At 68.7% G+C, this 56712-nt stretch carries 49 protein-coding genes and 2 pseudogenes (1 of these 51 only partly in view); 28 read left to right on the top strand and 23 right to left on the bottom strand.

What is annotated here, in order from left to right; genetic code table 11:
* From ACQPWU_RS47205 to ACQPWU_RS47195, 3 genes are all read left to right on the top strand, one after another.
* On the top strand, positions 1 to 1263 hold the 3' portion of the coding sequence (locus ACQPWU_RS47205; RefSeq protein WP_433432651.1) for an MFS transporter. Its footprint begins 207 nt before the window's first position; the window shows 1263 of its 1470 coding nt (coding positions 208–1470); the start codon falls outside the window, past its left edge; it ends in the stop codon at positions 1261 to 1263.
* A 30-nt stretch (positions 1264 to 1293) separates the two neighbouring features.
* Positions 1294 to 2115 carry a DUF1684 domain-containing protein gene (locus tag ACQPWU_RS47200; RefSeq protein ID WP_433432650.1) on the top strand — a complete coding sequence of 274 codons (822 nt, stop codon included), beginning with the start codon at positions 1294 to 1296 and terminating at the stop codon, positions 2113 to 2115.
* Between the two features lie 376 nt (positions 2116 to 2491).
* Complete coding sequence (locus tag ACQPWU_RS47195; RefSeq protein ID WP_433432648.1) at positions 2492 to 3184, top strand: aspartate/glutamate racemase family protein; 693 nt, start codon at positions 2492 to 2494, stop codon at positions 3182 to 3184.
* A gap of 7 nt (positions 3185 to 3191) precedes the next feature.
* On the opposite strand, the gene ACQPWU_RS47190 is transcribed toward ACQPWU_RS47195, so the two are convergent.
* The 3 genes from ACQPWU_RS47190 to ACQPWU_RS47180 form a co-directional block, all read right to left on the bottom strand.
* A complete protein-coding gene (locus ACQPWU_RS47190) occupies positions 3192 to 5225 on the bottom strand; it encodes an ATP-binding protein (RefSeq protein ID WP_433432646.1) in 2034 nt (677 codons plus the stop codon).
* 607 nt (positions 5226 to 5832) lie between these two features.
* A complete protein-coding gene (locus ACQPWU_RS47185) occupies positions 5833 to 6999 on the bottom strand; it encodes an epoxide hydrolase family protein (protein WP_433432644.1) in 1167 nt (388 codons plus the stop codon).
* A 76-nt stretch (positions 7000 to 7075) separates the two neighbouring features.
* Complete coding sequence (locus tag ACQPWU_RS47180; RefSeq protein WP_433432643.1) at positions 7076 to 7498, bottom strand: Dabb family protein; 423 nt, start codon at positions 7496 to 7498, stop codon at positions 7076 to 7078.
* 154 nt (positions 7499 to 7652) lie between these two features.
* Here ACQPWU_RS47180 and ACQPWU_RS47175 point away from each other — a divergent pair, with 154 nt between their 5' ends.
* On the top strand, positions 7653 to 8309 hold the full coding sequence (locus tag ACQPWU_RS47175; protein WP_433432641.1) for a TetR/AcrR family transcriptional regulator: 657 nt from the start codon (positions 7653 to 7655) through the stop codon (positions 8307 to 8309).
* An 82-nt stretch (positions 8310 to 8391) separates the two neighbouring features.
* Here the strand turns inward: ACQPWU_RS47175 and ACQPWU_RS47170 are convergent, their stop codons facing one another.
* Positions 8392 to 8586, bottom strand: coding sequence for a hypothetical protein (locus ACQPWU_RS47170; protein WP_433445462.1), 195 nt, complete (start codon positions 8584 to 8586; stop codon positions 8392 to 8394).
* 327 nt (positions 8587 to 8913) lie between these two features.
* Between ACQPWU_RS47170 and ACQPWU_RS47165 the strand changes: the two genes are divergently transcribed.
* Positions 8914 to 11658, top strand: a complete 2745-nt coding sequence (locus ACQPWU_RS47165) for an ATP-binding protein (RefSeq protein ID WP_433432640.1) — start codon at positions 8914 to 8916, stop codon at positions 11656 to 11658.
* A gap of 237 nt (positions 11659 to 11895) precedes the next feature.
* On the opposite strand, the gene ACQPWU_RS47160 is transcribed toward ACQPWU_RS47165, so the two are convergent.
* Positions 11896 to 12165, bottom strand: coding sequence for an integrase core domain-containing protein (locus ACQPWU_RS47160; protein ID WP_433432638.1), 270 nt, complete (start codon positions 12163 to 12165; stop codon positions 11896 to 11898).
* The gene (locus ACQPWU_RS47155) at positions 12162 to 12434 is read right to left on the bottom strand and encodes a hypothetical protein (protein ID WP_433432636.1); all 273 of its coding nucleotides are present in this window, start codon (positions 12432 to 12434) and stop codon (positions 12162 to 12164) included. Before ACQPWU_RS47155 ends, ACQPWU_RS47160 begins: the two co-directional genes overlap by 4 nt.
* A gap of 312 nt (positions 12435 to 12746) precedes the next feature.
* Between ACQPWU_RS47155 and ACQPWU_RS47150 the strand changes: the two genes are divergently transcribed.
* The 5 genes from ACQPWU_RS47150 to ACQPWU_RS47130 all read left to right on the top strand — a co-directional run bounded on the left by ACQPWU_RS47150 (position 12747) and on the right by ACQPWU_RS47130 (position 16518).
* Positions 12747 to 13085, top strand: coding sequence for a hypothetical protein (locus tag ACQPWU_RS47150; RefSeq protein WP_433432634.1), 339 nt, complete (start codon positions 12747 to 12749; stop codon positions 13083 to 13085).
* Positions 13086 to 13452: 367 nt separating this feature from the next.
* Positions 13453 to 14514: an LLM class flavin-dependent oxidoreductase gene (locus tag ACQPWU_RS47145; RefSeq protein WP_433432632.1), complete on the top strand. Its 1062-nt coding sequence runs from the start codon at positions 13453 to 13455 to the stop codon at positions 14512 to 14514.
* Positions 14511 to 15209 (top strand): NAD(P)H-dependent oxidoreductase, encoded by a 699-nt coding sequence (locus ACQPWU_RS47140; RefSeq protein ID WP_433432631.1) that lies wholly within the window; start codon positions 14511 to 14513, stop codon positions 15207 to 15209. The genes ACQPWU_RS47145 and ACQPWU_RS47140 overlap by 4 nt, the downstream gene beginning before the upstream one ends.
* A gap of 77 nt (positions 15210 to 15286) precedes the next feature.
* Complete coding sequence (locus ACQPWU_RS47135) at positions 15287 to 16174, top strand: NmrA family NAD(P)-binding protein (protein WP_433432629.1); 888 nt, start codon at positions 15287 to 15289, stop codon at positions 16172 to 16174.
* Positions 16175 to 16233: 59 nt separating this feature from the next.
* A complete protein-coding gene (locus ACQPWU_RS47130) occupies positions 16234 to 16518 on the top strand; it encodes a hypothetical protein (RefSeq protein WP_433432627.1) in 285 nt (94 codons plus the stop codon).
* 498 nt (positions 16519 to 17016) lie between these two features.
* Here ACQPWU_RS47130 and ACQPWU_RS47125 read toward each other — a convergent pair whose 3' ends face one another.
* From ACQPWU_RS47125 to ACQPWU_RS47115, 3 genes are all read right to left on the bottom strand, one after another.
* The gene (locus ACQPWU_RS47125) at positions 17017 to 17487 is read right to left on the bottom strand and encodes a hypothetical protein (protein ID WP_433432625.1); all 471 of its coding nucleotides are present in this window, start codon (positions 17485 to 17487) and stop codon (positions 17017 to 17019) included.
* Between the two features lie 114 nt (positions 17488 to 17601).
* On the bottom strand, positions 17602 to 18087 hold the full coding sequence (locus ACQPWU_RS47120) for an epoxide hydrolase N-terminal domain-containing protein (RefSeq protein ID WP_433432624.1): 486 nt from the start codon (positions 18085 to 18087) through the stop codon (positions 17602 to 17604).
* A gap of 233 nt (positions 18088 to 18320) precedes the next feature.
* Positions 18321 to 19190: an SDR family oxidoreductase gene (locus ACQPWU_RS47115; RefSeq protein WP_433432622.1), complete on the bottom strand. Its 870-nt coding sequence runs from the start codon at positions 19188 to 19190 to the stop codon at positions 18321 to 18323.
* Between the two features lie 466 nt (positions 19191 to 19656).
* Here ACQPWU_RS47115 and ACQPWU_RS47110 point away from each other — a divergent pair.
* From ACQPWU_RS47110 to ACQPWU_RS47090, 5 genes and pseudogenes are all read left to right on the top strand, one after another.
* A pseudogene (locus tag ACQPWU_RS47110) lies at positions 19657 to 20133 on the top strand (transposase); the annotation flags it as partial.
* A 151-nt stretch (positions 20134 to 20284) separates the two neighbouring features.
* Entirely contained in the window at positions 20285 to 20536 is a 252-nt protein-coding gene (locus ACQPWU_RS47105; protein ID WP_433432620.1) for a hypothetical protein, read from the top strand.
* A 140-nt stretch (positions 20537 to 20676) separates the two neighbouring features.
* Positions 20677 to 21315: an isochorismatase family protein gene (locus tag ACQPWU_RS47100; RefSeq protein ID WP_305923865.1), complete on the top strand. Its 639-nt coding sequence runs from the start codon at positions 20677 to 20679 to the stop codon at positions 21313 to 21315.
* Positions 21316 to 21719: 404 nt separating this feature from the next.
* Positions 21720 to 22526 carry an SDR family NAD(P)-dependent oxidoreductase gene (locus ACQPWU_RS47095; protein ID WP_433432617.1) on the top strand — a complete coding sequence of 269 codons (807 nt, stop codon included), beginning with the start codon at positions 21720 to 21722 and terminating at the stop codon, positions 22524 to 22526.
* 85 nt (positions 22527 to 22611) lie between these two features.
* Positions 22612 to 25389, top strand: coding sequence for a LuxR C-terminal-related transcriptional regulator (locus tag ACQPWU_RS47090; protein ID WP_433432615.1), 2778 nt, complete (start codon positions 22612 to 22614; stop codon positions 25387 to 25389).
* Between the two features lie 163 nt (positions 25390 to 25552).
* Here the strand turns inward: ACQPWU_RS47090 and ACQPWU_RS47085 are convergent, their stop codons facing one another.
* Positions 25553 to 26200 (bottom strand): NAD(P)-dependent oxidoreductase, encoded by a 648-nt coding sequence (locus tag ACQPWU_RS47085; RefSeq protein ID WP_433432614.1) that lies wholly within the window; start codon positions 26198 to 26200, stop codon positions 25553 to 25555.
* 89 nt (positions 26201 to 26289) lie between these two features.
* Here ACQPWU_RS47085 and ACQPWU_RS47080 point away from each other — a divergent pair, with 89 nt between their 5' ends.
* Both ACQPWU_RS47080 and ACQPWU_RS47075 read left to right on the top strand, forming a co-directional pair.
* Positions 26290 to 26706, top strand: coding sequence for a winged helix-turn-helix transcriptional regulator (locus ACQPWU_RS47080; protein ID WP_433432612.1), 417 nt, complete (start codon positions 26290 to 26292; stop codon positions 26704 to 26706).
* An 800-nt stretch (positions 26707 to 27506) separates the two neighbouring features.
* Positions 27507 to 28556, top strand: coding sequence for a hypothetical protein (locus ACQPWU_RS47075; RefSeq protein WP_433432610.1), 1050 nt, complete (start codon positions 27507 to 27509; stop codon positions 28554 to 28556).
* A gap of 31 nt (positions 28557 to 28587) precedes the next feature.
* Here the strand turns inward: ACQPWU_RS47075 and ACQPWU_RS47070 are convergent, their stop codons facing one another.
* Positions 28588 to 29115 carry an integrase core domain-containing protein gene (locus ACQPWU_RS47070; protein ID WP_433445460.1) on the bottom strand — a complete coding sequence of 176 codons (528 nt, stop codon included), beginning with the start codon at positions 29113 to 29115 and terminating at the stop codon, positions 28588 to 28590.
* A gap of 154 nt (positions 29116 to 29269) precedes the next feature.
* Between ACQPWU_RS47070 and ACQPWU_RS47065 the strand changes: the two are divergent.
* Positions 29270 to 29654: pseudogene (locus ACQPWU_RS47065) on the top strand (catalase/peroxidase HPI); the annotation flags it as partial.
* 70 nt (positions 29655 to 29724) lie between these two features.
* Here ACQPWU_RS47065 and ACQPWU_RS47060 read toward each other — a convergent pair.
* Positions 29725 to 30573 carry a LuxR C-terminal-related transcriptional regulator gene (locus ACQPWU_RS47060; RefSeq protein WP_433432608.1) on the bottom strand — a complete coding sequence of 283 codons (849 nt, stop codon included), beginning with the start codon at positions 30571 to 30573 and terminating at the stop codon, positions 29725 to 29727.
* Between the two features lie 141 nt (positions 30574 to 30714).
* On the opposite strand from ACQPWU_RS47060, the gene ACQPWU_RS47055 reads away from it, so the two are divergent.
* The 8 genes from ACQPWU_RS47055 to ACQPWU_RS47020 are packed head-to-tail and all read left to right on the top strand — an operon-like array spanning position 30715 to position 41071.
* Positions 30715 to 32241, top strand: a complete 1527-nt coding sequence (locus tag ACQPWU_RS47055) for an AMP-binding protein (protein ID WP_433432607.1) — start codon at positions 30715 to 30717, stop codon at positions 32239 to 32241.
* Entirely contained in the window at positions 32238 to 34019 is a 1782-nt protein-coding gene (locus ACQPWU_RS47050) for a CocE/NonD family hydrolase (protein ID WP_433432606.1), read from the top strand. The genes ACQPWU_RS47055 and ACQPWU_RS47050 overlap by 4 nt, the downstream gene beginning before the upstream one ends.
* Positions 34016 to 35545 carry an ABC transporter substrate-binding protein gene (locus ACQPWU_RS47045; RefSeq protein WP_433432604.1) on the top strand — a complete coding sequence of 510 codons (1530 nt, stop codon included), beginning with the start codon at positions 34016 to 34018 and terminating at the stop codon, positions 35543 to 35545. Before ACQPWU_RS47050 ends, ACQPWU_RS47045 begins: the two co-directional genes overlap by 4 nt.
* A complete protein-coding gene (locus ACQPWU_RS47040; protein ID WP_433432602.1) occupies positions 35542 to 36744 on the top strand; it encodes a glycoside hydrolase family 1 protein in 1203 nt (400 codons plus the stop codon). Before ACQPWU_RS47045 ends, ACQPWU_RS47040 begins: the two co-directional genes overlap by 4 nt.
* A complete protein-coding gene (locus tag ACQPWU_RS47035) occupies positions 36741 to 37682 on the top strand; it encodes an ABC transporter permease (RefSeq protein WP_433432600.1) in 942 nt (313 codons plus the stop codon). Before ACQPWU_RS47040 ends, ACQPWU_RS47035 begins: the two co-directional genes overlap by 4 nt.
* A complete protein-coding gene (locus tag ACQPWU_RS47030) occupies positions 37679 to 39451 on the top strand; it encodes a dipeptide/oligopeptide/nickel ABC transporter permease/ATP-binding protein (protein WP_433432598.1) in 1773 nt (590 codons plus the stop codon). The genes ACQPWU_RS47035 and ACQPWU_RS47030 overlap by 4 nt, the downstream gene beginning before the upstream one ends.
* Positions 39435 to 40208, top strand: coding sequence for an ABC transporter ATP-binding protein (locus tag ACQPWU_RS47025; protein WP_433432596.1), 774 nt, complete (start codon positions 39435 to 39437; stop codon positions 40206 to 40208). Before ACQPWU_RS47030 ends, ACQPWU_RS47025 begins: the two co-directional genes overlap by 17 nt.
* A complete protein-coding gene (locus ACQPWU_RS47020) occupies positions 40166 to 41071 on the top strand; it encodes an alpha/beta hydrolase (protein ID WP_433432595.1) in 906 nt (301 codons plus the stop codon). The genes ACQPWU_RS47025 and ACQPWU_RS47020 overlap by 43 nt, the downstream gene beginning before the upstream one ends.
* A 366-nt stretch (positions 41072 to 41437) precedes the next feature.
* Here the strand turns inward: ACQPWU_RS47020 and ACQPWU_RS47015 are convergent, their stop codons facing one another.
* A complete protein-coding gene (locus ACQPWU_RS47015) occupies positions 41438 to 43291 on the bottom strand; it encodes an extracellular catalytic domain type 1 short-chain-length polyhydroxyalkanoate depolymerase (protein ID WP_433432593.1) in 1854 nt (617 codons plus the stop codon).
* 299 nt (positions 43292 to 43590) lie between these two features.
* Between ACQPWU_RS47015 and ACQPWU_RS47010 the strand changes: the two genes are divergently transcribed.
* Positions 43591 to 44007 (top strand): MarR family winged helix-turn-helix transcriptional regulator, encoded by a 417-nt coding sequence (locus ACQPWU_RS47010; RefSeq protein WP_433432591.1) that lies wholly within the window; start codon positions 43591 to 43593, stop codon positions 44005 to 44007.
* 45 nt (positions 44008 to 44052) lie between these two features.
* Positions 44053 to 44331, top strand: a complete 279-nt coding sequence (locus ACQPWU_RS47005; protein ID WP_433432589.1) for a hypothetical protein — start codon at positions 44053 to 44055, stop codon at positions 44329 to 44331.
* Between the two features lie 77 nt (positions 44332 to 44408).
* On the opposite strand, the gene ACQPWU_RS47000 is transcribed toward ACQPWU_RS47005, so the two are convergent.
* The 10 genes from ACQPWU_RS47000 to ACQPWU_RS46955 form a co-directional block, all read right to left on the bottom strand.
* On the bottom strand, positions 44409 to 45419 hold the full coding sequence (locus tag ACQPWU_RS47000; protein WP_433432587.1) for a C-terminal binding protein: 1011 nt from the start codon (positions 45417 to 45419) through the stop codon (positions 44409 to 44411).
* Positions 45406 to 47205 carry an IlvD/Edd family dehydratase gene (locus tag ACQPWU_RS46995; RefSeq protein WP_433432585.1) on the bottom strand — a complete coding sequence of 600 codons (1800 nt, stop codon included), beginning with the start codon at positions 47203 to 47205 and terminating at the stop codon, positions 45406 to 45408. The genes ACQPWU_RS47000 and ACQPWU_RS46995 overlap by 14 nt, the downstream gene beginning before the upstream one ends.
* Positions 47205 to 48602: a glucose-6-phosphate dehydrogenase gene (locus ACQPWU_RS46990; protein WP_433432583.1), complete on the bottom strand. Its 1398-nt coding sequence runs from the start codon at positions 48600 to 48602 to the stop codon at positions 47205 to 47207. Before ACQPWU_RS46990 ends, ACQPWU_RS46995 begins: the two co-directional genes overlap by 1 nt.
* The gene (locus tag ACQPWU_RS46985; protein ID WP_433432581.1) at positions 48599 to 50428 is read right to left on the bottom strand and encodes a glycoside hydrolase family 15 protein; all 1830 of its coding nucleotides are present in this window, start codon (positions 50426 to 50428) and stop codon (positions 48599 to 48601) included. The genes ACQPWU_RS46990 and ACQPWU_RS46985 overlap by 4 nt, the downstream gene beginning before the upstream one ends.
* 63 nt (positions 50429 to 50491) lie before the next feature.
* Positions 50492 to 51565: an NAD(P)-dependent alcohol dehydrogenase gene (locus tag ACQPWU_RS46980; RefSeq protein WP_433432579.1), complete on the bottom strand. Its 1074-nt coding sequence runs from the start codon at positions 51563 to 51565 to the stop codon at positions 50492 to 50494.
* A 179-nt stretch (positions 51566 to 51744) separates the two neighbouring features.
* Positions 51745 to 51951, bottom strand: a complete 207-nt coding sequence (locus tag ACQPWU_RS46975; protein ID WP_433445458.1) for an LLM class flavin-dependent oxidoreductase — start codon at positions 51949 to 51951, stop codon at positions 51745 to 51747.
* Positions 51952 to 52116: 165 nt separating this feature from the next.
* Entirely contained in the window at positions 52117 to 52314 is a 198-nt protein-coding gene (locus ACQPWU_RS46970; RefSeq protein WP_433432578.1) for a hypothetical protein, read from the bottom strand.
* A 171-nt stretch (positions 52315 to 52485) separates the two neighbouring features.
* Positions 52486 to 54945, bottom strand: a complete 2460-nt coding sequence (locus ACQPWU_RS46965; RefSeq protein WP_433432576.1) for an FtsX-like permease family protein — start codon at positions 54943 to 54945, stop codon at positions 52486 to 52488.
* Positions 54945 to 55649, bottom strand: a complete 705-nt coding sequence (locus tag ACQPWU_RS46960; protein ID WP_433432574.1) for an ABC transporter ATP-binding protein — start codon at positions 55647 to 55649, stop codon at positions 54945 to 54947. The genes ACQPWU_RS46965 and ACQPWU_RS46960 overlap by 1 nt, the downstream gene beginning before the upstream one ends.
* A gap of 286 nt (positions 55650 to 55935) precedes the next feature.
* Positions 55936 to 56160, bottom strand: a complete 225-nt coding sequence (locus ACQPWU_RS46955) for a hypothetical protein (RefSeq protein WP_433432572.1) — start codon at positions 56158 to 56160, stop codon at positions 55936 to 55938.
* Positions 56161 to 56712: the final 552 nt, after the last annotated feature.

Here is a 56712-nt window from a genome sequence, read left to right as displayed (position 1 = left end):
GCGCTGGGCTTCTCGGCGACCGGCCTGTCCTGGGTGGTCACCTCCTACGCCCTGGTTTTCGGCGGGCTGGTGCTGCTCAGCGGCAAGGTGGGGTCGATCATCGGCCCGCGGCGCGCGTTGCTGATCGGCGTGTCGATCTTCACCGTCGCCTCGGCGCTGGGCGGCGTGGCCACGACGCCGGCCATGCTCATCGCCGCCCGCGTCCTGCAAGGTCTGGGAGCGGCGCTCGCCGCCCCGAGCACGCTAGTGCTGCTGATGTCGATCACCAGGCCGGGGCCCCAGCGCAGCCGGGCGATGACCGTGTTCGTGCTGGCCATCAGCATCGGCGCCGCGCTCGGTCTGCTCCTCGGCGGGCTGCTGACCACGTCACTGGGCTGGGAATGGGTCATGTTCGTCAACATCCCCATCGGCTTGGTCGTCCTCGTCGGGGTACGCTTGCTGGTGCCGGAGGCACCCCGCGCGCCGGCCCGCCTGGACGTCGGCGGGGCCGTCGCGTCCGCGACCGGCATGACCGCCCTCGTCTACGGCCTCATCAACTCCGAGTCGCAGGGCTGGGCCAGCCCGCCGATCCTCGTCTCGTTCGCGCTGGCGATCGCCGGGCTGCTCGCCCTGGTCCTCATCGAACGGCGCCACGCCGCCCCGGTCGTGCCGCTGGGGTTCTTCACGAGAATGCGCAGCGCAGCCCCCCTGCTGGCCATGATGCTGATCCCGGCGGGCCAGGCCGGTTTTCTCTACTTCGCCGCGTTGTTCACCCAGAACGCCCTGGGCTTCACCCCGCTCCAGACGGGGTTGTCCGTTCTGCCCTTCAGCGCCGCGCTGCTCGTCATGAACATCCTGACCAGCCGCATGGTGACGCGACACGGGGAGCGGATCGTCGGCTCGCTCGGGATGTTCGGCCTGCTCACCGGGCTGTTGTGGATGTCGCGGATCGACGCCGCCGACACCTTCGCCAGCGGACTTCTCGGGCCGTTCGTCCTGCTTGGCCTCGGCGCGGGGCTGACCATCGCGCCACTCACCGCCGTCATCATGCACCAGGCGCCTGCGGCCCATCTCGGTGCCGCCTCCAGCCTCAACCAGGCCATGCAGCAGCTCGGCGGCGCGCTCGGCCTGGCCATGATGACCACCGTGTACGGCAGCGCCGCCGCGGGCGGAGCCGGCGAGGCGGGGGCGATCGCCACAGCCCTCACCGCCGGGGTCGTCTTCCCCCTGCTCGCCCTGACCCTCTTCGCCACGTGGGCCCGCCCCACCACGACCACGCACTGACCGACAAATACAAGAAAACGGAGAACCACGATGAGCGACGCCCACGTTCCCACCAGCCCGATCATCGGCAGCGACACCAGACCGCAGGAGTTCACACGCGCCTGGCAGCAGTGGAGGGCCGGCTGGGAGCAATGGCTCACCCAGCCCCTGGGCTGGCTGGCCGCCACCTCGCACGAATGGCTCGACGACACGCCGCGGCACTATCCCGGGCTGCCCGGCCGGTGGTGGCAGCAGGGGGACGCCATCCACATCGATCCGCAGGGCACCCCCATGGCGTTCGGCGAGGAAACCTTCACCGCCGAACGCCGGTTCACCCTCGCCGGCGCCCCCGACGACCTCCGGGTCACCGTGGGCGAACGGGAGGTGGGCATCACCTACCGGGGCACGTACCTGATCGTGACCTACGATCCGAACTCACCGCCACGACGCGACTTCGACGGCGTGCCCGTCTACGAGCCCAGCCCGCGATGGGTGTTCCCGGGCCGCCTCGAACGCTACGACTCGCCCACCTCCGTGACGCTCGACTCCGTCGACTGGAGCGCCCACACCCACGAAACGCCCGGCCTGGTGCACTTCGAGTACGCGGGCACCGAGCACACCCTCCAGGTGCTCAGCTCACACGGAATGCTGCTCACGGTCTTCACCGACGCCACCAGCGGCGTCACCACCTACGGGGCCGGCCGCTCCCTGGACATCCCCAACCCGGACAGCGAGGGCAATGTGATGCTCGACTTCAACCGCACCGTCAACCTGCCTTGCGCGTTCAGCGAGCACTTCCCCATCTGCCCACTGCCGCCGTCGACCAACCGGCTCCCCTTCGCGATCGAGGCCGGAGAGAAGATACCCCACTGAGCAACTCAGCGCGTGAGCGAACGGCACGCACACGACCCTCTACGCCGCCCGGCGTATCCGGGGCGGCCGCGCCCAGTCGGCCAGGACAAGCACAGAGCACCGCGCCGGCGGGGATGCCGGAATCGCTGACAAAGTCGGGCTGTCTGCGTAGCGCCGAACAGCCGGCGGCCTTCCGGGCAGTGCGCGATGCCTGCGGCGAGGATTGAGTGCGCCGGCACGTGATGGATCGGCCGGCGCTGGAAGAGGATCTCGCCGCGGTGTGGGCGGAGCAGGCCCGAGATTTTCGTGCATCCCGGACGACTGAACAGCTTTTGGTCTCCGAAATGAGCAGGCACTCCGTCTAGCCTGCCAGCACAAGCTGGCGAAACGGAGTTCCATGCGTACTATCGGTCTCATCGGCGGGTTGAGCTGGGAATCGACGGTGATCTACTACCAGATCATCAACCAGCGGGTACGCGAGCGACTCGGCGGTAGCCATTCCGCCGACAGTCTCATCTGGTCGGTCGACTACACGACCGTCGAGGACCTCATCTTCGCCGACCGCTGGGACGAGGTGAGCACGCTGCTGGCCGGCGCTGGCAAAAAACTGGAGGATCTCGGCGCCGAGGTCCTGCTCATCTGCAGCAACACCTTCAGCCGGGTGAGCGACGACGTGGCGCGGGTCGCGAGCGTGCCCGTGCTGCACATCGCCGACGCCGTGGGCGCGGAGGTCCGCGCCAGGGGGATGCGCAAGGTCGGTCTGCTGGGCACCAGCTTCACCATGGAGCAGCCCTTCTACCGGGATCGGCTGGCCGCCCACGGCTTCGACGTGGTCGTCCCGCGACGCGAGCAGCGGGAACTGGTCCATCGGGTGATCTTCGACGAGCTGGTGCGCGGGGTGATCCGGGAATCGTCCAGGGACGCGTACGCCCGGATAGTCGCCGATCTCGCCGACGACGGCGCCGAAGGCGTCATCCTCGGCTGCACGGAGATCGAGCTGTTGATCAGTGAGAAGGACACCGCCATCCCGGTGCTGCCGAGCGCCCGGCTGCACGCGGAGGCAGCGGCCGGCTTCGCGCTGGCCGACTGACGACAGTTCACGACGCGGTGGTGCCGTACAGCTCCCGGTGCCACAGGTCGGCGCAGATGCGTTCGATGCCGGCCGTCAGGTGGCGGCGGTAGGTGGTGAAAGGCAGACCGAGTTGTTCGGCGGCCAGTTCCTGGGTGGGCGTGCCGTGCAGGAACGTGACGGACAGCGCCCGGTGGAGCTTGATCGAGCGCGGATCCTCGCGCAGGTCGTCGATCGCCTGGCGGAGCAGGTCACCCAGTGCCGTGGCCGGGTCCCGCCCGGCCGGGTCCTGCCTGGCCCGCTCGGCGATCAGCCGGGTGCGCGTCAGCGGGGATGTGGCCAGCGCGCCTGGCCGTGTCAGCTGGCGCAGCGCCTTGCGGACCGCCTCGGCGAACTCGGTCTGGGACAGCACCGCCAGTTCCTCCGTCGCGGCATCCGGGCCGTCGGCAGAACCGGCTACGAGTTGCTGGTTCATCTGCTCCAGCCACGCCTGCGCCGGGACCGCGCGCCAGTCATGAACGAACAGGGTGTAGGCGTCGTCCCTCAACCGCGGCTGCTCGCAGATCTCACGCATCCCGTAATGCCGTAACCGCTCCACCCACGCGTGGTCCGGCCGCCGTATCGCGATATACGACCATGCCATCCGCTCGGCCCGCAGACAATTGCCGATCATTCGCCACTGGATCAAATCCATCACCGACGAATTCCTGCGATACTGCGGCAGCGCCCATAGCCGGCTGACCGCCAGATGCTCACCGGCGCGCAACGGCGTGGTAGCGCGCGCATGCGCCCACGCCGCGGCCACGACGGGATCGGCCGCCAGCTCTTCCTCATCGAGCTCGGCCAGACGCAGCCACGTGGAGAAGGCCACAGGCTCGCCGGTTTCGGTCCGTCGATACAGGCGGAACGCCTCCGGCTGACGTTCGGCCCAGAAGGCGGCGCGGGCAGCGGAGGCCGCGCCCTCCGCTGCCGTCGCCACCCGGACCAGCGTGCCGACGTCCTCCTGGCCCAGCAGCTCTTCCTGGAACTCGCCCTCGTCGCGGCAGCGATGGAAATCGGTCAGTGCCTCGTTGCCGCGATGCAGGTAGAGCAGTGCCGCCACCGCGCCGAGCACGTCCGCATCGCTCGCCGTGCGCACCTTGTCCGCCAGATGCGCATGAATGCGGTCGTGCATCACCGCATACCCCTCGGGATCCCGCCAGCGCAGGTCCGCCTCCAGCAGCTCCCGCACCACGTCATGCGGAAAGAGCCCGAGACTGCACGACTCCACGAACGGCAGCCGCCGCAACCACCTGAACAACGTCCCGGCGTCCTGCGGCAAGGCCGCCCGCAGCAGAGCCTCCGTCGTCATGTGCGCATGCGCGCAGATCTCCAGAGCATGCCGATGCGCCGCCGACGGCAGCTCGCCCACCAGCTGATCCAGCAACGTGGCCACCACGTCCTGATTCGGCATCCATCGCCTGCTGGCCGCGCCGTCCTTCACCGCCACGGCCGCCCCCAGCAACAAGGCCAGCGGATGACCACCGGCAAACGCCAGCAGCGGCTCGCGCAACTCGGCCGGCACCCCGCAGGAGTCCATCAGGGCCTGCGCGTCTTGGGCCGGCAGGTCCCGCAGCGCCAGCACCTCCAACGCCCCCGCCCACCCCGGATCAGCCTGCCACCGCATGTCCGGCGCGTATCGCCCCGCGATCACCACCAGCGCCCCCATGGGCACCCGCGGCAGGAACCGGTCGCGCAGCCATCCCTCCAAGCCCTGAATGCGTTCGAAGTTGTCGACCAGCAGCACCGCGTCCGCATCACGAAACACCAACTCGGCCTCGGCCCCGAACGCCGCCGGTGACGGCTCCAACGTGCGCCCGTCCACCGCCGACACCGACCGCCCCGCCACCGCGGCCACGTGCGCGAATCGCCGCAACAAGGCCGACTTCCCGATACCGCCGGGACCGTGCACGTACAGAACGCTGCAGCCGCCGCCGTACAACGCCGCGTTGAAAATCGCGACCTCTTCCTCCCGCCCCACAAACGCCAGCTCGCGCGCCGCTTCCAGGCGCGATCCCAGCAACCCGGACTTATTGCTACTCCCCGATGACATATCCCTAATCTCTCTCCGAACACCCGGCAGATACCGCTGTCAAGTGCCGGTCCGACCTCTCGGACACGCCGGTCGGATCGTCAGCGAACCATCCATCTGGTTCGGCTAGTCAGCCAAGAATTTAACAGGACGCACCATGGCGCTTCACCATGTTGCTCTCCCGAAACTATGAAAGGGCCACGAGTCGTGACGATACCCCCCGCTATCCACCACGGGTACAGCAGGCTGTACTTTCGCACATTTGCTGCAGAGTAAAACGAGAAATCAACCCATTCAATGCACGAATCATTCATCTAATGAATTCGGCGTTCCGGCGCGCACCCCATCCGACCGAAAATGAGCGAAGCCCCTTCCGAGTCGCGACGCACTAGAGCAACGGAACCTCCACGCTGTACCGAATCAACACTTGGCTGCTCGAGATCTCCCAGGGATTGCGAACGGCACGCTGCCTTGATGCGGCGGCGATCGACGACGCGCTGGGCCTGTTCGCGCTGCTGAGGCCGCGCTCGGCGCGGCCTCCGGTGGCAAGCGGGTACTGGCCGCGGTGCAGAAGCGCCCTCGGCCTGGCCGTCGGGGTTCAGGCATCGAATGGAGGGGCTGAAAGGAGAGAGGGACGGTGGGCGCGGAAGAACTCGATGATGTCGTGGGCCAACAGGTCGGGTTCTTCGTGGGCGGCGAAGTGTCCGCCGCGGGGCATGAGCGTGTAGCGCGTGAGGTTGTAGGTGCGCTCGGCCCAGCTCCGTGGGGGCCGGCTCAGGTCGGCGGGGAACACGGCAAGGGCTGTGGGCACGCTCACCCGCTCCACGCGTCTGGTCAGGCCGTGGGCGTACTCGTAGTAGGGCCTGAAGGAGGTGGAGATCGTGCCGGTGAACCAGTAGAGGGAGGCCTGGGTGAGGATGAAGTCGTCGCTGAAGCGCGAGGACAGGTCGCCTCCGCAGTCGCTCCACGCACGGTACTTCTCGACGAGCCAGGCGAGCAGGCCGGCGGGCGAGTCGGCCAGGCCGTAAGCCAGGGTGAGGGGACGGGTGCTCTGCTGGTGCTGGTATCCGCCCTCCTGCGACTCCCAGGCTGCCACGGAGGCGAGGTGGGCCTGCTCCTGCGGGGTGAGGCCGTCCGGGTCGTAGTCGGCCGGGGCTGCCACGGCCAGCAGGTGGATGCCGGCCAGCGCCTCGGGGTGGGCCTCGGCGAGCCGTGAGGTGACGCCGGCGCCCAGGTCTCCGCCGTGCGCCGCGTACCGCTCGAAGCCCAGTTCGTCGCGCATCAGCCGGTGCCAGAGGTCGTGTGTCTGCACCGCATCGGTGAGCGTGGGCCGCTGGGGTGAGAAAGCGAATCCGGGCAGTGAGGGAACGATCACGGTGAAGGCGTCCTCGGCTGCTCCTCCGTACCGGGATGGGGTGGCCAACCGGTCGGCGAGGGTGATGAGCTCGAGGAAGGAGCTGGGCCAGCCGTGCGTGAGGATGATCGGCAGCGCGTCCGGGTGCTCGCCGTCGAAGCGAAGGTAGTGAACCGGTGTTCCGTCGAGGTTCGCGAGATGTGACGGTAGGGCGTTGATGGCGGCTTCGTGGGCTCGCCAGTCGTAACCGGAGGCCCAGTACGCGGCGAGGCGGCGCAGTTCCACGGTGTCGGTACCGGCCTCCCAGCCGTTCAGCGGCCAGGGCTGGGGCCATCGCGTGGCCTCCAACCGAGCGCGGAGCTCGTTCAGTTCTGCGTCACTGACCGTGATCATGGGTGTGTTGCTCGGCATGGAGTTCTCCTGGGTGTGCTGTGGGTGCCGGCTACGTCGCCCTCACTGCGGCCGCTTGTCTCGCGCCGATGCCGGCTCATCTGGGCGTGGAGTCGTCGTCGGGTACACCGCTGCCTTCATAGGAGCCGAGGTTCTCGATCAGGTCGAAGACTTCGGGGTGGTCGGTGAATCGGTCGCGGTGCACTTGGGCGATCTTGTCGCCGATCTCGGGGTCGGGGTCGTCGGTGAGGTCCAGTGAGGCCATGTTGGCCGCGAGTGGCAGGCCGATAGCGTCGATCTGGAGGTGCAGCGGGTCGTACATGTAGGTGCGGTAGGCGTCGATGTCCTTGAGCGCGTACATGGCGCCGTAGTGGAACTCGCCGCCGAAGTCACGGCCGACCATGAAGAACTCGACGACGTCGAGCTTGTCGCCGAGCGTGCGCAACAGGTCGAGCGCGTGCTGGACCTGGTCCTCGGGAGCGTCGGGCTTCAGGGCGATGCGGATCTGGTGGTAGATCATGGCGGTTCTCCTTCGAACGGAAGTTGGTACAACGAGTTGTTGCGTTGAGGACTCTAGGTTCTGCTTCCTCTTAACACAACTCGCTGTTGCCTTAATTCCTGGCTTAATGCACCCGCAAGTTGTACTAGGATGGGCGTGGCTCTAACTTGGCCGTATGGCAGGAGAACCGCTGCAAGACGTTCAGCATCTGCACGCCGACGCGGCGACGGTTCGGCCGGGCGGACGGACGGCGCGCGTGCGCGAAGCCGTCATCGATGCCACCATCGCGGAGTTGAGCGAGGTCGGCTACGCCGCGCTGCGCGTCGATGCGGTGGCCGAGCGCGCGGGCGTCAACAAGACGACGATCTACCGCCGATGGGGCAACAAGGTCGGCCTGGTGTCCACCGCCCTCATTGAGCGCCGTGGTCAGTTGGTGCCGCCCGCCGACACCGGCAGCCTGCGCGGGGATCTCATCGAGCTGCTCAATGAGATCCGGCTCGGCCTCAACGTCCCCTGGGTCGTCGCGCTGCAGCGCGAAGCCGGCCCGCGCACCGCCGCGAACGCCGACCTGTACGAACTCCTCGACAGGTTCTGGCCGGCCCGGTTCAAGGTCTCAGGAGTCATCTTCGAGCGCGCCATCGAACGCGGCGAACTACCCGCCGACACCGACCCGGACTTCCTGCTGGAGATGATCTCTGGGCCGCTCTACTTCCACTGGCTCATGCTCGGCCACCCGCTGGACGACGACTTCCTCGAGCGGGTGGCCGACTTCATCCTCCATGGCGCACAGGCCAGACCACCGGGCGCAGGGGTGTCGGAGAGCGGCATGTAGCCATGCATGCCGCCTCGCTCGAAGTGTTCGGAGAGCACGCCCCAGGTGTTGATCCAGATTCCACCGAAGTGGAGGTTGCGTCCTACGCGGCGGCCCATGGCAGAGACGCGTTCGGCGAGCCGGTCGGCCAGTTCGTTGAGTGCCCAGGCTCGCAGCGACGTGTTGCGTAACCAGTCGTGGTGTCGAACGCGGTGCGTGCGGCGGCGATCGCGGCTTGCGCCTCGGCGCGGCCCGCTGAGACGTAGGTGCCGACGACTTCGCCGGTGGAGGGGTTGATCGACTCGTGCAGGGAGCCGGCGTCACTCCAGTGTCATTGGTCCGATTACGGGTGGCTATGGAAGGGCTGCTGACGGTGGTGGTCGACATGGTCGTCCTTCCGGTGACAACCGAGCGGCTCTGCTTGCCGCGTCCACCGTCGATCGGCGCAACGGCCGCAGCCGGTGCAACCTGCGACGGCAGGACTCGCGGTATCACCCTCACCGCGGGCTGATGCTGTTCGCATCGGCGACAATCGCCTATTAGTGCTTCGGCGGCAATCGCCTAGTCTTGGGCGGAAAGCGATGTTGGCGGACACCGGTTGACGCCCGCGGGGGGGAACCAGACGATGCTTCGAGGTCGACGCGCCGAGCGTGAGGTCGTCGAACGGTTACTCGCCCAGGCGCGGGACGGACGCAGCGGCGTGCTGGTGGTGCGCGGGGAGGCAGGCATCGGTAAGACCGTGCTGCTGGAGCATGCCCGCGGCGTCGCGGAAAGGTTCCGGGTGGTGCGCGCGACCGGTGTGGAGTCCGAGATGGAGTTCGCGTTCGCCGGGTTGCACCAGTTGTGCGCGCCGCTGCTGGACCGGCTCGGCGCGCTGCCTGATCCGCAGCAGGCCGCCCTGGGCGTGGCGCTGGGACAACGCGCCGGTGACCCGCCGGACCGGTTCCTGGTCGGGCTGGCCGCCCTCGGTATGCTGGCCGAGGCCGCGGAGGAACGGCCGCTGTTGTGCCTGGTGGACGATGCGCAGTGGCTGGATGCGGCCTCCGCGCAGACCCTCGCGTTCGTGGCGCGGCGGGTGGAGGCCGAGCGGGTGGCGCTGGTGTTCGCGCTGCGTGACCCCAGCCCCGACGCGAGCGGCGCCGAGGTGCTCGCCGGGCTGCCGGAGCTGCGACTGGACGGGCTCGGTGAGGCCGACGCGCGGGCGTTGCTGGCCGGAGCCGTGCATGCGCCGCTGGATGAGCGGGTACGCGACCGGCTCATCGCCGAGGCGCGCGGCAACCCGCTGGCGCTGCTGGAGCTGTCCCGAAGCACGGAGCCGGCCCCGTCGGCGGAGCTGGCGGGCGGGTTCGGGCTGCCGGACGCGCTGGGCGTGCCTCGCCGAATCGAGGAGAGCTTCCGGCACCGCTCGGGCAGCCTGCCCGACGACACGCAATTGCTGCTGCTGGTCGCGGCGGCCGAGCCGGTCGGCGACGCGGCGTTGTTGTGGCGCGCAGCCGAGCACCTGGGCACCGGTGCCGAGGCCGCCATGCCGGCGGAGGCGGCGGGGTTGCTGGAGATCGGTGCCAGGGTACGTTTTTCGCATCCGCTGGTGCGCTCGGCGGTCTACCGGGCCGCCTCACCGTGGGATCGCCGCCGTGCGCATGGCGCGCTGGCCGAGGCCACCGACCCCCAGGCCGATCCCGACCGTCACGCCTGGCATCGCGCGCAGGCCGTACTGGGCACCGATGAGACGGTCGCCGCGGAGCTGGAGCGCTCGGCCGGCCGGGCACGCTCACGCGGCGGGCTGGCCGCGGCGGCCGCGTTCCTGGATCGAGCGGTGGTACTGACGCCCAAGCCGGCGGAGCGGGCTCGCCGGGCGCTGGCCGCCGCGCACGCCAAGCACCAGGCCGGCGCGCCCCACGCCGCCTCGGAACTGCTGACGGTCGCAGCGGCCGGACCGCTGGACGCGCTGCAACACGCCCGAGTCGAGCTGCTGCGCGCGCAGATCGCGTTTGTTCTGACGCGCGGCAGCGATGTGCCGGGGATGCTGCTGGACGCCGCCAAGGCGCTCGCCCCGCTGGATGCCGCACTGGCCCGTGAGACATACCTGCAAGCTCTTGAGGCGGCCATCCACGCCGGTCCGCTCGGTCAGGGCCGCGGGGTGCTGGAGGTGGCCGACGCTGCCCGGGCCGCGCCCGCACCCTCGACGCCGCCGCGGCCGCTCGATCTCCTGCTCGACGGGGTGGTGACGAGGTTCACGCAAGGGTACGAGGCGAGCGTGCCCGGTCTGCGGCGGGCGCTGGAGGCGTTCCGCGACCAGTTCGGGACCGAGGACGACGACCGCCGCGGGCTGTGGCTGGCCTGCCGCGTCGCGTTCATGCTGTTCGACGACGAGATTCTTTACGAGCTGACCAGCCGCCACGTCCGCCTTGCCCGCGATGCCGGCGCGCTGGCCACGCTCGCCACCGCGCTCAACTTTCACGCCACCATCATGGTGAACAACGGTGAGCTGTCCCGCGCCGCCGAGCTGGTGGCCGAGGAGAGCGCGATCACGCGGTCGATCGGGGCCCCGCCGCTGCCCCACGCCAGGCTCGTGCTCGCCGCCCATCGCGGCCGGCAGAGCGAAACCTCCGAGCTGTACGCGGCCACGGTCCGGGAGGTGACCGAACGGGGCGAGGGCACCGTCGTCACCCTGGGCCAGGCCGCGCTGGCGGTGCTGCACAACGGCCTGGGCAACTACGAGGCCGCGCTCGCCGCCGCGGCAGGACCGTGCGACTACGACGAGCTCGCGCACAGCAACGGGGCCCTGCCCGAGCTCATCGAGGCGGCCATCCGCGTCGGCGAACCGGTGCGCGCGGCGGCCGCGCTGGAGCGGCTCAGCTCGCGGGCCCGTGCCAGCGGCACCCCGTGGGCGCTCGGGCTGGAGGCGCGCTCGCGGGCGCTGATGAGCAGCGGGCCGGCCGCGGAGGAGCTGTACCGCGAAGCGATCCAGCGGCTCGGCGACTGCCGCAGGGTGCCCGACCTCGCCCGCGCCCACCTGGTCTACGGCGAGTGGTTACGCCGCGAAGGCCGGCGTAAGGACGCCCACGAGCAGCTGCGCACCGCGCACGAGCTGCTGTCGGGCATGGGCCTGGAGGCGTTCGCGGCGCGCGCCGCACGCGAACTGCGTGCCACCGGCGGGCAACCACGCAAGCGGACCGCCCAGCCGGCCGACGCGCTCACTGCCCACGAGCTGCACATCGCGCGGCTGGTGGCCACCGGGGCGACCTCCAAGGAGGCCGGCGCGCAGCTGTTCCTGAGCCCGCGCACGATCGACGCGCACCTGCGCAGCATCTTCCGCAAGCTCGGCATCACCTCCCGTCGACAGCTCAGGGACATGCAGCTTCCCTGACCTCCAACCGGCGTGCGCCACGACCGGGAATCTAGTCGAGGTTCATAGGCGATGTTGGGTGTGTCCTGTCAGTGGTGTATCTCGATCTTGCTTGATTAGCGGGTGGTCGGGGTCAGACGGGCCTTCGAAGGTGATGGCGAAGGCGTTCAGCGCGGCTTTCCAGCGGGTGATCCAGCGTTTGCGGCCCTTGCCGGTCGTGTGCCGCTCGAATATTGAGTTACGTGGCTTGAGCTGCGGCTATGCGGCGTAGCGGTATTCGTAGATCATTCCTGTGACGACGGGTTTTCGGTGGATGGAGCGTCGGTGGTCGAGGTCGGTCACGTCGCAGACAGGCTGCGTGGCGATGCCCAGGGGACGTTGCTGCCGGGACTGGTGTGGCCGGTGCCCGTTGTAGTCGATCAGGTACCCGCGGAGCGCGACGGTTAGGTGGCGTTCGTTGAGGATCAGGATTCGGTCTAGGAGTTCACGGCGCAGGGTGCCGATGACTCGCTCGCAGATGGCGTTCACCCTCGGCGTCCGCGGCAGCGTGGTGATGACCCGCAGTCCTTCACCTGTGAAGACCGCGTTGAAGGCGCGGTGAGGAGTGGATCGCGATCGTGGATCAAGAACCGTAGCTCAGCAATGCGATCGCCCAGGTCCATCGCGAGGTTGCGGGCTTGCTGCACCGTCCATGCCCCGGTCGGGTGCGCGGTCGCTCCGGCCAGGTGCAGCCGCCGGGTGCCGTGCTCGATGAAGACCAGCACATACAGCCGCTTGAGCAGCAGCGTCTCGACCACCAGGAAGTCGCAGGCAATGATCGCGTGGGCCTGGGCGGTCAGGAACTGCCGCCAGGTCGGCCCGGCGGGGCGCCGGATCGATACCGGCGGCGTGCAGAATCTCCCACACCGTGGAGGCCGCTATCGAGTAGCCCAGGCGCGCTAGCTCACCCTGGATTCTCCGGTGTCCCCAGGTCGGGTTCTCCCGGGCCATGCGAATGATCAGTGCCTTGACCGGCCGGCGAGTGCCGGGACGTCCCCGGCCTCTCCTGTCGGTGACAGGTCCACTTACGCGCTACCAGGTTGCGGTGCCAACGCAGGATCGTCGCTGGGGTGACCGGGGAGACCCTCCGCCCACCGGCAGCGGCGGATCAGCCGGGACAACGCCGTAAACCAGAGCCGGTCGACGTGACCCCACCGCGGCTGACCGCCAAGCTGACGGCGAAGCACCTGGTTCTCCTGACGGAGCACCGGCAGTTCAACATCCTTGGACAGATCAGAGCGCATCAGCACGGTCAGCAGGCCGAACAAGCCCCTCACCAACCGGTAGACAAGCGACAACAACATCTCGAGATGGTCGCAGCCGCCGCCCTGATCACGCAGCAAAAACGCAGCTCACTGCATGCAACCGTATTTCCGAGCGGGACACGATTCCCGCCGAAGTACTACTAGGCGATTGTCGCCGATGCGAACAGCACCGGCCCGGGGCGAGGGTGAGCAGAGCAGCTCAGGCCGCAGCAGGCGGCCCGGCTGCCCGGCGGGCACGTACCGTGCAGGCATCGCGGGATACGCGAGGACTGTTGTCAACCTACTCGCACGCAAAGGAGCTCGCAAGTTGCCTTTGCAGGCAACTATTTGACCCCTGGCGTTAACCCAATTCCGCATCTGAGCTCGTCCTTGAGGCCCCACGCTGACGACCCGTCCTGCGCAAAGTTTGTGGCGCATCCGCGCGGAATAATTGCTTGCGCAGACAGATTGATAGAAGTGTGGATCAGCCGTCGGAGGCGCGCGGCGCCTCCGGTCGGAGAAAGGAAACGACATGCCATTCGAGATCGGCATCATGACGTTCGGGGAGCTCACGCAGGACCCGTCCACCGGAGCCATTCCATCCCCCCGGCAGCGCGTCCGCGAAACGATCGAGCAGGCGCAGGTCGCCGACCAGGCAGGCCTGGACGTCTTCGGCGTCGGCGAACACCACCGCACCGACTTCGTCGGCTCAGCGCCGGCCATCCTGCTGGCCGCCGCCGCGGAGAAGACCGAGCACATCAAGCTCACGAGCTCGGTCACCGTGCTCAGTTCGGAGGACCCCGTACGCGTCTGGGAACAATTCGCCACGATCGACCTGCTGTCCGCCGGCCGCGCCGAGATCATCGCCGGCCGCGGCTCCTACACCGAGTCCTTCCCCCTGTTCGGCTACGACCTGAAAGACTACGCCGACCTGTTCCGCGAGAAGCTCGACCTACTGCTCAAGATCCGCGACCACAACCCGCTCACCTGGTCCGGGCACTTCCGCGCGCCCCTGGTCGACGCCGACATCGCACCCCGCGCCGACGGCGGCACCATCCCGATCTGGGTCGGGGTCGGCGGATCGCCCGCGTCGGCCATCAGCACCGGCCACCTCGGCCTGCCCATGGCCCTGGCCCTGCTACTCGGACCGATGACCTTCCACGAGGAGACAGTCCAGCTCTACCGAGCGGCCGCGACCAAGGCCGGGCACGACGCGCACGCACTGCCGATCAGCATCAACTCGCACGGGTTCGTCGGACGCACCAGCCAGGGCGCACGCGACACCATGTACCCCTACTTCGCCAGGGGCATGATGGACAACAACCACCAGCGCGGCGTCGGCCTGCGACTTCCCCGGGCCGCGTTCGACGCGCAGTCCTCGCCCGCGGCCGGCCTGCTGGTCGGCAGCCCGCAGGAGCTCATCGACAAGCTGCTCACCTACCACGAGCTGTACGGCCTCAACCGCGCCATCATCCAGATGGGCTTCGGCGGCATGCCGCAAAAGGAGCACCTCCAGGCGATCGAACTGCTCGGCACACAGGTGGCACCCGTCGTGCGCCGCGAGGTCGCACTGCGCGAGAAGAGCGCGGCATGACCGCCGTAGCGGACACCGGCCCGGCCCTGCGCGTCGTCGTCGTCAACGGCAGCCCCAGCCAGCCGTCCAAGACCATGGGACTCGTCGACGTCGTCCTCGACACCCTGAAGGACAAGCTCCCCATCGAGGTGTCCCAGGTTGACGTGTACCGCTTGGGCGCGGGGTTCACCGGAGCGATTGAGCGCGATGACGTCACACCCGAGGTCGAAGACTCACTCCGGCTCGCCGAGGATGCCGATCTCCTCATCGCCGCCGCACCCGTCTTCCGCGGCACGTACCCGGGCATGTTCAAGCACTTCTTCGACCTCGTCGACCAATACGCGCTCGCGAACAAGCCCGTCCTCCTCGCCGCGACAGGCGGAGGCGACCACCACGCGCTCGTCCTGGAACACGCCATGCGGCCACTGTTCGCCTTCTTCCAGGCGTTGACGATCCCGGTCGCGGTCTTCGCCTCCACCGGAGACTTCGACGGTACGACCCTGCTCAACCCCCGCATCTACGGACGCATCGAGATCGGACTCACCGACGTCGCAGACCTTCTCAGAACTCGCGCGACGGGCCCTGAAGCAACACAGGACCGCGAACCAGCGAATGGCCGACCCCGGGCAAAGCCGCTTGGCCTCTCTTCGAGCGCATCCAGCAGCCAGAGACTCGTCCAACCAGTCCTGCGGGCCAGTTCTCCTAGCCGAACATGAATCGCTGTCCGGTGTTCAGCCGGGGGCTGCCGCATTCAGCGGGTCCCCGTTCCATCTCACCCTTACAGGGAGCATCCATGTCTACTGTGTTCGTGGCCGGCGCCACCGGCCGCCTGGGCCGTCTGATCATCGACAGTCTGCGACGGCGGGACGTGCAGGTCCGCGCCCTTGTCAGGCCCGGCAACGCCAAGGGCCTGCAGGCATTCGACGACCCGGCCATCGAGGTCGTAGAAGGAGACATCCGCGATCCCGCCGACCGCCTCACCCGCGCGCTGCAGGGAGTGGACGTCGTTGTCTCCGCCGTCCAGGGGGGTGCGGAGGTCATCATCGACGGCCAGGTCAACCTGCTGCGTGCCGCCGAGCAGGCCGGGGTTCCGCGCTGGATCCCCTCGGATTTCTCCCTCGGTATAGACCGACTCGACTACGGTGACAACGACTTCGCCGACCTCCGCAAGAAGGCAGCCGAGGCCTACCGGTCCAGCACCGTGGCACCCACCTCAGTCCTCATCGGCGCCTTCCTCGAGGTCCTGAACGAGCCCTTCTACAACTGGGTCGACTGGGAGTCCGGCACCTTCAGCTATTGGGGTGACGGCGATCAACCCGTCGACTTCTCCACCTATTCCGACACCGCCGAGTGGACCGCCGAAGTAGCCCTCGACCCCTCGACCGCCGGACGCACCGTGCGAGTGGCCGGGGATGTGCTGACGCTGAAGGAACTGCACCGGGCCATGGAGCGCGGCTCGGGGCGACGGCTCGAGGCACGGCGGCTCGGCAGCACCGACGACCTCCGCGCCGAGATCGAACGCCGTAAGGCGGTGGCCACCGACACGTTCGAGTACCTCCTGCTGCAGTACAACTGGGCCATGGTCAGTGGGAAGGGGAAGCTCGACCCGCTCGAGAACCACCGCTACCCCAGCATCCAGCCGACCAGCGCCGAAAAGTACTTCCGGCAGGCCATGAGCTGACACCCAGCAGGGCGGATCAGGAGTCGGCAGCCGCGGAAGACGACCCGCGCGGAGCACTGATGCGGTCTGCCGTCGGTCCGGACTCGGCACCCTGGCTCCCGCCACCGCCGGTGTCCGCCCTGTGCGGCGCGAAGGTCGTGCTCGCCACTGCGGCCAGCTCCGACGCCATGGGCGCCACCATCGACGGGCTGCGTCACAACGGCGAGCTCATCGTGCTCGGCGCAAGGCCGGAATCCATTCAGGTCAGCCCGTTCCAGCTCATCGCGCGGCGAGCAGCTCCGTGCATGGCCACCCGTCCGGCACCGCCCGCGATGTCGAGGAGACCCTGCGCTTCGCCGCGCTGACGGGCGTGCAGCCCATGATCGAGCCCAGCCCACTGGACGAGGTAGAGGATGCCTACGACCGCATGCTGTCCGGCGACGCCCGCGCGCTGTTGAGAAAGATCAGCTTACCGCGGACGAGATCCTCTACCACCGTCTCGCCCCCATCCGGCGCACGGAACCGCAGCGCCCGCCCCTCGGCGAACTCCAGCCCCCGCTCACAGCAGAACCCGTCATACCCCAGGTGCTCGGACCCGCTCTTTGAGCTGCTGGCAAGTGCAGTCGCAGTAGTACGCCCGGCCTGCCGCGTACAGCCACAGGACCGCTTTCCGGTGCCGGGCGGCATTGTCCGACTGGAAATACGGGCACTCGAAGACCGGATCCGCGGCGCTGATCCCGATCGCCTGGAACATCCCATAGGGGAGGGCGCAAAACGTACGCGAGCCGGAGACGTAGACACGCGGTAACCTACCGACTGAGCTGCGGAAGGTCCGGTGACTATCCGCTGCATACGAGCCCTGGTTAGTCGGTGACCGTGATCTTCACGCGGACGGCGCCGTCGTTGTCGCTGAGGCAACCGTCGGCGTCGTTGATACGCAACTGGAGGAAGCCTTCCTGGCGCGCCCGGATGGAAGCCCCAGTGCCGATTCTGTAGTGGTCTCCGTTGACCTTCGCGATCAGCGTGCCGTACGTGTACTGGCTGAAGATCTTGCATCCCTGGTAGATGTCGCTGTCGATGTCCCAGGGGTAGCCGCGCGAGGACACATAGGGGAACTCGCGGTGGTCGACCGTCCACCGGCCACCGACGTAGTGGATCTGCACCAGGTCACCGGGTTCGACGTACACGCCGGCGTTCTGCCAGCCGCTCTCGGCGCTGATCCATTTGCTTTTGCCGTACTGCGACTCCGTGGCCGAGGCGGGCGAGGCGCCGGCGAGGACGCAGCTCCCGGCGGCGAGCGTGGCGAGGAACAGGGTGACCAGCTTCGATCGCATCTGTGGATGCCCCTTCTGGATCTGTTTAGGTTTCGTCGTACATCTGGGTTGGATAGCGCCCGGGGAAGGAAGGTTCGCGGCCTTGCGATCTTTTTCGCCCCGCTCGCGAGTCGCTCAACCACATGTCCGCGAGTCGTCGATCCCTTGGCGAGCCGATTGTCGCCAGGGATGAAACGTTTGCATGAAAACCCCGCACGGCCGTGGACGACCGCGATGCTCGCCTGTGGGTGCCAAATATCCCAGCTCGTCCCGCATGAGCCGGTGCCACAGCTCCTCGGTCGGCACGGCCGGCGGCAGGTCGGGGCGCTGCGGGGAGAAGGGGAAGCCGGGCAGGGCGGGCACGATGACGGTGAACGCGTCCGCTGCCTGCCCGCCGTGCCGGGACGGCATGGATAGGCGACGGGCCAGCGGGGCCAGTTCCAGGAACGAGCTGGGCCAGCCGTGCGTCAGCACGAGAGGCAGCGCCCCCGGCTCCTCGGCGTCGTACCGCAGGTAGAAGACGCCAGTCCCGTCCACCGAAGCGACATAGCCGGGAAGCGCGTTGATCCCGGCCTCGCGGTACCGCCAGTCGTAACCGTCCGCCGGATACGTGCAGCACATGACGCTCGCTGGTCATCGGTGTTCCTTTCCCGGCCATCACCGGTCATCCTCTTGCGGGTCCTCCACAGCCTCACCCGCCGGTGTATGAAGGGATGATCACCTTATTCGCGTGATCCTGTCGCGCCCCGTCCCTCGCGCAAGCGGTGCCCCGGGGCGACCAGTGCCAGTGAGGGGTCGTACTCGAGAACGGCACACGCCGGGGACAATCCTGGCGAACTTGCGAACAGGTGCACTTAGCTGCTGAACGCCGCGGCGTAGTCGCGGGCGAACTGGCCGATGCTCCTGGAGGGCTTGCCGGTGATATCGGCGACTGTCGCGGTCACCTCCGCCGCCTCACCCCGCCGGTAGTGCGCGTAATCCTCCAGGAGACCGTCGATCTGCCAGGGGGGCATCATCCCGCTCAGGCTGTCAGCGAAGACATCCGGCGGTACCTCGGCGAAGGTGACGTCGCGCCCGAGGGCGGAGGCCAGTGCCGCGGCGATGTCGTGGTGGGTAATGGCCGCGGGGCCGGTCAGCGTGTACGTCGCTCCCTCGTGCCCGGCCTCGGTCAGCGCGGCCGCGGCCACCGCGCCGATGTCGCGCACGTCGATCGCGCTCACCTTCGCGTCGCCGATCGGCGCGTAGAACCGGTCCTGTGTGGAAACCAGCCCGGCGAACGCCAGCAGCCCCTGGAAGAACAGGTTGGGCCGCAGGAACGTGTACCCGATGCCCAGGCTGCGGACATGCTCTTCGACCATGGCGTGGTATCGCAGGAACCGCACCGGCGAGTCCTTGTCCGCGGCCAGCTGGGACAGCACGACCACGTGCCCGACGCCGGCTTCGGCCGCTAGGTCCGCGAAACGCCGCTGCTGCGCCTCGGCCCGCTCCGTGGACGGCGTCACCAGGTAGGCGCGTCCGGCGCCCCGCAGAGCCGCCGCCACGGATACGGCGTCGTCGAAGTCGGCCACGACCGCCTGGACGCCGACCGGGAGACGCTCCCGGTCCGCCTCCCGGCGCACCATCGCCCGCACTGGCTTTCCGCGCCCGGCCAGGGCCTCCAGCACGGCCCGGCCGGTGCTGCCGGTAGCCCCGGTCACCAGGACCGGGCGGTCTTCCTGATCCATCCTCATCACCCTTGCCCAGATACGCTTCGTCGTCCTGGTACGCAGCTTTGCCGAAGGCAGGGTGACCGGCCGTCATGCGGTCAGGGTGATTCCCAGCAACGGGAGCCGCGGCCGTATGCGGACTCGTGTCTCAGTCCCGCTGGCGCCTGACGGCGTTCCGGGAGGGCGCGAGCAGGCCCGCAGCACGCGGACCTCGCTGCCGCTGAGCGACTCGCGCGGTGCCCGCAGCACGGCCGGCGGCGGCTCATTCGGAAGGCAACGCCACCGGGCCCGCCGTCACCAGGGCATCGCTGCAAGCCGACCTCCTGGCCGCCCAAGAACGCGCCATCCGGCTGAACACCCGCGTCCAGCAGCTCGAGAAACGCCTCTCCCAAGCCCTCGGCGAGCAAGCCTGGCGGGAATCAGACCTCGGCCACGCGCCGCCCGAACCGCCAACCGCGAGCTCATGGCCCAGCTCAACCACGCGGCCCGCTACTTCTGGGGGCTCCGCCTGCACCTACTGTGCACCTTGGGCGGACTGCCGGTGCTGTTCGCCCTCAGCGGCGCCAAGGCCGATGAGCGCGAGGTACTGCTCGGGATGCTGCAGGCCGCACCCGACGTGCTGTCCACCCACCCGGATCAGACGATCATCGCCGATCGGCACTACTACGGCCGCGTCTTCGAAGCCGAGCTCACCGAGCGTGACCTGCAGTTGCTGCGCCCGGCCCGCCAGGGCGAGCCCGAACGGCCCGGAGCAGCGCTGTTCAAGCCACTGCGCCAGACCATCGAGTCGATCAACCAGACCTTCAAGAGCCAGCTGGACCTGGAACGCCACGGCGGCCGTACCCACGCCGGCGTCATCATCCGCGTACTGACCCGCATCCTCGCACTGACCAGCGTGATCTGGCACAACGACAAGACCGGCCAGCCGATCAAGCGGTCTCTGATCGCCTACGACCACTAACCGTAGCCAGACCCCTTGGCATCAATCATCTAGCCGGCGGACGCATTGACCGGTTCGGCCCCAAGACCGTCGCGATCGGCGCCGGCGCACTGTCGGCCGTCGGCGCCATCGTGGCGGGACTGACCCTGGGCAGCGTGCCCGTCCTGATCGCGTGCCTGGCGGTGGCCAGCCTCGGCCGCGCCTTCGCCGCGCCCCCGCACTCGACATCCTCCCCAGCTGGCTGACCAGCCGGCCGGAGCAGGCGGCCGTCAGCGCCTGGCTGTCCTACAGCACCTCGCTGCCGGTCCTGGCCGGACCTCTGCTCGGCTCGGCCGCGCTGGCCGCCTGGGGAGCGAGGATCACGCTGCTGCTGGCCGCCCTCGCCCTGGCGATGGTAGCCGGGCGACGTAGGCGACGCTTATAGGTGAGGTTCGCCGATGCGGCCGCAGCGCGGGACCGGTGAGCCTGAGTGTGCTTGTGCGGGACGGCCGTAACATTCCCACCTTCGAGTGGCGAGGACGCCCGCACCTACAGGCCCCGCTGTCAACGAAGGGAAGACAAACAATGGCACGCACACCACTGGCTCCGGAGAACAGTGCGATCGTCCTGATCGACCACGAGGTCGGCTTCTCCAACCTGATCCGGTCGCACACCCTCGAGGAGACCATCGACGGCGCGGTCGCCCTGGCGCAGATCGCGAAGGCCTTCGACATGCCGCTGGTCGTCACGGCGGGATACGACGACTCGCCTGCCGGGCCGCTGTACCCGGAGGTCGCCGAAGCCCTGGGCGACACGCCCGTCCACCACCGCACCGAAGGCTTCGACGCGTTCTACGACAAGGGTTTCTCCGCCGCGATCGAGGCGACCGGGCGGAAGCGGCTGATCATGGCGGGCATTCAGACCGATGTCTGCCTGGCGCAGACGGCCCTGACCGCCCTCGACCGCGGCTACGAGGTGTACGGGGTGATGGACGCCTCCGCCGCCACCACCAGGGAGACGCACGACCTGGCCGTCCTGCGGTTGATCCAGGCCGGGGTGATCCCGACGAACTGGCTGGCCATCGGGTCCGAGCTGCAGCGTTCCTGGACCGAGGAGAAGACCGCGCCGGGGTTCGCCAAGGTGATCTACGAACACCTGCGTTCGTGGCGGCATCAGAACGCGCTCACCACGAATGTCCGCGAGTTCGCGGACAAGGCCGAGTAGGCACTTAGATCCGAGCACCACCGCACATGGTGGCCGACGGTGAACTGTCGGCCACCATGCACTCCCGGGCCGGTTCGGCTTGGGGCCATCGCCGGCGTAGCCCGCGCCAACCGCGCCGCCATCCCCGCCAAGGGCAGCACCCAGACGGTTACCGGCCAGGACATCCAGGCCGCGACCCAGCATTTCCTTGGCATCAGCTCCGTCCCCTGGCTTCCCCTCGCCGCCGCGATCAAGCAAGCACTTGGCACCCTGTGCAACTGACCCACGGACCAGGGAACCGCCGTGAACCACCCCGATAGGGCGACGACCGCTCATCCGGCGGCCGGCCAGATTGGCGCGCATGACAGGGAGCGCCGGGGCACAGGGACACCCCCGGCTGCTCATCGTTATCTTGAGGAGATCGCATGAAGACATGGTTCATTACCGGGGCCTCGCGCGGCTTCGGCCGCATCTGGGCGGCTGCGGCGCTGGAACGTGGTGACCGGGTCGCCGCGACGGCACGCGACATCAACACGCTGCGGGAACTGTCCGACAAGTACGGTGACCAGTTCCTGCCGGTCTCCCTCGACGTGACCGACCGGGCTGGAGTGTTCGCCGCGGTGAACCGCGCCGCGCGCGAGTTCGACAGCTTGGACGTGGTGGTCAACAATGCCGGCTACGGCCTGTTCGGCATGGTCGAGGAGACCACTGAAGAGCAGGCCCGCGCCCAGATCGACACCAACCTGCTCGGCCCGCTGTGGGTGACCCAGGCGGCCCTGCCGGTCATGCGGGCACAGGGCAGCGGGCACCTCCTGCAGGTTTCCAGCATCGGCGGCATCGCCGCCTTCCCGACGCTTGGCCTGTACAACGCCTCGAAGTGGGGCCTTGAGGCCATGAGCGAGGCGCTGTCACAGGAAGTCGGCCCGCTCGGCATCAAGGTGACGCTCGTCGAGCCCGGGCCGTACGGCACGGACTGGGCCGGCGACTCGGCGGTACACACCGCGCCGATCGCCGCCTACGAGCCGGTACGGGAGGCCCGCCGGGCTGGCGCCGGTGCCCGCGCACCGCGCGACCCGTCGGTCACCGCGCGGGTAATCCTCAACTTGGTCGACCTCCCCGAGCCGCCGCTGCGCCTGTTTCTCGGCAGCTTCCCCTACCCCATCGCGGAGAAGGCGTACCGCGAGCGGCTCGCCACCTGGCAGCAGTGGCGCGCACTGGCCGAGCAGGCATGAGTTCCTCCGCACGGGTGCGCGTGCCTACAGGACTGGCCGGAACGAATTCACATCGACCGGGTGACACCAAGCCCATCCGATCAGGGTGATTGCGCGCAGCGGCCGGCACCCTGGCCGGCGACAGTTCCTTGCGCGACTGCGGTTCAGGCGCGAGAAATGCAATGATCAGACTGTGGGACTAAACGGACCGGAGCTCACGGCCAAGGTAGGCGGCGGCGCTGGCCCGGGCGGGGTAGTGGCCCGGCCTGCGCTGTTTGGCCGGCTTGACGAGTCGGCGCGGGTGACGATGCTGTCGGCGCCTGCGGGCAGCGGGAAGACGGTGCTGCTGCGGTCATGGATCAGCCAGCGGAGGCTGGCGGGGCGGGCAGCGTACGTTGCGGCGGGGCGGGAGGAACGCGACCCGCAGCGGTTCTGGCTGTCAGTGGTTACCGCATTGCGTGCGACCGCACCAGGAGCGGGGCTCGTGGGCGCAGTGACGGGGGCACCGGGCCTGGACGGGCAGACGATAGCGGAACAGCTGCTCGCGGACCTCGCAGGGCTGGAAGACGAGCTGTGGCTCGTGGTCGATGACGTGCACGAGCTCGGCGAGGAGTCGCTCCGGCAGCTTGAACTGCTGGTGATGCGCGCGCCGCAGGGGCTGCGGTTCGTGTTAGCCGCGCGACACGACGTACGGCTGGGCTTGCATCGGCTCCGGCTGGATGGCGAGCTGACCGAGATCCGGGATGGCGACCTGCGGTTCTCGCTGGCCGAAGCCGGCGAGTTGCTGGCGACGGCGGGAACGAAGCTGCCGCCGTCGGCGCTGGCGGGCTTGCACCAGCGAACGGAGGGCTGGGCGGCAGGTCTCAGGCTGGCCGCCTTGTCGCTGGCCGGGCACCCGGAGCCGGAGCGGTTCGCGGCCGAGTTCTCCGGAACTGAGCGCACGGTGGCCGAGTACCTGCTGGCTGAGGTGCTGGACCGGCAGCCCGCGCAGGTGCGGATGCTGCTGCTGCGCACCAGCATCCTGGAGCGGGTCAACGGCGAGCTGGCCAGCCTGCTGACCGGAGCCGAGGGCGCCGAACGGATCCTGCAGGATCTGGAGGCGGCAGGCGCGTTCGTGGTCTCGCTGGACGCGGCACGCTCCTGGTTCCGTTACCACCAGATGTTCGCCGGCCTGCTGCGGCTGGAACTGCGCCGCACCGAACCGGGAGCGGTGGCCGGGCTGCACCGGACAGCGGCAGAGTGGCTGGCCGGGCACGGCTACCTGGTTGAGGCGGTGCGGCAGGCCCAGGACGCCGAGGGCTGGGACCTCGCCGCCCAACTGCTCACCGACCACTGGCCCGCCCTGCACCTGGACGGCCAGGCCAGCGCCGTGCACGAGCTGCTAGCCGGCTTCCCGTCCGGGCTGGCCGCGGCGGATGCCGGGCTGGCCGCGGTAGCCGCGGCGGATGAGCTGGCCCGCGGGTCGCTGGAAGCCGCGGAAGGGTACCTGGGCCAGGCGCAGCGGGGATCGCAGAGCGTGCCAGAAGCCCGGCGCGGGCAGGTGCGGCTGCTGCTTGGCCTTGTCGGGCTGCTGCTTGCCCGCCAGCGTGCCGACCTGCCAGCCGTAACTGAGCAGGCCGCCAGGCTGGAAGCCATGGTCCAGGCCAGCGGCGCGGGCATCGCGGTGACTGGCCTGGGGGAGGACCTGCGGGCGCTGGCGCTGATCAGCCTCGGCATCGCCGAGTTCTGGGCAGACGCGCCCGATGATGCGAGACCGAACCTGGAACGCGGCATCGCGCTAGCCCGCCAGATCCGGCGGCCCTACCTGGAGTTCACCGGCCTGGCCTACCTGGCGGCGACGAACCTCCTGTGGTCGACAGCCCGCGCGGTGGAACTCGGCACGCAGGCGGTCGAGTTGGCCGAGCGGCACGGGTGGGCCAGTGAGCCGGCCGCCCGCGTCGCCTCCGTGACGATTGGTGCGGTGCTGGCCTACCAGGTGAGGCCCGCGGAAGCCGAGCCCTGGGTGAAGCGCGCCGAGCGCTTCCTCAGCACAGAAACCGAGCCTGCGGTCGTCTTGGCCATCCGTTACGTCCGCGGGGTCCTTGAACTGGCACGCGGCAGAACCACGCAGGCGCTCGCCGCCTTCGAGGCCGGCGTGCCGCTGTCCAGGCACCTCGCCTCCCGGCACTACCTGCTGCCCCCGACACGGGAACTGCTGGTGCACAGCCTGTTGCGCCTCGGCGAGACCGACCGCGCCGCGCGGTTCCTGACCGGGCTCAACGACAGCGACGAGGACCGCAGCCACGGGACAACCCGCAACTCCACCGCCGCGCTGTGCCTCGCCCAGGGTGACCCGCAGGCCGCCACCGCAGCCCTCGCCCCGGTCCTTGACGGCACCGCGCCGCTAGCCTGGCCGGCCAGGAAAGCGCAGGCGTTCCTGCTCGAAGCGATCGCCCGGGATGCGCTCGGCGACCAGGCCGCCGCGGAAACCGCCCTGGAGCGCGCCTTGGACCTGGCCGAGCCCGACGGCGTGCTCCTCCCGTTCCTGCTCTACCCGGCTCCGAGTCTGTTCGAGCGCCACGTCCGGCATCGCACCGCGCACGCTTCTCTCATCGCCGAGATCCAGGCCCTGCTGCTGGCCGGCACGCGGCCCGATCGGTCGCCGACCAGACCTGAGCCGCTGCGGGAACCGCTCAGCGGCAGCGAGGTCCGCGTACTGCGCTACCTGCCCACCAACCTGACCACCCCGGAAATCGCCCGCGAACTCTCAGTCTCGACCAACACGGTCAAGACGCACATCCGTAACTTGTACGTCAAGCTCGGCACGCACCGCCGGGCGGAGGCCGTTGATACGGCCCGCGCCCTGGGCCTGCTCGCACCCTCCAGAACGGCGGCACCAGCCTGAGCCCGCTGGCTGAAGACCGCTTTTGGGTCTGTCAAGGTTAACTGCGACAGAGCCCTTGTTTGAATGAGATTCGGCCGCTGTTCCGTCTCACCCGAGATTGCCTCTGGCTTGGTCAGGGCTCCGTCGAGAGGCAAGATCTTCAGAGACAGGACAACGGGCCTGCCTAGTGGCCGAGGTTGACCTGTGCCCTGTGGTGGTCGCCTTTCTCGATCAGGTCGACGAACCCGAGGGCGTAGTCCGCGGCGGAGATCGCGCCGCCGTCCTCGGGCGCGACCGCGACGTCGTCGCCGAGCCGGTAACGGCCAAGTCGTTCGCCGGGCATGCGTGCGCCGAACCGGAGCGCCGGGCTGACGAAGACCCAGTCGAGGGTCGGGGGCGTGGCTGGGAGGTCCTCGATGATGAGCGCCGCCCCGGCACGGATCTCGTCGTGGAGCTCTGCGGGGATGTGGCTGAGGTCGGTGACGAAGCGATCCGCCCCGGGCGCGGGGCGCAGCGACGAGGCGCCGCCGACGACGTACAGGGGTACGCCCGCGGCATCGGCCAGACGTGCGATCATGCGGTAGACGTCGCGGAAGATGCCGGCCAGCGGGCCGCGTGGGGCGAGTGCGCCCACGACGACGTCCGCGCCCTCGATGGCCGCCGAGAGCGTTGCCTCGTCGGTGGCGTCGCCCTGCACATAGGCCACGTCCGGGATGGGCGCGTCGGGGAGCGAGCGGCTCAGCGCGGTGACCTGGTGACCGCGGGCAGCGGCCTCCGCGACGATGGCCGAACCGGCATAGCCGGTGCCGCCGATGACGGTGATGCGGGACATGAGGAGGCCTTTCTGCGGGATGGCTGGCGTCGGACGACGCGCTGCGATTACCGTATGAGCGCAGCTCTCCAATGGGAAGAAGGCACTTTGTGGTAACCACTCAGGCCGAGTCGGTGCTCCGCGGCAGCCCCTACCGCGCGGACTGCCCGACTCGCCACATCCTGGATCGCATTGGCGACCGTTGGACGGTGCTCATCGTGGGCGCCCTGTGGGACGGCAGCGTCCGCTTCTCGGAGCTGCGCCGACGCATTGAGGGCATCTCGCAGAAGATGCTCACCCAGACCCTCCGCGGGCTCGAACGGGACGGGCTCGTGCGCCGCACCGTCTACCCCGAGGTTCCGGTCCGCGTCGAGTACGCGCTGACCGAGGCGGGCCGCACCCTGCGCGAGCCGCTGCGCGCACTGCAGGAATGGGCGATCGCGCACCTCGGCGACGTGTCAGCGTCGCAGGAAGCCTACGACCACGCGGACCAACCTCCTCCTGACTCCACGGCCCGCGACACGTGACGCTGCGATAACGGCGCTACCTACTGCCGATCTCAGGAACTCGGGGCCGACAGGGGATCTGCCACCGCATACACGGTTGTCGTCTCGGCTTCAGGACGCCATGGCGGGCCGATACACCGTCGAACGCGCCCTTCCGGCCTCCCAGCGCGTCAGCAACCGCAGTGCAGCGAATGTGTTGGTGATGGTGAGGTAGGCCAGGCGGAGGAGCACGGCCGATCATCATGCCGCACTTGGTTCCATCTTCTGAGTGGCCGGAGTTCGCGCCGCCACGCGAAGCCTTCGCAGGGCCGTGACCTGCGTGGATGAAATTTTCGGCAGGCGCAGACCTCGCCGACACCTATCGTAGAAAATATACGCGACCGAAGTGCATAGAGATCTGGGGAGTAAACTACACGCAGAACCAAACCCGTCAATGCGATGAATACCCCTTCGCCCCCACGTATGAGCGATGTGAATGGTCCTCGCTCTGGGACGGCGACAAGCCGGCCAATCCCGATAAGTTTTCGTCTGTCCCATTGCGAATGACGACGACAAAAAGGCCGGTGACGCGCTCGACAAAAGATTCTATCTTCGAGACCGGATCCTGCATGGCGATCCTTTTTTCGTCCGATTCAAGACCAAGATCAACCTGCGACCGATCGAGCAACTTTGCGGCAATCCCACCCCCGGCATACCAAGATTGGGATGATCGCAGACGGTAGAGTGGCCCGGGTGCCCAAAATGGAAACTTCAGCGCTCCCGGGCCGGCTCGACACGAACCATCTTCCCGATTAACTTATCGAGGAGTAGCATCAGGCATCATGTACGATCTTGCTGCAATCAACTACTATCTACCCTTGCTGCGTTCCAGCTCTGTTCAGTGGTTATCCGATCGAATGTGGTGGATCTCTGTCACGCCAAAAGCTCATCAATCGATTGAGATCGACGATATCCACGAAGTTCTCGCGGGTGGGACTCCGCCAGAGGTTCGTCAAGAAGACGGATACGAACTTCCAATAACGCTGCACTGTCCGATAGTGGCATTCTTTGTCCATCGATACGCAGGAGATGGGACGGTATCGATCCTCAATCTATCCTCTGAATCCACCTCTCTGAGAGACTATTGCCGCGCTCTGAGCAGTGGTGCGTCGGCGCTGGGAATCGAGTGGGGTGGCAAAACTTGGGAGGCCATTGCGTATGCCGAGGATGGGGATATCGTCGCGTATTTCCCCGAAGGTTTCTCGCGCGAGCTCGCTGGCGGAACCAATCCAGAAGCACTTAGCCAAGAGCTGCAATTCATCCACCAATTTTCCGAGGACAGTCCTGCTGGCGTTGTCGCGCAAAAGGCGGCGGCGCTGGCAATCCTGGAAGCTCGGTCAGGACTCCGCATTACCGAAGAGTGGCTAAACTCAACCCACGAAGTCGTCTACGTCGATTCGGTACACAGTGGTGCCATCGCTTCACAACCAACTATTCCGAATTCTCCCGATGTGTGGCCGCACGGCAAGAAGTCTGAACTTCTCTTCTGGATTATTGATCTGCTTGTCGCGAAATTCGGCTTTGAATGGCCGGGAATTTCAGAGGCTCGTAGCGCTTACGGCTCAGGGTATGTCCCCGAGGAGGCGCTCCACACAGAGGTCATGGACCGCACACTTCGCCTCGGTCGAGATTGGCTGGAGGCTACCAATGAATATGAATCGTCCGCTGCGAACTCTGAGCTCATGAGGTTGCGATGGAGGGCTGGGATTGCCATCCGAGTTGCGCTTAGAGAGATCGAACAGAGCAACCCCAAATTGTCTTCGCTTCAGCTTGCCAAAGAAGCTCTTGGGATGGAATGGCCGACCGTCCAGCAGCATATCCTCAACCTCTGATCTACTCTCTGAGAGGTGGCCGCCAGGGCTTTTAACGTCTGGCTAACCCGGGGTTGAGGAACGCCCTGGGGCAGAGCCCTCCGCTACCTGGCGGTTGGGGACGTGTTCGGGAGCGGAGGGCCCAAACGAAGGAGTGGGTCCCGCGGTTCGGAGAGGGTGCGTGGGTTACGGCCAGCGTTGCGGGTCTCCGACACTGCGCCTGCCGAAAATTCCATTCAGTGCAGTTCAAGCCGCATGTGAGTACTCGTGGAGGACGCCGCCGAGCCGGTCTCGTCGGGGTACATTCAGGTCGGTAATTCGCTCTGGATCCGTGATCGGATCGGGGACGGGTACGCAGCGGGGCTGCTTGGTTCAAGGCTTGATGGGCTCGGTGCTGGTTGTAGAAGCCTTCGTACTCGCGTAGGGCGTGCCGAAGATGGTGTTCGTTCCAGACGAGGCAGCGGTCGAGAAGCTCGTGACGGCAGGACCGCACCCACCGCTCCATGATCGAGTTCACGCGCGGCATCCGGATGCCGGTGAGCACGGTCTTGATGCCGGCCTCGGCGAGGATCTCGTCCATCAGGGCGGGGAACTTCCCGTCCCGATCGCGGATCAGATAGTGCGCCCGGCAGCCCGCATCGTTCAGATCCATCACCGGGTTCCTGATCACCTGGGTGACCCAGTCGGCGCTCGGATGAGCGGTGGTGCCGAGCACACGGACTGTGGCCAGTTCGGTGCTGCTCGTCGATCGTGCCTACATGCTCAACCTGACCCCGCCCGAAATGACCGTCCTTATCGGCGGCCTGCGCTCCCTCGGAGCCAACTTCGGCGGTACCCGGCACGGCGTGCTCACCAACGACTTCTTCACCAACCTGCTCTCCTCGGGCGCCCGGTGGACGGCATCAGACTCCGAGGAGCATGTGTACGAGATCCGCGACGTGGCCACCGATGAGGTGAAGTGGACCGCCACCGCGGTCGACCTCATCTTCGGCTCCAACTCCCAGCTACGAGCCCCTCGCGGAGGTCTACGCCGGCCAGGACACCCGCGACAAGTTCGTGGCCGACTTCGTCGCAGCCTGGGCCAAGGTCATGGAACTCGACCGGTTCGACCTCGCGTGACCCGTCTCCACCCGACGAGCCCGGTCGAACCCGTGATCGACCGGGCTCGTCCGACAACCGAAGGGCGCCGCTATGGCAGTAGGCCGAGCCGGCGGGCGGTGACCACCGCTTCGAGGCGGGAGCGGGCCTGGAGCTTCCTGGTCGCGGTGCGTAAGTAGCTTTTGACTGTTTCCAGTGTGATGCCTAGGTCGTCGGCCGTCTGGGCGTTCGTCCAGCCGAGGGCGACGCAGGCGAGGACGTCCAGCTCTCGTCCCGACAGCGTGGGCCCCGCGCCTGTCGCGGTTGCGCCGGACAGTTTCCTGCACACCGCGTCGACCCGTTCCCGAAGGGCTGGATCCCGCAGGTCGTTGGCTAGGATGCGGAGCTCGGTGTAGGCCTCACGCATCAGTTCGCGCTCGGTGCTGCCCGGCGGGCGTGGTCCAGGGCGCGGTGGAGGTTCGTGTCTGGTCAGCTGGTCAAGGCGGCGGCCGATCTCGTCGCGTACGGCCAGGGTCTGCTCCAGCTCGCGCGCCGTCTCCATGGCCGTCTGGACGACCCGGTCGCCCAGCGGGAACGTGCTGCGCGTGGTGCAGTAGAGCACTCCCCGTACGGCCTGCCGCACCACCACGGGCACCGCCACCATGGCGCGCAGCCCTTCGGCGGTGATGACGTGGTCGTAGTGGTGGCTGATCCCTTCGGAGGCCACGTAGTCGTTGACCACGAGCGGCTGCCGCCGGGCCACGACCTTTCCGCCGAGGCCGAGCCCGAAGTCGAGGGCGACCCCGCGTAGCGCGCCCTTGTTGGCGCCGGCGAACTGGGTCAGCTGGACCTGGCGCCGGGCATTGACCGGGCCGCCGAAGGCCAGCGGAAGCCTGGTGGCGTCGCGGAGGCGAGTGAGCGCAGTGTGGATGTGGCGTTCGTCGTCTGCCGGGTGATTCATGCAGTTCTCCTCAAGGTACGCAAAGGTTCACCTCTGCTCCCGAGCCCGCGCAAGACCCCTTCCCCTCATCCGGGGGTACCGCGAGATGTGCCCCGGGGAGAAACATCCCGGTAACAGCACGTCAACACCTCTGGAGTTTCGATGTCCAGCCCTCCTCAGCGCGTCGCCGAGTTGCTGTCCGTGTACGGCGCGGCGGACGCGTGCGCGGCCGAGCTTCTGTGTGATCGTCATCCGGCTGACGCGGTCGCCTTCACCGTTGTCGAGCCCGATCTGTCCAGCCGGGACCTGACGTTCGGCCGGCTACGGGAGGAGTCGGCGCGGTTCGCCACCGGGCTCGCCGAGTTGGGGGTGGGCCGGGGGGATCGGGTTGCCACGCTGATGGGCAAGTCGGCCGACCTGGTGGTGGCGACCTTGGCGATCTGGCGACTGGGGGCGGTGCAGGTGCCGCTGTTCACCGCATTCGCGCCGCCCGCGATCGCCTTGCGCGTCGAGGGCGCCAAAGTGGTGGTCGCCGACGAGGGGCAGCGGGACAAGCTGGCCTCGATATCCCAGCCGGTGGTGGCAGGCCCCGCCTTTCGAGAGCTGCCGCCGTATGAGGGCGCCGTGGCGGTGGGAGGTGACGGCTTGATCATCGAGCTGTTCACGTCCGGCACCACCGGCGCACCCAAAGCGGTCCCGGTGCCGCTGCGGGCGGTCGCGGCGATGCGGATGTACCAGGAATACGGGCTGAACCATGCCGCGGACGACGTGTTCTGGAACGCGGCCGACCCCGGCTGGGCCTACGGGCTCTACTACGCGATCGTCGGGCCGCTGGCGCTCGGGCGGCGCGCCCTGCTGCTGCACGGTGGGTTCTCGGCCGAGCTGACCTGGCGGGTGTTGTCGCATTTCGGGGTGACAAACTTCGCCGCGGCGCCGACCGTCTACCGGGCGCTGCGGAACGCCCCGGCCGCGGAACCACGGCTGCGGCGTTGCTCGTCCGCGGGAGAGCCGCTGAACCCGGACATGATCGAGTGGGCGGAGAAGGCGCTCGGGGTTCCCATCCTGGACCACTACGGGCAGACAGAGCTCGGCATGGCGGTGGCCAACGGCTGGCACCCCGACATCCTGGCCGGGTTGCGCCTCGGTTCCATGGGCAGGGAACTGCCGGGCTGGCGGCTGAAGGTGCTGCGGCCGGATTCGGAGCAAATCGCCCCGCCGGGAGTTCTCGGCCGGGTCGCGGTCGATGTCGAGCACAGCCCGCTGATGTGGTTCACGGGCTATCGCGGTGGAACCGCGCCCGGGCGATGGTACTTCACCGGCGACACCGCCTCCAGGGACGCCGACGGGTACTTCTTCTTCGCCTCCCGCGATGACGACGTGATCCTCATGGCCGGGTACCGGATCGGCCCCTTCGAGGTGGAGAGCGTCCTGCTGGAGCACGACGACGTGGCGGAGGCGGCCGTCGTCGGCACGCCTGACGAGCTTCGTGGCGAGATCGTCGTCGCCTATGTCGTGCTCAGGTCCGGGGCGGTTCCGTCCGAGGCGCTGGCGGGCGAGTTGCAGCGGCTGGTCAAGGAGCGGCTCGCCGCGCACGCCTATCCGCGTGAGGTGCGTTTCGTGGACGGGCTGCCCAAGACGCCGAGCGGAAAGCTGCAGCGGTTCCTGCTGCGCGAAGGCGGGAGCGCATGAGCGGCGGGGTCACGGTGCGCCGTGACGTCCGGATCCCGACCGGAGAGCTGGACGTCACGCTCTCGGCCGACCTGTTTCTGCCCGAGCCCGCCGGATCCCCGGTGCCGGTGCTGATCACTGTGCTGCCGTACCGCAGGGATCTGGCGGCGCTGGGCGGGACGCCCATGCAGCGCTGGTTCGCCGCCCGGGGCTACGCCTCGATGCTGGTGGACCTGCGCGGCACCGGCTCCTCTGACGGAACGCCACGGCCGCCGCTCCATCAGGACGACGTCGATGACGCCCTGGCCGCCATTGACTGGGCGATCGGACAACCGTGGTGTGACGGCACGGCGGGCATGTGGGGTGACTCGTACGGCGCCGTCATGGCCCTGCGCGCGGCCGCCGCCCGCCCGAACGGGCTGAAGGCGATTGTCGCCGTGCAGGGTCTGATGGATCCGGAAACGGACTTCGCTCACCCCGGTGGGACGAGGGGCGCGGCGATGCCGCTCGCCATCTGGGCCAAGAACACTCTGCTCGCCCAGCTCCTGCCGCCGCTCGACGACCCGGCCGACCCCGTCGAGCAGGCTCGCTGGCGGCGGCGGCTCGAGGCCACACCATACTTGGTCGATCTGTTCCGCCACGGACCCGGGCATCCCGACTGGGCCCGGCGGAGGATCGACGCCGCGGCCATCCAGATCCCCACCCTGTGTTTCGCGGGCTGGCGCGACTTGTTCGCCGATGGGATGATCCGCGCCTACGAGCAAGTGCGCGGCCCCAAAAAGCTCGTGGCGGGGCCGTGGATGCACGGGTCCCCGCAGTGGAGCCCGCAGGCCCCCATCGACTTTCTGAACATGGCGTTGTCGTGGTGGGATCGCTGGTTACTGGGCAAGGAGGCAGGCACCGAGCCCGCCGTGACCTTCTACGCTCAGGGATCCCGCCCGCGCTGGCTGGCCGCCGGCCGATGGCCGCCCGGTGGTGCGGATCAGAAGGTCGATCTGGGTGGGTGGCAGCTCACCGAGCCCGCCGAAGTGGATCACGCCGTAGGCGCGCTCAGTGGCCTGTGGGCGACTCCGGACGGCCCGTTCGGGCTGCCGCTCGACCAGCACGACGACGATGTCCGCAGCATCTGCCACACCTCGCCTCCGTTGGAAGGCGCGTTGCTGATCAGCGGCCCCCCGCGGGTCATGCTGGACAACCCCTGGCTCCGGGTCTCGGTCAAGCTCGTCGACGTGGACGCGGACGGCCGGTCCACCCTCATCTGCGCCGGGCTGACCGGCACGGATGAGGCGATGCTCGCCCCGACCACTTATGAGATCCCGGCCGGGCATCGGTTGCGCGTGGTGCTCGCTTCCGGTGACTTCCCGCGGGTCTGGCCGTATGAGCCCTCCGGAGAACGCAGGCCGGTGGCGACGCTCCTGTCGCTCCCGATCTCCGGCGAGACCGCGGAGATCGAGCTCCAGGCGCCGGAGCCCGTGGCGGTCGACTTCGAGATGCGCGAGCCGCCCGTCTGGGAGATCGCGAACGACCTGATCAACGGCACGGTGTCCACCCGGATGGCCTCACACGGCGGCTGTCCGGCCCGCGGGCTCTGGATCGAGCAGGAGTTCGTCGCCACCGCGCACCGCACCCGCCCTGACGCCACCATCACCTGCCGGGTATCGGCCGAGGTAGACGGCGTCGCCGTGAACATCGACCTCACCGCCACCTCCTCGGCCGTCCGCGCCACGGGCCGCGTCACTCGCGACGGCGACCTGTTGCTCGACCGGACCTGGCAAGCACCAGAAGGACACACCCGATGACCCTTTCCAGGCGGGAATTCACGATCGCCGCGGCGGTTCTGGTGCTCGGCGCCGGATGCGGCACAGCGTCCAGGAGCAGCGGCCCCAAGAGCACCGCCCGCACGCTCCAGGTGGGCCAGTCCTTGCCGCCGGTCAGCCTTGACCCGGCCAGGAGCGGCGGCGAGTCCGCCCTGTACGTCGGCGCCGCATACGACCCGCTCATCTACCGCGCACCCGATGGCACCTACCAGCCCAGGCTGGCCACCTCCTGGCGATATACGGACAAGGGCAACACCGCGTTCGAGCTGACCCTGCGCCAGGGCGTGACCTTCAGCGACGGCACCCCGCTCACGGCGGCCGCCGTCAAGGCCAACATCGACTACTTCCGCCAGGCGGCCGGACAGGCGGCGGCCTTTCTCGCCCCCATCACGCAGGTGGAGGTCGCGGGCGACCGCACCGTGCGGCTCGGCCTGTCGGCACCGCATCCGCAGCTGCCCGCCCTGTTCAGCCAGGACTTCTTCGCCGGCAACCTGATCAGCCCGGCCGCCATCGCACAACCGGCCAAGCTGGCCGCCCAGACCTTCGGAGCGGGGCCGTACACGCTGGCGTCAGAAGAGACCGTCGCCAACGACCACTACACCTACGTCCGCAACCCGGCCTACTGGAACGCCGGCGACCAGCACTACGACAAGATCGTCATCAGGGTGCTGCCCAACGAGAACACCGCGCTGGCCGCGCTCAAGACGGGCCAGGCCGACGTGATCGCGGGCAGCTACGCCATCGTCGGTGGTGCGAAATCAGCCGGACTCCAGGTGGCCTCCACGCCGAACGTCGTCTTCGGCCTTCAGCTCAACGACCGGACGGGCAAGCTGAGCCAGCCCTTGGGCAAGCAGCAGGTGCGGCAGGCGCTCAACTTCTCCGTCGACCGCCAGAAGATCACCACGGCGCTCCTCGGCGAGTACGGTGTGCCCACCGAGCAACTCGCCGCCTCCGGCCAGGACGGCTACAACGACACCGCCTTCTACACCTACGACAAGGCCAGGGCCAGGCGTCTGCTGGCCGAGGCGGGCTATCCGGACGGGTTCCGGCTGCCCGTTCTGATCCCCTCGACCCCGGCCTTCTTCAAGGACATCGTCCAGGCCGTCGCCGCCGATCTGCGGGAGGTCGGCGTCACCCTCGAGATCACGGCCAAGGAGCCCGCCGCCGCCGTCATGGAGCTGTCGAAGTATCCCGCCTCCAGCCTGGGATGGGGTGTGCTGCCCCCGTACTTCATGGGCCGCGGCCTGTGGTTACGCGACGCCATCGGCATGAACCCCTTCCACAGTGCCGACGACGTCCTGCAGGACCTCGACGCCAAGGCCGCGGCGGCCGACGAGAGCAGCCGCGCCGAGCTCGACCGGCGCATCGTCCGGCGAGTGACCGAACTGGGCTGGTTCCTGCCCGTGTGCCTGAGCCCTGTCTTCTTCCTGCACCGCGACACCGTCAACCTCGGCGCGGTGCCGGGCAAGCCGCTGCCGAGCCTGTCGTCCTGGCGGCCCGGCTCATGAACGACCTGCTCTTCCCGCCCACCTTCACGTGGGGCGCGGCGACGTCCGCGTACCAGATCGAAGGCGCCTGGGACGTCGACGGCAAGGGCCCGTCCGTCTGGGACACCCTCGCCCACCAGCGTGGATTCGCCGGCGGTGCCACCGGGGACGTGGCCTGCGACCACTACCACCGCCTCGACGAAGACCTCGACCTCATGGCCGTGCTCGGCATCGACGCCTACCGCTTCTCCGTCTCCTGGCCCCGGGTGCAACCGGACGGGAGGGGCTCCTGGAACCCCGCCGGCCTGGCGTTCTACGACCGCTTGATCGACGGCCTGCTCGCTCGCGGGATCGAGCCGCTGCTCACCCTCTACCACTGGGACCACCCACAGGCGCTGGAGGACTCCGGCGGGTGGCTGAGCTCCGAGACGGCCGAGCGTTTCGCGGACTACGCCGAGGGGGTCGCGGCCAGGATCGGGGATCGGGTCCGTCGCTGGATCACTCTCAACGAGCCGCTCTCCGTTATGTCGGCGCATATATCGGGTGCGTCCCGCCCGGCCGGACCGCTCACCCTTGACGACGGTCTGCGCGTCGCCGACAACCTGCTAGCCGCGCACGCCTTGGCCACGCCCCGGCTACGCGACCACGGCGAGGTGGGAATCGCGCTCAACCTGGCCGGTTTCGAAGGGGACGCGGCGGAACGCGCACGAGCACACGAGGATCAGCTGTTCCTGGACGCGGTCCTGAAAGGAGAGCCGATCGATTTCCTCGGAGTCAACTGGTACGCGCCTGCCCGCGTCATCGCCTCCCACGACCCGCTCGGCTACGCCCGCACCGATTTCCCCGGCGTACCCACCAACATGCTCGGCTGGCCCATCCTCCCCGAGCGCCTCGGCGACCTGCTGCGCTGGCTCCGCGACACCTACGCGGACCTGCCGCCCGTGCACATCACCGAGAACGGCCTACCGCTACCGGCGGGCATCCACGACCCGCGGCGAATCGACTACCTGCGCAGCTGCCTCACGCAGATCAAGGCCGCCCTCGACGACGGCATGGACATCCGCGGCTACCACGTCTGGTCTCTCATGGACAACCTCGAATGGGACCACGGCTACGATCCCCGCTTCGGCCTCGTCCACGTCGACTTCGACACCCTGACCCGCACCCCCAAGGACTCCTACCACTGGTACCGGCGGCTCATCGCGAGGCAGCCCCGATGAGAACGCTGATCCTGCGCAGACTCCTCGCCTCCGCCGTGCTCGTGTTGGCGGTCTCCCTGCTGACCTTCCTGCTGCAGGCCGCCGCGCCCGGCGACACCGCCAGGACCATCCTCGGCGACCACTACGACCCCCACACCTACCAGCGACTGCGCACGCAACTCGGCCTCGACCAGCCCGTGCTCGTCCAGTACTGGCACTGGCTGAGTGGCGTGGCCCGCGGTGACCTCGGCGTTTCGCCGATCAGTGGCCTGGACGTGAGCTCCGAGCTGGCGAACCGGCTGCCCGTGTCGCTCTCCCTGATCCTGTGCGCCACCGCCGCAACCGTCCTGCTCGGGGTCGCGCTCGGTCTGGCCGGCGCGGTCGGCGGCCGTCGGCTCGGCCGCGCCTTCGACGTGCTGGCTCTGGCCGGCTACGCGGTACCGGGTTTCTGGCTGGCGCTCGTGCTGGTCACGCTGTTCGCGGTGACCGTACCGCTGCTGCCCGCCACCGGCTACGTCGGCTGGACGGAATCGCCGGTGGAGTGGGCCCGCAGCCTCGTCCTCCCCGTGGCCACGCTGTCGCTGCCCGGGGTGGCCGTCTTCGCCAAGCAGACCCGGGAGGCGCTGCTGGGGACATTGTCGCGCGAGTTCGTGACCGCGCTGCAGGCCAACGGCGCTTCGCAAGCCTCCGTCGTCCTGCGCCACGGGCTGCGCAACGCCGGGATTCCCGTGGTCACCCTGGTCGGGTTGACGTTCATCGGCCTGCTCAGCGGAACCGTGCTGGTCGAGTCCGTCTTCGCCATGCCAGGCCTGGGCGGGCTGGCCGTGCAGGCGGCGACCCAGCGCGACATTCCGGTGCTGCAGGGGGTCGTGGTGGTGTTCACGCTGGTCGTGGTCGCCGCGAACCTCACCGTCGACCTTGTCTACGGCTGGCTCGACCCGAAGGTGCGCACGCCATGAAGCGACTTGCCCTCGCCGTCCTCGCCGTGCTCGGACTCGGCTCACTGGCCGCGCCGCTGCTCGCCCCGTACGATCCCGCCGCGACCGACCTCGACCATGTGCTGTCCGGGCCGACCGGGGCGCACCTGCTCGGCACGGACGCTCTTGGGCGCGACGTGCTGTCCAGGCTCATGTACGGCGGACGCATCAGCATCGCCCACGCCGCCGTCGCCGTCCTCACCGTGCTCGTTGCCGGTGTGGGCAGCGGCTTGGCGGCCGGCTACCTCGGCGGCCGCGCGGACCGCGTCTTCACCTGGGTCGCGGACCTGATGCTGGCCATCCCCGTGATCGTGACGCTGCTCGCCGTCGTCGCCATTGCCGGCGACGACCAGGTGCTCGTCATGGTCGGTCTCGGTGTGCTGATGTCCCCAGGACCGGCCCGCCTGGTCCGCGGTGCGACACTGGCCGTCCGCAAGGAGCTGTACGTCGCCGCCGCCCGCGTGAGCGGCTTGCCCACCAGGCACATCCTGCTCAGGCACGTGCTGCCGAGAGTGCGCGGCCCAGTCCTGGTCCAGGGCTCGCTGCTCGCCGGTGGCGCCCTGATGATCGATGCCGGGCTCAGCTATCTCGGCTTCGGGGCCCAGCCGCCGACCCCCACCTGGGGATCCATGATCGCCGAAGCGGCGTCGCTCATCGACCGGCAACCCTGGCTGCTCGTGCCCCCGGGAGCCGTGCTCGGCCTCGCGATCCTCGCTTTCGGCCTGCTCGGCACCACTCCGCACGACTCGCGGCCCCTGACGTCTCCTGCCCGCGTCACCAGAGCCGCCCGCCCAGCCCCCCAAAGCTCGGCTCTTCTCACCGTACGGGACGCGTCGATCACCCTGAACGGTGTCACCGTGGTCGAACGTGTCAGCCTGGACATCGAACCTGGCGAGGCCGTCGGCCTGGTGGGGGAGTCGGGCTGCGGCAAGACCGTGACCGGCCGCGCCATCCTGGGCCTGCACGCCCTCGGCGACGGAAGCATGCATTTCGGCGGACTCGACCTGGCCGCCACGGACCCCAAGACCCTGCGCGGCTCGCAGATCGCGATGATCTCCCAGGACCCCATGGCCTCGCTCGACCCCCTCTTCACCGCCGGGCAGCACGTCGCGGAGCTGGTCCGCCGACACCACGGCGGAACCCGGAAGCACGCCCGAGCCCGCGCCGTCGACCTGCTGCGCGAGGTCGGTCTCCCCGACCCGGAACGGGTCGCCCGCCGCTACCCACACGAGCTGTCCGGCGGCATGGCGCAGCGCGTCGGCATCGCCATGGCCCTGGCCGGCCGGCCGCGGCTGTTGATCGCCGACGAGCCGACGAGCGCACTCGACGTCACCGTACGAACGGAGGTGCTCGACCTGCTGCACAGGCTCCAGACCGAGCGGGACATGGCCATCCTGCTCATCAGCCACGACTTGGACGAGGTGGCCCACCTATGCACCAGGACCTACGTCATGTACGCCGGCCAGATCGTCGAGACAGGCGCCACGGCCGACCTGCTCGACCGGCCCCTGCACCCGTACACGACGGCCCTGATCGATGCCATGCCCCGTAGAGCACGCCCCGGGCAACGACTCGCTGCGATCCCCGGCACCGTCCCGGCCCCTGCTGAGCGCACCCGCGGCTGCCACTTCACACCCCGCTGCTCTCATGCCCGAGACGAATGCCGCACGGAGCCGATTCCCATGCTCGTGCCCGCGCCAGGCCACGAGACCCGATGCGTGCTCGGAGATGACCTTGCTGACCGTCGATGAGCTCCATGTCCGGTATGGGCGGCGCACTGTAGTGGACGGCATCAGCCTGAATCTCTCTCCGGGGGAGACGCTAGGCCTCGTCGGAGAGTCGGGATCGGGTAAATCCACCATCGGCAACGCGATACTCGGCCTGGTCAGGGCAACCTCCGGCAAGATCGTCTACAACGGCGAAGACGTCACGCACGCCAAGCCACGCGTGCGCCGCCGTCTGAGCCGCCACATTCAGGTCGTCTTTCAGGACCCCTACGGCTCGCTCAACCCGGCCCGTACCATCGGCCAGACGCTCACCGAGCACCTCCGCTTCGTCCAGAAGCGGGACCGCGGCCAGGCCACCGCCCGGGTCAGCGAAGTACTGGCCGACGTCGGCCTGCCCGCCGAAGCGGCGGAACGCTACCCCAGCGCCTTCTCCGGAGGCCAGCGCCAGCGCATTGCCATCGCCCGCGCCCTCATCCCGGAACCACGACTCATCGTCTGCGACGAGCCAACCAGCGCACTCGACCTGTCCGTCCAGGCGCACATCCTCAACCTCCTGCTCGACCTGCGCGAACGGCTCGGGCTCGGCTACCTGTTCATCTCCCACGACCTCGACGTGGTCCGGCACATGTCACATCGGATCGCGGTCCTGCACCGAGGCCGCATCGTCGAGCAGGGCCCGGCGGCGCAGGTCTCCGACCACCCCGCACACCCCTACACCCGCACCCTGTGGAGACAACCGTGCACCTCTCCCGCCGAACCTTCCTCGCCGGCACTGCCATGATCCCGCTCATCGGCTCCACGACCGAGGTCGGCCCTCGGACACTTGACCTCACCATCGACTCCATCGCCCTGGGCAGGACCGCCAAGGCGCGGCTGCTGCTCCCGCGCGAGCGCTCGCCACTGCCCTTACCGGTCCTGTACCTGCTGCACGGTGCGGGCGACGACTACACCTCCTGGACCCGCTCGACGGACATCGAGGCCCTGACGGAGGACCTCGACCTGCTCGTGGTCATGCCGGAGGCCGGCCGCATCGGCTTCTACTCCGACTGGTGGAACCACGGCTCTTACGGGCCGCCGCGCTGGGAGCAATTCCACCTCCTGGAACTCCGTACGCTCCTGGAACGCGAGTACGGCGCGGGCCCCCTGCGCGCCATCGCCGGCCTGTCGATGGGCGGATTCGGCGCCATGTCGTACGCCGCCCGCAACCGCGGCATGTTCCGCGCCGCCGCCTCCTACAGCGGCATCGTGCACACCCTGCTCCGCCCTGACTACATCCAGCAGGTCCTGGTCAACGAAGGCCAAGACCCCCTCGCTCTCTGGGGCGACCCTGTACAGAACGCTCTCCTCTGGAAGGCCCGTAACCCGTACGACCGGGCACTCGACCTGTTCGGCATCCCCCTGTACGTCTCCAGCGGCAACGGACAGCCGGGTCCCCTCGACCCGCCCGGAACGCCGGCCGACCCGCTCCTCGAACCCTGGTGCAACGACATGGCCGGCGCGTTCGTCAGCAGCCTCCGCGCTCTCGGAGCGAACGTCACGGCGAACCTGTACGGACCGGGGCAGCACAACTGGCCCTACTGGGAACGCGAACTGCACCGATCCTTCCCGCTCCTGATGCAATCGCTGGGCCTCCCGTCCCAGTAGGGTGCGTCATCACCGGCATGGCGAAGAAGACCGCGTGGGTCCGCTACGACGGATTCTGGCACCCCACGGGGGTGCGGCGCTGTCGCCGCGGTCGAGCTACGAGGGCTCTGGTGGTGCGGGCGGCGGGGCGGGATGCCGCACCCAAGAGTGGTGAACGCCACGGGGGCTTTCGTCCCATAACCCATTGTGTCGCGCGAGTGTTCGTGATCGAGCGATCGAGCTGGCTCGCGCGGGATTTCGGTCGCCCGGCCCTGCCGCAGCACGATGGCGGTACGCAGCCGGTTCTCCCGCCGGCGCGGATTCCTTGATCACGGCCCGGTCCCACCTGTCAATGACGGGGCCGTGATCAGGGAAGCGCGCTGATGGTCAGGCGCAGGTGTAGCCGGACGGCAGGGCGGTGTTGCCGTCGGGCCTGCTCGCTTGGAAGCCGAAGCTGGTGGTGCTGGCTCCCGGCGCGAGCGTGCCGTTGTGGCTGACACTTCTGACCGTGACGGTCTGGCCGCTGCTGGTGACGGTGGCGTTCCACGAGCCGGTCAGGGTGTGCCCGGCCGGCAGGGTGAAGGTGACGGTCCAGCTGGTGATCGTCGAGGTGCTGGTGTTGGTGATGGTCAGCGGCTGGATCACATACCCGTTGCCCCACTGGGACTGCACGGTCGGGGTGGCCGAGCAGGCACCGGTCGTGCCTCCCTGCGTGGTGATCTGGACGGTGTTGGAGACCGGTGAGACGTTACCGGCGGCATCGCGCGCCCGGACCTGGTAGCGGTAGGTGGTGTTCGTAGCCAGGCCCGTGTCGGTGAACGAGGTCGTGGCCGAGGTGCCGATCTGGGTGAACGTGCCGCCCATCGCGCCGGGAGCGCGCAGGATCTCATAGCCGGTCACACCGGTGTCGTCAGTGGAGGCCGTCCAGGTCAGGCTGGTGCCGGTTGTGGTGGTGCCCGAGGCGGTGAGCCCGGCGGGGGCGGTCGGCGGCGTGGTGTCGCCTCCGGTGGCGGCCGTGGTGAAGGTGGCCGGCGCGGAGTTGCCCGACAGGTTGCCCGCGCCGTCACGCGCCCGTACGTACACCTGGTACTGGGTGTTGGCACTCAGCCCGGTCAAGGTGATCGAGGTGGTGGTGGACTGGCCAAGCTGCGGATCGGTGGCGCCCTGCTCCCGGTAGACGTTGTAGCCGGCCAAGCCGGAGCCGCCCTGGTCGGTGGACGCGGTCCAGGTCAGCGTGGCACTGGAGGCGGTCACGTCGGACGCGACCGGGGTGCCTGGCGTGCTCGGCGGCGTGGTGTCGGTCGGACTGGTGGTCAAGCCGAAGAACTCGATGGCGTAGAGGGCCATACCGCTCTGCGGAAGAGCATGCCCGGCGCCCTGGATGCTGTACGCCTCCACCTGCACGGTGCCGGACAGATTGGCGTACCGGCTGCGGGTCCAGTTTGCCTGCGGGGCGTCGGTGCTGGTCGGGGTCTGGCTCAGCCCGAACACATTGGTCCACTGCTCGATCGACTCTCGCAGCAGCGAGTAGGGCACGAGGGTGTCGCTGGTGCCGTGCCACAGTTGCATGCGCGGGCGGGGGCCGGAGTATCCCGGGTACGCCTGGCGGACCGCATCGCCCCACTGCTGGGGTGTTCGGTCCATGCTCCCTCCGGTGCACCTGCTGCTTCCGGGCGGATAGTCGGAGGCGCCGGCGAAGCAGTTGAAGGGCACACCCATGAAGGAGGCCCCTGCCTTGAACACGTCCGGGTAGATGGCGAGCATGTGCTGGGTCATCATGCCGCCGGACGAGCTTCCAGTGGCGTAGACCCGGTTCGGGTCTCCCTGATAGTTCCGCTCGACATAGTCGATCATTGAGGCGATCGAGACCGGATCGCTGCCGCCGCCGCGCTGCTTGGCCGCATCCGACCAGGTGTCGAAGCAGTTGCCGAACCCTGCCGACTGCGTGGCGGTCGGGTAGATGACGATGAAGCCGTATCGATCCGCCAGCGAGGCGAACTCACTGCCCTGGTAGAAGCCGGGACCGGAGCCGCCGCAGCCATGCATCGCAACCACGATCGCCGGCGAGGCCGGGTGCGAGTCCGGCACATAGACGTGCATCCGCATGTTGCCCGGGTTGTTGCCGAAGCTGGTCACCTCCACCAGAGTGGCGGCGACGGCCGGCGATCCGAGTACCACGGTCATGACGGCAAAGAGCGCCGCGGCGCAGGCACCAGCCAGCACCGTGGTCAATCGTCTCATTCGCGCTCCTCCTCTCCATATCCGCGGCGCGCCGCGGATCGGTCCGCCGCGTATTGACGTCGGTCGCTGGAAAATAGAAGGGCCACGATCCACCGTCAATGCACGCTTGGTGCGCATGCCCGCCAGTTCACTTGGCAGAGAGCCGTTTTCCCTGCTTATCAAGTAACTTGCTATCAAGATCCTTGATATGGGTGTGGGAAACTTACATTGGAGCCCGTTCTGATGGGGCGCGATATCGTCTCCTGGTGACCGATCCGGGTGTCCCCGCGGCCGCTGCGCCGGACGCACCGCCGCCCCGTGTGAGCTACCTGGTGTTCCGGCTGGAACGCCGCATCCGCGCCTGCCTGGATGAAGCGCTCGCCCGGCACGGCATGACGACCACCGAATACATGGCACTCAGCGAGCTGCGCCTGCGCGACGCCCCGTCCTCGGCCGACCTGGCCCGCATCGCCTTCGTCACCCCGCAGGCGATGAACCTGGTCATCCGCGATCTCGAACAACGCGGCCTGATCCGCCGCGACCCGCATCCCCGTGGCGGCCGCGCTCTGCGCACCCGCCTTACCCCGAAAGGCTTGAGCACCCTCCGGCGATGCGACCGCTCCCTCGACAGCATCGAAGCCGTCATGCTCGCCGAGATCGACGACCCGGACCGCACGACACTCGCGGAAGCGCTCACGCTGTGCGCCCGAGCCCTCCATCCGGGCATGCGGCCCTGATCCCAGTCCTTCGCTCGCAGAAGCCCGTGCGGTGCCAAAACGCGGATGCTGATGCTGAGCTGGGCGTTTGTAGGGTGGTCAGGCTGCCCTGTGGTACTCGCTGATCAGCTCAGTGACAGTCCTTTGACGGTGGATTCAGGCGGTCATGTCGATCACTTCGCGGGGGTCGTGTATCGGCGGGTGGAGCGAACGGCCCTGATGGGGGCGATGCTGGTTGAAATGGTGTTCATACTCGGTCAGAACGGTACGCAGGTGCCGTTCACCGCAGATGATCAGGTGGTCGAGGCATTCGCGCCGCCCGGATCTGTGGGAGCCGTGAGGTGAAATCCCTCCCGGCGACCCGACCAGTGTTGCAGGACCTGCTTCCTCGCCAGATCCCATCCCGCATAGGGGCTCCTGGCTCAGGGACGGGAACCGGCCGGCACCTCGTTGACCGGGTAACGGGCCGGTTGTCCGGTCAGGACCCGTACGGCCTCTTCGGCGGCGATGCGGCGCACCGTGGTGATGGCCTCCTCGGAGTAGTAGGCGGCGTGGGGGGTGATGATCACGTTGGGCAGCGTGAAGAGGGGGTTGCGTGGGTGCCAGCCGCGTTGCTTCGCAGGTTCCTCCTCAAGGTCGTCCAGCGCCGCGCCCGCGATCCATCCCTCGGTGAGAGCCTGGTGGATCGCCGTGTCCTCCACGATCGGGCCGCGTGCGGTGTTGATGAGGAGGGCGGTCGGCTTCATCCTGCGAAGCGTCGCACGGTCGAAGGTGTGATGTGTCTGCGGGGTGAGCGGCGCCTGGATCACCAGGTAGTCGGAGCCTTCCAGGAGTTCGTCGAAGGACACCGGCCGCGCTTGGTGCGATCGGATCTCGGTCTCGTCCAGAAACGGATCGTGCGCCCAGACCTCGACGCCGAACGCTTTCGCGCGTTCGGCGATGAGCCGTGCGATGGCGCCGAAGGACAACAGCCCGAACACCTGGCCCCTCAGCCGCCAGATCGGCTCTCCGCTCTGCCACTGCCATGTGCCCTGCCGGGTCGCTCGGTCGTATTGGCAGATCTTGCGGGCGGCGGCGAGCCAGAGCGCGACGGCGTGATCGGCGACCTCGTCGGCGCACCACTCGTTCGGCGCGTTCGTGACCTGGATGCCCCGTCGGGTGGCGGCGGTGACGTCGACGATGTCCACGCCCGTGCCATAGCGGGCGATCACCCGGCAACGGGTGAACGCGTCGATGGCGCGGGAACCGACCCGCGCGTACTGGGTCAGGACGCCGTCGACGTCCCGGCCCTTTTCGATCACCTCGTCCTCGCTCTTGCACTGTGCGGCGAGGAGCTCGAATCCGGCCCCCTCGACGACGGCGCGTTCGATGTCCACGTCGCCGAAGTCGGAGTCGGCGATCAGGATCGTGCCTTTGGCGTCAGTGCGAGTCACGGGGAATCCCCTTGGTGTGTACGAGATCCTGGTAGGGCACGGCGAGCTCCAAGCAGCCTCCGCTGTCCAGCTGCCCCACGGTGGAGCGGTAGATCTCCTGCCACGGTGTCTGGTTGTCGAACGCGACCGGCGTGTACTGGGCCCATCGCGCGGTGATCTCCTCGTCGGGCAGGAGGACGTCGACACGCGCGTTGTCCAGGTCGATACGGATCCGGTCGCCGGTGCGCAGGATGGCGAGGTTGCCGCCGGCCGCGGCCTCGGGGCTGGCGTTCACAATGGACGGTGCGTCTGAGGTGCCGCTCTGGCGGCCGTCACCGAGTGTGGGCAGCGTCGTGATGCCCAGGTGGAGCAGCGCGGGGGGCACCTCCATATTTACGACCTCGGCCGATCCCGGGTAGCCGATCGGCCCGGTGTAGCGGATGACGAGGATGCAGTTCTCGTCCAGGCCCAGCTCGGGGTCTTCGATGCGGGCGTGGTAGTCCTCGGGGCCATCGAAGACGATGGCGCGGAGGTCGAACACCTGCGGGTCATCGGGATGCGGCAGGTGGCGGGCGCGGAAGTCGTCGGTGATGACCGAGGTCTTCATGACCGCGGAATCGAAGAGGTTACCGGTCATGATGAGAAGTCCACCGTGCGCGGCGACAGGCTCGTCGAAGGGGCGGATGACCGTCGTGTCGGCGGGCGGGGCGTCGGCCAGGTTCTCGGCCACGGTACGTCCGGAGACGGTCATGGCGTCGCCGTGCAGGTGCCCTGCTGTCAACAACGACCGCATGACGGCGGGGACACCGCCGGCGCGGTAGAAGTCCTCGCCGAGGAACTCCCCTGCGGGGGCGACGTTCGCCAGTATCGGGATGTCGGCTCCGATTCCTTGCCAATCCTGGATGGACAGCGGCACCCCGACGTGGCGAGCGATGGCGTTGATGTGGATGGGCACGTTGGTCGAGGCGGCGATGGCGGAGGCGACGATGATCGCGTTCTCGAAAGCCTGCCGGGTCATGATCTTGCGCGGCGTGAGGTCCTCGCGCACGAGGGCTACCGCCCGGCGGCCTGTGTCGTAGGCCATCTGCGCTCGCCGGCGGTAGGGGGCGGGGATCGCCGCGCAGCCTGGCAGGGACATCCCCAGTGCCTCGGCCAGGCTGTTCATCGACAGCGCGGTGCCCATCGTGTTGCAGTGACCGATGCTGGGCGCGGAAGCGGCCACGCGCGCCATGAACTCGTCGTAGTCGATCTGCCCGCTCGCGAGCAGCCGCTTCGACTGCCAGATCACCAGTCCCGAGCCTGACGAGCCGATCCGCCGGCCATGGTGATAGCCGTTGAGCATCGGCCCTCCGGACAGGACTATCGCGGGGATGTTCACCGTGGCCGCCGCGGTCAGGCACGCGGGCGTGGTCTTGTCACAGCCTGTCGTCAGGACCACCCCGTCGAGTGGATATCCGTAGAGCACCTCGACCAGTCCGAGGTAGGCGAGGTTGCGATCCAGGGCGGCGGTCGGACGCTTGCCGGTCTCCTGCAGCGGGTGGACGGGGAACTCCAAAGGGATGCCACCGCCGTCGCGGATACCGTCCTTGACCCGGTCGGCGAGGGCGAGGTGGTGGCGGTTGCACGGAACGAGATCGCTACCCGTCTGGGCGATGCCGATGATCGGCCGGCCCGACTGGAGTTCCCCCGGGGTCAGCCCGAAGTTGAGGTAGCGCTCGAGATACAGAGCCGTCATCTCCGGATTGCCGGCGTTGTCCCACCAGAGCTGGCTGCGCAGGCCGCCTGGGGTGCGCTCCGTCGATGGCATCAGGTACTCCTCACTGGTCCGCCCGGGCTTGACCCACCAGGGCGGGCAGGCCCGTACGATCCGGCCGGATATTCGAGAAGCGGGACCAGGTCCCTGGACCAGGCCGACATGACGGGTGCGAGAACCCGCCAGGACTCCTCGGCCTCGTCGCCGCGGATGGACAGGGCGGCGTTGCCGTGCAGGACGTCCAGCAGCAGCCGGCCGTAGGCAGGCAGGTCGGGGGCCTCCAACTGCGCGGTGAGGGTGAGCGGGGCAAGGGTGCGCCCGTCAGGGCCGACGCCGGTCAGCGCGAGGGTCATGCCCTCCGGCTCCAGCCCGAAGCGCAGCACGTTGGACGCGCCTTGCTCGCTGTCGCCGAAGGGCAGGTGAGGTACGGGCCGGAACCGTACCGCGACCTCTTTGCGGTCCTGTCCGAGCGCCTTGCCGGTGCGGAGCCGGAAGATCGTTCCGGACCAACGCCAGCTTTCGAGTTCCAGCTCTACCTCGGCGAAGGTCTCGGTACCTCGTAGTCGGTCCACGCCTTCTTCCTCGACGTAGGGCGGAACGTCCCGGTCACCGATGCGGCCGGCCAGGTAACGGGCGCGGCGGGTACGGTGCACGACGTCGTCGTCCGTCAGACGGCGTACCGAGCGCAGCACGTCGAGCTTCCGATCGCGCAGGTCACGCTCGCCGAGGCTGAGCGGTGGTTCCATGGCCACCAGGCACAGCACCTGGAGCAGGTGGTTCTGCAGCATGTCCTTCAGCGCCCCGGCGCCGTCGTAGTAGCCCGCCCTGCCTTCCAATGTCAGGGTCTCGTCCCAGACGATCTCCACCTCCGAGATGTGCGCGCTGTTCCAGATGGGCTCCAGCACACGGTTGGCCAGCCGGCTGCCGAGCACGTTCTGGACGGTCGTCATGGCCAGGAAGTGGTCGACACGGAACACCGCTTGCTCCGGCACGACCTCCGACAACAACCGATTCAGCGCCACAGCACTGTCAAGATCTTCGCCGAACGGCTTCTCCAGCACGATCCGGCTGCCCGGTGTCAGGCCCGCGCCGCGCAGAGCGGCCACCGTGCCAGGAAAGATCGCTGGAGGGAGGGCGAGGTAGACGGCGATGGGACCGTCGCCGTCGATGGCCGGGGCGACGTCGGTGACGTCGGTGGCGTCGGCCTGCAGGTAACGGGCGGAGTCGGCGATCGCCTTCCTGGCGCCGGCGGGTGAGGAGTCGCCGTGCCGGTCGAGTTGATCGGCTGCCCAGCGCCGGAATCGCTCGCCGGTCCAGTCCGCCCTGTCGGCGCAGGTCAGCTGGAACCGGTTGCCGAGATGCCCGGCCGCCTGCAGGGCGGCCAGGGCCGGGAGCAGGTAACGCGCGTTGAGATCGCCTGTGGCGCCGAAGATGACGAGCCGGTTGATCATGCCGTCATGCCTGCTTTCGCTCGTGCGAGACCGACGCCGGCGGCGATGACTCCGATGTGGCTGAACGCCTGGGGGAAGTTGCCCATGAACGTGCCCGTCGACGGGTCGATCTGCTCCGGCAGCAGTCCGAGCGGGCTGGCCCGGGCGCACAGTGAGGCGTACAGTTCCTCGGCTTGTTCGATGTGGCCTTGCAGGGCGAGGTTCTCGACCAGCCAGAAACTGCACAGCAGGAAGGCGCCCTCGTCACCGGGCAGGCCGTCGGGTGAGCGGTCGTGGAGGTAGCGGTAGAGCAGGCCGCCGCCGGCCGACAGGCGTTCGGCGATGGCCTTGGTGGTGGCCGCCATCCGCGGGTGGTCGGCCGGGATGACCTTCCGCAGCGGAAGTGCGAGCAGGCTGGCGTCCAGGCCGCCGCCGCCGTCGAGGTGCTCGCTCAGGCTCTGTGCGTCCTCGTTCCAGGACTGGTCCAGGATGAGCTGGCGCAACTTGCCGGCTGTGGCGCGCCACGTCGTGGTCTGCCCGGGCAGGCCGAGCCGCTCACCGATCGCCGCGGCCCGGTCCAGAGCCACCTGGCACATTCCGGCGGAGTAGGTGAAGACCCGCCCCTCGCTGCGTACCTCCCAGATGCCCTGATCCGGCTGCCGCCACGCGCTCACGGCGGTTTCGGCCAGCTTCGCCAGGCCGGACCAGAGCGCGGGCTGGATCTCACCCCCGGAGCGCAGCCACTGGTCGGCGCAGTCCAGCACCTCGCCGTAGACGTCGTGCTGGCGCTGGTCGGCCGCGCCGTTACCCCATCGCACCGGAGCGGAGCGCCGGTAGCCTTCCAGCTCGGCGTCCTGGATCTCCTCGGGTACGGGGTCGCCGCGGAGGCTGTACATGATCCGCGGCTGACGGCTCTGTTCGAAGGCGTCGAGGATCCAGCCGAGGTAGGCGTCGGCCTCGCCGTCGAACCCGATGCGGCGCAGTGCGAACACGGCGAAGGCGGCATCCCGGATCCAGGTGTAGCGGTAGTCCCAGTTGCGGACGCCGCCGATCGGCGCGGGCAAGGAGGACGTGGGGGCGGCGACCAGCGAGCCGTTGACCCAGTCGTCGCACAGTTTCAACGTGATCGCGGCGCGGCGGACCAGCGATTCCTCCGGGCCGCTGTAGCGGCAGTTCCTCATCCAGCGGCGCCAGGCCTCGGCGGTTTCCCGCAGCATCGCCTCAGGGTCGAAGCGGTGGTGGCGGTGGATGCGGCCCCAGGACAGGACCAGATCGAGACGGTCGCCCTGTTCCAGTTCGTGCACGGTGTGCAGGCCGGTCAGGGGGCGATTGGAGCGTAGATGCAGGCGCAGGTCCGGCCGCCGGGAAGCCCGCACTTCGAGGCCGCTGCTCAGGACGCGGGTCTGTCCACCACCGCGGGGCCGCAGCTCCGCCCGCAGGCGGACTGTTCCCTCCAGCACGAGAGCGCAGCGGACGAGCTCCGCCCGGCTCGCGCCCGCGTCGTCGGTGAGGTCGGCGCCGGTGCGCAGGGCCAGCGCATCGGTGATCCTGACCAGGCCGGTCGGGCTGCGCAATTCGGTCACCAGCACCGCGGTGTCCGGCTCATAGCGTTGCCGGGCCTCCAGCAGGTCCTCCACCGTCAGCGTGAAATGTCCGCCTTGTGCGTGATCCAGCAGGCCACAGAACAGCGGGTCGCTGTCGAAGCGGGGCAGGCACAGCCACGGGATCGAACCGTCCAGGCCGACCAGCGCCGCCGTCATGCCGTCCCCGATGAGGCCGAGATCCTCCAGCGGCAGGTAGCCCTCCCGTCGGCGAACCGGGCGGAACGGTGGATCGGGATCAAGCATGCCGGGCTCCTCTTCCGTCGTACGGCGCGCTCCTTACGGGGCGAACGTCGCCCCGTGGCGGTGCTAGAAGGTGATCAGGACCTTCACGACATCCTCGAGTTTCTTGTCCGATATCTCGAAGGCCCGCTCCATCTCATCGAAGCGGAACGTATGGGTCGTCATATGGGTTGGATCGACCCGCTTGGTCGCCAGAATGCGCAGCAGGCGTTCCATACGCAGCCGGCCGCCTGGGCACAGCCCCGTTGTGATCGTCTTGTCGGCCATTCCGACACCCCACTCGACGCGGGGAATACGCACGAATTCGCCTTCCCCGTAATAACCGGTGTTGGAGACCGTCCCGCCGGGCCTGGTGATTTTGATGGCGGTCTGGAAGGTCGCGTCCGCGCCGAGCGCTTCGATGGCGGTGTCCACTCCCTGTCCCTGGGTCAGTTCGAGGATCCGTTCGACGACGTCCTCCCGGGTGAAGTCCACGATTTCGTCCGCGCCGTAGGTCTGCGCGAGCTTCTTGCGGCGGGGGACCGATTCGACCCCGATGACGAGGCCGGCGCCGCAGAGCCTGGCTCCCGCGGTCGCCATGAGCCCCACCGGGCCCTGAGCCAGAACGGCCACCGTCCCGCCCATCGGGATATGACCGTTCTCCGCGCCCATGAAGCCGGTCGAGAGCATGTCGGAGCAGTAGGCCGCCATCTCGTCGGTGACCCCTTCGGGTATCTTCGCCATGTTGGCGTCGGCCTCGTTGACATGGAAATATTCGGCGAAAACCCCGTCCTTGGAATTCGCGAACTTGAACCCGCCGAGCGGCCCGCCGGACTGCGACGGATGCCCGTTCTGAGAGGCGAGATCGCCCCAGTCAGGGGTGATGGCGCCGACCAGAACACGATCGCCGGGCCGGAAGATCCGCACCTCGTCTCCGACCTCGTGCACCACACCGACCCCCTCGTGCCCGAGCGTCAGATTCTCCCGGGGCCCGATGCCGCCGTTGACCGTGTGGGAATCCGACGTGCAGATCAGGGCACTGGTCGTTCGTACAACGGCGTCCAACGGGCCCGGCCGGGGCACGGGCTTGTCCATGAAGCCGACGCGCCCGATCTCCTTCATCACGAACGCCTTCATGGTTCCCCCGGTCCGTCCCGCCATGATCACTCCCCGAACGCCGCCTGTGTCGCCCCCAACACCCCGGCGACACTGCTGATGTCTGGCCTTCCCCTGACACGGGTGCGGAAGCGAGGCTCCAGCAAGGACCATCCTTTATGTAGACAAAGGATCCATGACAGGACGGTCAGCGCCTGCGCGGCCAGGGCGAAGGGGTGCCGGGATTAGGCGGGGACCACCGCCGTGCCGAGCTCGATCCCAAGTGTCTGGCGCCCGGCCACAGCCAGGGTGGTCGGCGCGTCCCGGCCGGTGCGCTGGCCCAGCCACACCCCGGCGAAGCCGGCCTTGGCCGCGGATGGTGCTGGCCTGCGGCTTGACGGGCTCCGTCCGCGTAGACAAGATCGCGTCTTGTGCTTGTTCGCCTGCTGTATCTGATCACGCTGCGAGTGGTCGGCTGGTTGATGTTACTGGGCCGCAGCCTGCCACAGCGGCTTCTGGGCCTCGAGTGCACGGATGACCGGGTGCCCCGCGTCGGCCTCGCCACTTGACGGCGCCGGCCGCGATCAGGCGCGAGTTGCGGCTCGGCGGCCTTGCCGTCACCCCTGTTCCTGCTCGCCCTCGGCCGCCGCCTCGGTCAGGGTCTTGTGCACGACGACAGCCTCGGCATACCGCCAGGCGGCTACATCGACAGCGGCGTCAAGAAGCCGGTAGACCGGGTCCGGTGAGACGGGGAACCTCTCCCACCGGCCCGACATGGCCCTGCGGGTCAGCCGTGAGGACGGCCGGTCGCGCATCGGCTGGGTGTCCGCGTACCGCTGCAGACTCGTCGACTTGACCAGCTTGGACTTCCGGTGGGGACCGCTCAGGTTTGCGGCTGAGGTCAGATAGGAGTTCAGGGCCCGTACACGGTGCCGCGCTTGGCCGGCGGTCTTCAGCAGCCGCCGGCCAAGCGATTGACGAGGGGTTCAGTCGAGGGAGAGCCCTGCGGCCGGAGTCACCCCGGCGGCCCGGCGTGCCGGGAGAACAGCGGCGAGGAGTCCGGCCAGGGCGGCGGTGAGGACGACGGCGACGAGTGATGGCCAGGGGATGTGCATGATGGCCCGGGTGAGGGCCCGCTTCACGACCGTCTCGTAGCCGACCCACGCGAAGCCGACACCGATCGTGGTGCCGAGTAGGGTGGCCACCACCGACATCAGCACCGCCTCGGCCGCCAGCATCCGCCGCAGCTGCCTGCGGGTGAGCCCGAGCGCGCGCAGCAGCGCGTGTTCGCGGGCGCGTTCGAGGACGGAGAGCCCCAGGGTGTTCGCGATCCCGATCAGAGCGATAGCCACGGAGATGCCGAGCAGGCCGAGCACCGACCAGGTGAGGATGTCCCGCTCCCGGTTCGCCACCGCCTGGGCCTGCAGCTGGTCCTCGAGCTCCGCGCTGGCCGCATCCGCCAGCCCGTCCAGATCGTCGACGAGCTCGAGCGGGTTGGCGCCTGCGGCGGCGCGGACCCAGATGACGTGCGGTTCGGGGGCGTCGATGAGCTGCGCCAGGGTCTCGGGCGCGACCACGCCGGCCCGGCCCCAGCCGGAGAGGGAGATGACCCGCAGCTGGGCTTGGCGATCGCCGACACGAACCGTGACCTGGTCACCGGGCCGGATGCTCGGGTCCACGAAGGCGTCCAGGTCGAGCCTGATTGTCCCGGGCTGCTCCACCTGGGCGAACCTCCCGCCGTCGCGGGCCACCTGCGCCGCGTCCGATGCGGTGAGGACCGGTAGCGGTTTGTCGAACCCGGTGACCTGGGCCACGGCGCCGTCCACGGCGATGGCTCGCTCCACACCGGGAGTGCGACGTACCCGGTCGAGGAGGTCGGTGGTGATCGGCTCGTCGAGCGAGGTGAGCGCGGCGTCGATGGGGTGATGCCTGTCGTTCACCTCGTCCATCGCCGCACGCCACGTGGCCATCCCGGTGAGCACGGCGGTCGTGAGGGTGACCCCGACCAGCAGGGCTGCGGTGGTGGCCGCGGTCCGGCGCGGGTTGCGCACGGCGTTCTCGATCGCCAGCCGCCCGGCCGGGCCGAGCAGCACCCCGGTGACCCGGACCAGGCGGGGCACGAGCACCGGCCCGACCAGCAGGATGCCGGTGAACACCGATGCTCCGCCGGCCACCATGAACAGCGTGCTGTCCCGGATCATCGCCATTCCGAGCAGGGCAAGCCCGGTGACCAACAGCAGCGCGGCGAGCGCCAGCCGCGCCCGGCCGGTGGCGGTGTGCACGACCGCGGCCTGCGGGCGCAGCGCCGCCAGCGGGCTCACCGCGACCACCTGCCGGGCCGGCAGCCAGGACGCGACCATGGTGACGAGCAGGCCGACGCCGAACCCGCCCAGCAGCCAGGGCACAGGCGGGGCGGGGGCGGCCATGGGGGTGGTGGGCGCGAGGGCGTTGATCACGGGAAGCAGGCCGTAGCCGAGTCCGATACCGATCAGCGTCCCGGTCAGTGACGCGAGCACGCCGACGGCGGCGGCCTCCCGGCGTACCGAACCCAGCACCTGCCGCCGGGTCGCGCCGACGCAGCGCAGCAGTGCGAAGTCGCGCAGGCGTTGCGCGAACAGGATGGAGAACGTGTTCGCGACGACCAGGACCGAGACCACGATCGCCACGCCGGCGAACAGCAGCAGCATCAACGCGATCATGTCCGTGTCGTTGTTGAGCCCGGCCAGGCCGTCCCTGACGTACTTGTCCGCCGACGTGACCTTCATGCCTTCCGGGAGCGGACCCACTTCCCCGCGCACCGCCACACTGCCCACGTGGAAGGTGGGTTGGTCGCGCCACTGCCGGTACTGCGGCCACGTGACGTACATCGAGGCCTGGGTCCAGGTGGTGGGGGACACCACGATGCCGACCACTTCCAGGTCGGTCGCGGTGGCGCCCTCGCCGACCCGGATCCGGTCGCCGACCGCGACATCTTGGGCCTGCGCGTCCCACACGTGCATCACCGCCTCGCCCGTGCGTGCCGGGAAGCGGCCCGAGACGAGCTTCTGCCAGCGCAGGTCCTCCGCGGCGGCGATCGGCCCCACGGTCGTCTGGCCCCGGACCTCGCCCGAGCCGAGCGGGGCGCCGCCTTCTCGGTGCGCCGGCAGGGCGACCCGGCCCAGCCCGGATGCGTTGTCGCCGAGGCGGTCGATGAGCTCGAGCGCGTCCGACGTGTCCAGGGTTCCGGGGCAACACGATGGGCCCCGCTCGGGTCCGTCCTCGGGCGCGTCGACAACGTAGTCGGCGCCGCGGTACGGCGCCCCGGCGTTCTCCATGAATCCGGCGCGTGCCCCGGACGTGAGCACACCGATCACGACGACGAAGGCGACAGAGGCGGTCACCGCGATCGCCGCTGCGATGTACCTGCGGGTGTGGGTGCGCAGCGACGCGAGGAAGACGGTGCGCATCAGGCGATCCGCCCGTCCTGCATGGTGACCACGTCGTCGGCGTAGGTCGCCGCGTCCCGCTCGTGGGTGACCATCACCACGGTCTGGCCGAGCTCGCGCACCGACCGGCGCAGGTGGTCCAGCACCTCCGCCGACGTGGTGCTGTCCAGGTTTCCGGTGGGCTCGTCGGCGAACAGCAGGTCCGGCTGGGTGATCAGGGCCCGGGCGATCGCGACCCGCTGCTGCTGGCCGCCGGACAGCTCTGCGGGCCGGTGGCCGAGCCTGTCGGCCACGCCGAGGGTATCGGCGAGCGTGTGCGCGCGCTCCCGCGCGGCGTCGTCGATCCGGCGACCGCCCAGCTCGAGCGGGAGCACGATGTTCTGGAGCGCGGTGAGCATCGGCAGCAGGTTGAACGACTGGAACACGAAGCCGATGTGCTCGCGGCGGAAGATCGTGAGCGCGTCGTCGTCGAGTGATCCGAGGTCGGTGCCGGCCACGGTGACGGTGCCGCCGCTGGCCTGGTCGAGTCCGGCCAGGCAGTGCATCAGCGTGGACTTGCCCGATCCACTCGGCCCCATGATCGCGGTGAACCTGCCTCGTGGGAGGTCGAGGTCGATGCCGCGCAGGGCATGCACCTGGGCATCGCCTTGGCCGTAGGTCTTGGTCAGGTCCCGCGCGCTGGCGGCCAGGGTCTCCTGAGTGGCCTGCTGGGTGGTGGTCGTCATGGCAAAGAGGCTTTCGGTCGACGGGGCTGGGATATGCCGAGCGTGCTGGTCACTTCGTTGTCGTGGAGGCGGTAGAGGTCGTAGCGGGCGCCGTGTTCCTCCAGCCAGCGCGTGCCTTCGTGGGGGCGCATGTCCAGCGCGGGGGGATTCCGCCGGTGGCAGCACGAGCGTTCGTGCCGAGGCCGGGGAACCGGAGTGGCGCACCTCCTCCTCGAACATCTGTTGCTGGACATGGGATCGCGGTATCCCGAGGTGAGGCCGATGAGCTGGCCGTGACGCAGAGCGCCTAGGTACGCGCCGCGGTGAACGTCGCCATGGCACCGTCGGCGAGCCCGGTGAGGTCCTCGGCGGGGAACTGCATCCCCAACGCCCAGCGGCAGGTCAGTTCGCGGGCGCGGCCGGGATGGCGGGCGACCGCCACGGGCAGCAGGAGCACGGCGAGCACCACCGTGACCACGGCGAACAGCCGGTCTCGGGGCCGAGGTCGGAGGGTGCGTGGTTCGTTCATCATGACTACGGTGGACGCCGAATGTCCGCGCGTTGTATGCCGCATGTCACCGTTTATCGACGGCGGCCACCGTCGGCGTGACCGTGACATAGCCATGACACGGCGCGGACGAGGCGGTGACACGGCCGGCGACAGTGGATGGGGATTGACCGGCGGGCGAGTCACGGAGCGTGCTGTGATACTCGGTGGCGTGTCGCGAGTGTTGTTGATCGAGGATGACCCGGCCGTGCGGGAGGGCCTTGCTTGCCGGCCTGGTCAGCGAGACGTACCCCGTTCCGCTCGGAAATACGGTTTACTGCTGTGAGCTGGGGTTTCGCCGCATGATCAGGGCAGCGGCTGCGACCATCGCGACGTGGTGTTGTCGCTCTACCGATTGGTGCGGTGCTGGTCCGCGCTGACCTGTCCAAGGACGTTGAGCTGCTGGTGCTCCGTCACGAGAACCAGGTCCTCCGCAGTCAGCTCGGTGGCTGACCGCGGTGGAGTCACGCTGACCTGCCTTCACAAAGGAGACCAGGCGGAATCGGGGGACGGTCGCTGATACGTGCCGTGGTCGCG

The organism is Nonomuraea sp. CA-141351 (assembly GCF_050944675.1).
Taxonomy (GTDB): Bacteria; Actinomycetota; Actinomycetes; order Streptosporangiales; family Streptosporangiaceae; genus Nonomuraea.
Note: the sequence above shows the minus strand (reverse complement) of the source record. Positions and strands in the feature narration are given on the sequence as shown.

What these genes read in the sequence shown, in the direction of transcription:
- ACQPWU_RS47125 (WP_433432625.1), bottom strand. Translation starts at nt 17,487, where the DNA reads ATGCGATCGAAGCTGGTCACCCTGTTCCTCGCCACGCTCGCCGCCGGG.
- ACQPWU_RS47050 (WP_433432606.1), top strand. Translation starts at nt 32,238, where the DNA reads ATGAGCGGCGGGGTCACGGTGCGCCGTGACGTCCGGATCCCGACCGGA.
- ACQPWU_RS47040 (WP_433432602.1), top strand. Translation starts at nt 35,542, where the DNA reads ATGAACGACCTGCTCTTCCCGCCCACCTTCACGTGGGGCGCGGCGACG.
- ACQPWU_RS46960 (WP_433432574.1), bottom strand. Translation starts at nt 55,649, where the DNA reads ATGACGACCACCACCCAGCAGGCCACTCAGGAGACCCTGGCCGCCAGC.
- ACQPWU_RS47195 (WP_433432648.1), top strand. Translation starts at nt 2,492, where the DNA reads ATGCGTACTATCGGTCTCATCGGCGGGTTGAGCTGGGAATCGACGGTG.
- ACQPWU_RS47075 (WP_433432610.1), top strand. Translation starts at nt 27,507, where the DNA reads ATGTACGATCTTGCTGCAATCAACTACTATCTACCCTTGCTGCGTTCC.
- ACQPWU_RS47035 (WP_433432600.1), top strand. Translation starts at nt 36,741, where the DNA reads ATGAGAACGCTGATCCTGCGCAGACTCCTCGCCTCCGCCGTGCTCGTG.
- ACQPWU_RS46980 (WP_433432579.1), bottom strand. Translation starts at nt 51,565, where the DNA reads ATGGCGGGACGGACCGGGGGAACCATGAAGGCGTTCGTGATGAAGGAG.
- ACQPWU_RS47030 (WP_433432598.1), top strand. Translation starts at nt 37,679, where the DNA reads ATGAAGCGACTTGCCCTCGCCGTCCTCGCCGTGCTCGGACTCGGCTCA.
- ACQPWU_RS47175 (WP_433432641.1), top strand. Translation starts at nt 7,653, where the DNA reads ATGGCAGGAGAACCGCTGCAAGACGTTCAGCATCTGCACGCCGACGCG.
- ACQPWU_RS47185 (WP_433432644.1), bottom strand. Translation starts at nt 6,999, where the DNA reads ATGCCGAGCAACACACCCATGATCACGGTCAGTGACGCAGAACTGAAC.
- ACQPWU_RS47100 (WP_305923865.1), top strand. Translation starts at nt 20,677, where the DNA reads ATGGCACGCACACCACTGGCTCCGGAGAACAGTGCGATCGTCCTGATC.
- ACQPWU_RS47060 (WP_433432608.1), bottom strand. Translation starts at nt 30,573, where the DNA reads ATGAATCACCCGGCAGACGACGAACGCCACATCCACACTGCGCTCACT.
- ACQPWU_RS47085 (WP_433432614.1), bottom strand. Translation starts at nt 26,200, where the DNA reads ATGTCCCGCATCACCGTCATCGGCGGCACCGGCTATGCCGGTTCGGCC.
- ACQPWU_RS46970 (WP_433432578.1), bottom strand. Translation starts at nt 52,314, where the DNA reads ATGCGCGACCGGCCGTCCTCACGGCTGACCCGCAGGGCCATGTCGGGC.
- ACQPWU_RS47115 (WP_433432622.1), bottom strand. Translation starts at nt 19,190, where the DNA reads ATGGATCAGGAAGACCGCCCGGTCCTGGTGACCGGGGCTACCGGCAGC.
- ACQPWU_RS47015 (WP_433432593.1), bottom strand. Translation starts at nt 43,291, where the DNA reads ATGAGACGATTGACCACGGTGCTGGCTGGTGCCTGCGCCGCGGCGCTC.
- ACQPWU_RS46965 (WP_433432576.1), bottom strand. Translation starts at nt 54,945, where the DNA reads ATGCGCACCGTCTTCCTCGCGTCGCTGCGCACCCACACCCGCAGGTAC.
- ACQPWU_RS47095 (WP_433432617.1), top strand. Translation starts at nt 21,720, where the DNA reads ATGAAGACATGGTTCATTACCGGGGCCTCGCGCGGCTTCGGCCGCATC.
- ACQPWU_RS47130 (WP_433432627.1), top strand. Translation starts at nt 16,234, where the DNA reads ATGCGGTCTGCCGTCGGTCCGGACTCGGCACCCTGGCTCCCGCCACCG.
- ACQPWU_RS47045 (WP_433432604.1), top strand. Translation starts at nt 34,016, where the DNA reads ATGACCCTTTCCAGGCGGGAATTCACGATCGCCGCGGCGGTTCTGGTG.
- ACQPWU_RS47005 (WP_433432589.1), top strand. Translation starts at nt 44,053, where the DNA reads ATGCTGATGCTGAGCTGGGCGTTTGTAGGGTGGTCAGGCTGCCCTGTG.
- ACQPWU_RS46995 (WP_433432585.1), bottom strand. Translation starts at nt 47,205, where the DNA reads ATGCCATCGACGGAGCGCACCCCAGGCGGCCTGCGCAGCCAGCTCTGG.
- ACQPWU_RS47135 (WP_433432629.1), top strand. Translation starts at nt 15,287, where the DNA reads ATGTCTACTGTGTTCGTGGCCGGCGCCACCGGCCGCCTGGGCCGTCTG.
- ACQPWU_RS47145 (WP_433432632.1), top strand. Translation starts at nt 13,453, where the DNA reads ATGCCATTCGAGATCGGCATCATGACGTTCGGGGAGCTCACGCAGGAC.
- ACQPWU_RS47165 (WP_433432640.1), top strand. Translation starts at nt 8,914, where the DNA reads ATGCTTCGAGGTCGACGCGCCGAGCGTGAGGTCGTCGAACGGTTACTC.
- ACQPWU_RS46955 (WP_433432572.1), bottom strand. Translation starts at nt 56,160, where the DNA reads ATGATGAACGAACCACGCACCCTCCGACCTCGGCCCCGAGACCGGCTG.
- ACQPWU_RS47200 (WP_433432650.1), top strand. Translation starts at nt 1,294, where the DNA reads ATGAGCGACGCCCACGTTCCCACCAGCCCGATCATCGGCAGCGACACC.
- ACQPWU_RS47140 (WP_433432631.1), top strand. Translation starts at nt 14,511, where the DNA reads ATGACCGCCGTAGCGGACACCGGCCCGGCCCTGCGCGTCGTCGTCGTC.
- ACQPWU_RS46990 (WP_433432583.1), bottom strand. Translation starts at nt 48,602, where the DNA reads ATGATCAACCGGCTCGTCATCTTCGGCGCCACAGGCGATCTCAACGCG.
- ACQPWU_RS47120 (WP_433432624.1), bottom strand. Translation starts at nt 18,087, where the DNA reads ATGTGCTGCACGTATCCGGCGGACGGTTACGACTGGCGGTACCGCGAG.
- ACQPWU_RS47070 (WP_433445460.1), bottom strand. Translation starts at nt 29,115, where the DNA reads ATGGACGAGATCCTCGCCGAGGCCGGCATCAAGACCGTGCTCACCGGC.
- ACQPWU_RS46985 (WP_433432581.1), bottom strand. Translation starts at nt 50,428, where the DNA reads ATGCTTGATCCCGATCCACCGTTCCGCCCGGTTCGCCGACGGGAGGGC.
- ACQPWU_RS47055 (WP_433432607.1), top strand. Translation starts at nt 30,715, where the DNA reads ATGTCCAGCCCTCCTCAGCGCGTCGCCGAGTTGCTGTCCGTGTACGGC.
- ACQPWU_RS47180 (WP_433432643.1), bottom strand. Translation starts at nt 7,498, where the DNA reads ATGATCTACCACCAGATCCGCATCGCCCTGAAGCCCGACGCTCCCGAG.